Raw genomic sequence first — 57,671 nt, forward strand, 5'->3', positions numbered from 1 at the left:
AAGGAGGAACACGCCCTTGTTGGCGCCGGCCGGGATGATCGGCTCCTTCAGCACGAACTTCAGCAGGTCGGCAAAGGACTGGAACAGGCCCCAGGGCCCGACCACGTTCGGACCACGGCGGATCTGCACCGCCGCCCAGATCTTGCGGTCGGCGAGCAGGATGTAGGCGATCGCGACCAAGAGGACGACGAGCACCAGCACGCTTTCCGCGATCATGATGATCAGCGGCCAGAGAAAGCCCGTCCAGAATGCGCTTGCGAAAAATTCCATCGGCTCACTCCGCTGCGGTCAGCATCTGCCCGGAGGCAAGCCGCGAGCATTCCGCCATCACGGCGGACGCACGCGCGATTGGGTTGGTCAAATAGAAGTCCTCGATCGCCGCCTTGAACGGCGCCTTCTCGGGCGAGCCGCCCTTCCCCGCCAGCTTCTTGATCTGGTCGGCAGCGCCCGCTTCGATCTGGTCGAGACGGATCAGATGCGGCACGGCCTTGAAGAGCGACTGGCGCAGCGCGGCAAGCGAGTCGTAGCCGAGCTTCTTGCCGAGCGCTTCCGAGAGCGCGCGGACGATCGCCCAGTCCTCGCGGGCTTCGCCCGGCGGGAACGCGGCGCGGCCGGTCATCTGCACGCGGCCTTCGGTGTTGACGTAGATCGCGGACTTCTCGGTGTAGGCCGCCGCCGGCAGGATCACGTCGGCGCGATGCGCGCCGCGGTCGCCATGGGTGCCGATGTAAACAACGAAGGTGCCGTCCGGCGCCTTGACCTCGTCGGCACCGAGCAGGAACAGCAGGTCGAGGGTGCCGAAGGTCGTCATCTGGGCGGCATTCAACCCGCCCTGACCGGCGACGAAACCGATGTCGAGCGCGCCGACGCGCGAAGCGCTTTCGTGCAGCACGCCGAAACCGTTCCAGCCGTCCTTCACCGCGCCGACGTCGAGCGCGAGCTTGGCAGCGCTTGCGAGAATGGCAGCTCCGTCATGACGCGAGGCTGCGCCCGCACCAACCAGGATGATCGGGTTCTTGGCGTTCTTCAGCACATCCATGAAGGAGTGCTTGCCGGCCGCAAGTTCACCGAGCGTCTCGGTGCCTGCGCCGAGGTGATCATAGTCGTAAGTGAGATCAGCCTTGGCGCCGATCACGCCGACCTTCAGGCCGCCGGCGCGCCAGCGCTTGCGGATGCGGGCGTTGAACACGGCCGCTTCCTTGCGCGGATTGGCGCCGACGATGAGCAGCGCATCGGCCTGCTCGACGCCTGCGAGCGTCGGGTTGAAAATGTAGGAGCCGCGACCGAGCGCGGGATCGAAGGCGTCGCCGCCCTGCACCGCCAGATTGGCCGAGCCGAATTTTGCCAGCAGATCCTTCACCGCGAACATCTCTTCGACGCCGGAGAGGTCGCCGGCGATGGCGCCGATGCGCTTGCCGTCGGTACGCGCCGCCTTGGAGGCGATCGCGGCGAAGGCTTCGGGCCAGCTCGCCGCGCGCAGCTTGCCGGCTTCGCGGATGTAGGGCCGGTCGAGGCGCTGGGTACGCAGGCCGTCGACAACGTGGCGGGTCTTGTCCGAGATCCACTCCTCGTTCACGGCCTCGTTGATGCGCGGCAGCACGCGCATCACCTCACGGCCGCGGGTGTCGACGCGGATCGCAGATCCCACGCCGTCCATCACGTCGATCGACTGGGTCTTGCCGAGCTCCCACGGACGCGCCGCGAAGGCATAAGGCTTCGAGGTCAGCGCGCCGACCGGGCAGATGTCGACGAGATTGCCCTGCAGCTCCGAGGTCAGCGCGTGCTGGAGATAGGTCGTGATCTCCATGTCCTCGCCGCGGCCGGTTGCACCCATCTCGGGGGCGCCGGCGACTTCCGCCGAGAAGCGGACGCAGCGCGTGCACTGGATGCAGCGGTTCATCGAGGTCTTGACCAGCGCGCCGAGATATTTGTCCTCGACCGCGCGCTTGTTCTCCGCGAAGCGGCTGGTGTCGACACCATAGCCCATCGCCTGGTCCTGCAGGTCGCACTCGCCGCCCTGATCGCAGATCGGGCAGTCCAGCGGATGGTTGATCAGAAGGAATTCCATCACGCCTTCGCGTGCCTTCTTCACCATCGGCGAACGGGTGGAGATTTCCGGCGGCTCACCCTTCGGGCCCGGACGGCAGTCGCGCACGCCCCAGGCGCAGCTCGCGACCGGCTTCGGGCCGCCCTTCACCTCGACGAGACACATCCGGCAATTGCCGGCGATCGACAACCGCTCGTGATAGCAGAAGCGCGGAATCTCGGCGCCGGCCGCCTCGCACGCCTGAAGCAGCGTGTACTCGGCCGGGACATCGATCTCTTTGCCGTCGATGATGAGCTTGGTCATGTCTCTTACTCCGCCGCGACCATGTTCACGGGATCGCGGACACCGGCATCGTCGATGTCGGCCTTGTGCGAATACTGATCGATGCGCGCTTCGATCTCGTGACGGAAATGCGCGATCAGGCCCTGGATCGGCCATGCGGCTGCGTCGCCCAGCGCGCAGATGGTGTGGCCTTCGACCTGCTTTGTCACTTCCAGCAGCATGTCGATCTCGCGCTTGTGGGCGCGGCCGTCGGCCATGCGGGTGAGCACGCGCCACATCCAGCCGGTGCCCTCGCGGCACGGCGTGCACTGGCCGCAGCTCTCATGCTTGTAGAAATAGGAGATGCGGGCGATCGAACGGATCAGATCGGTCGACTTGTCCATCACGATCACGGCCGCGGTGCCGAGACCCGAGCGCAGCTTGCTCAAGGAATCGAAATCCATCGGCGTGTCGATGATCTGCTCCGCCGGCACCATGCGCACCGAGGAGCCGCCGGGGATCACGGCCTTGAGGTTGTCCCAGCCGCCGCGGATGCCGCCGCAATGCTTCTCGATCAGCTCACGGAACGGAATGCCCATGGCTTCTTCGACGTTGCAGGGCCGCTCGACATGACCGGAGATGCAGAAGAGCTTGGTGCCGACATTGTTCGGGCGGCCGATGCCGGCGAACCAGGCGGCGCCGCGGCGCAGGATGTCCGGTGCAACCGCGATGGACTCGACGTTGTTGACGGTGGTCGGGCAACCGAACAGGCCGACATTGGCCGGGAACGGCGGCTTCAGGCGCGGCTGGCCCTTCTTGCCCTCGAGGCTTTCGAGCAGCGCGGTCTCCTCGCCGCAGATGTAAGCGCCGGCGCCGTGCGCGACGTAGATGTCGAACGGCCAGCCGTTGACGTTGTCCTTGCCGACCAGCTTGGCCTCATAGGCCTGGTCGATCGCGGCCTGGAGATGCTCGCGCTCGCGGATGAACTCGCCGCGGACATAGATGTAGCAGGCATGCGCGTTCATCGCGCAGCTCGCGATCAGGCAGCCCTCGATCAGGAGATGCGGGTCGTGCCGCATGATCTCGCGATCCTTGCAGGTGCCGGGCTCGGATTCGTCGGCGTTGACGACGAGATAGCTCGGACGACCGTCGGTGGACTCCTTCGGCATGAAGGACCACTTCAGACCGGTCGGGAAGCCGGCGCCGCCGCGGCCGCGCAGGCCCGAGGCCTTCATCTCGTTGATGATCCAGTCGCGGCCCTTGTCGATGATAGTCTTCGTACCATCCCAGGCGCCGCGGCGCCGCGCGCCCTCGAGCCCCCAATCGTGGAGGCCGTAGAGGTTCTTGAAGATGCGGTCCTTGTCCTCGAGCATGTCAGTGCTTTCCGATCAACGATTGGCTTGCTTGTAGGCAAGCCCGGCGGCGCAGACGGCGAAGGCCAGCGCCCAGAGCAGACTGGTTTCCTGCGTCGCGTTCATCACGAAGCGCTGCAGCAGGAACATGAAGGCGGCCGCGAGCGCGGCATGCATGGCGACGAAGCCCCATTTATTCACGGCTTCGCTCCCCCGGTTCGCCTGAGACGGAAGACCCATCAGGAGGTCTCCTTCAGCGTGGTCGGCCCGCCCGCCGGCGCGGAGAACTGGCGGCCGTTCTGCGGACCGGGCTTCGGCGGATTGCCCGAGGCAAAACCGTCGAGCACCTTGCCGAAGGTCTCCTTGGTCAGGTCCTCATAAGTGTCCTTACCGATCAGCACCATCGGCGCGTTCACGCAGGCACCAAGGCACTCGACCTCTTCCCAGCTGAAATTGCCGTCCTTGGAGAGATGGAAGGGATCGTGATGGATGCGGCTCTCGCAGACATGGATCAAATCTTCGGCGCCACGCAGGCGGCACGGCGTGGTGCCGCAGACCTGGACGTGGGCCTTCTTGCCGACGGGAGCGAGCTGGAACATCGTGTAGAAGGTCGCGACTTCGAGCACGCGGATATAGGGCATGTCGAGCAGGTCGGCGACGGCGCGGATCGCGGCTTCCGAGACCCAGCCCTCGTGCTGTTCCTGGACGCGCCAGAGGATGGCGATCACGGCGGAAGCTTGCCGGCCGGCCGGATATTTCGCGATCTGCTGCTTGGCGAAGGCAAGGTTCTCGTCCGTGAACGCAAAGCTCGCGGGCTGGACTTCCTTCGGTGCTAATCGGCGAACGGACATGTCTTATCTCTCACTGCATGCGGCGCGCGGATTTCGCATTCAGGGCATTGATCCTGTCCTGCCAGAATGCGCTTGCGGTGCCGAAAACGTTGTAGCCGACGTGGGTCGAGACCTTGATGCGATCCAGGATCGACAGCTCCGTCACGGTCTCCAGCCGGTTGGTGCGCGGATCGAGCACGATCAGCTTCATCGGGGTCTGTTCGAGGATGTAGCGCGACACCGCGTGGGTGCGATCGCTGCCGTGCTCCTCGCACATGATGACGCTGTCGGTCTGGAGCAGCCGGGCGCCGCCCTTGATCGCCTCGATCTCGACGCCTTCGACGTCGAGCTTGATCAGATATTTGCCAGTGCCTGCGACCTTGCCATCGTCGATGAGGTTATCCAGCGCCAGAACGGGCACGTCCTCACCGCCATCAGACGGAGCGCCGGCGATGCTGAAGGCCTCGTGCTTGGTGCCTGACAGCCGCGCGGTGCCGCGCGCCGCGCCGATCGCGCATTTCAAGGTCTCGAAGCGGTTGCCGTTGATGCGGGCGTTATTCGAGAGTTTTGGATAGTTCTGACCCGACGGCTCGATCGCGATCGACTTGTGCGAGCCGAACGGCTTGCTCGACACCAGCACCGACCAGTAGCCGTAATTGGCGCCGCAATCGAGCAGCGTGTAGTCCACGTCGATGGAGTCGGCGAACAGCAGCTCCAGCTCGTCCTCGTAGCAATAGGAGCGATTGAGCAGCTTGCTCCAGTAGCCGTCGCCATAAGGGAATTCGAACACGGCGTCCGGGTTGAGCTTGATCGCGATGTTGCGCTCGGGCAGCGTTTTCCGCAGCAAGTTCGCGCAGGCAATGTAGCCCATATGCGAGAAATGCGACGAGATCTTCGATCCCGTCACCAGCGCCAAGGCAGCCGTCCGCTCCCACAGGTTGGCCCCTTCAAGGGCCCCCGAGGCACGGTCAAACTGGATTGGCGCCTGCGCCATCACCGATCGACCTCTCCGAACACGATGTCGAGCGAGCCGAGAATGGCCGAGACGTCGGCGAGCAGATGGCCGCGGCAGATGTGGTCCATCGCCTGCAGATGCGCAAAGCCCGGCGCGCGGATCTTGCACTTGTAGGGCTTGTTGGTGCCGTCGGAGATCAGATAGACGCCGAACTCGCCCTTGGGCGCCTCGACCGCGGTGTAGACTTCGCCGGCCGGCACATGAACGCCTTCGGTGTAGAGCTTGAAGTGGTGGATGAGAGCTTCCATCGAGCGCTTCATCTCGCCACGGCGCGGCGGCGCGACCTTGTTGTCTTCGACGACGACGGGGCCCTTCCCGTCCGGAGCATTCAGCTTCTGGATGCACTGCCTCATGATGCGCACGGACTGGCGCATCTCTTCCATGCGGATCAGGTAGCGGTCGTAGCAGTCGCCGTTCTTGCCGATCGGGATGTCGAAATCCATCTCGGCGTAGCACTCATAGGGCTGCGACTTGCGCAGATCCCAGGCAGCGCCCGAGCCGCGCACCATCACGCCCGAAAAGCCCCACTCCCAGGCTTCTTTCAGCGGCACCACGCCGATGTCGACGTTGCGCTGCTTGAAGATGCGGTTGGCGGTGAGCAGGCGATCAAGGTCTTCCACGACCTTGAGGAACGGATCGCACCAGGCCTCGATGTCGTCGACCAGCTTCTGCGGCAGGTCCTGATGCACGCCGCCGACGCGGAAGAAGGCCGCATGCATACGGCTGCCCGAGGCGCGCTCGTAGAACACCATCAGCTTCTCGCGCTCTTCAAAGCCCCACAGCGGCGGGGTCAGCGCGCCGACGTCCATCGCCTGCGTGGTGACATTGAGAAGGTGAGAGAGGATCCGGCCGATCTCGCAATAGAGCACGCGGATCAACTGGCCGCGGCGCGGCACCTCGATGCCGAGCAGCTTTTCAGCGGCGAGGCAGAAGGCGTGCTCCTGGTTCATCGGCGCGACGTAGTCGAGCCGGTCGAAATACGGGATCGCCTGGAGATAGGTCTTCTGCTCGATCAGCTTTTCGGTGCCGCGGTGAAGCAGGCCGATATGCGGATCGACGCGGGCGACGACTTCGCCGTCAAGCTCCAGCACCAGACGCAGCACGCCGTGCGCGGCCGGATGCTGCGGGCCAAAGTTGATGGTGAAATTGCGAAGCTGTTCGGGTTGCTCGTTCATGATCAGGCCTTCGGTCCTGCCTTCTCGTCACCGGGAAGCGGATAGTCCGCCCCTTCCCACGGCGAGAGGAAATCGAACTTGCGGAATTCCTGGTTGAGCCGGACCGGCTCGTACACCACGCGCTTCTCCTGGTCGTCGTAGCGGACTTCGAGGAAACCGGTGGTCGGAAAGTCCTTGCGCAGCGGATGGCCCTCGAAACCGTAGTCGGTGAGGAGCCGGCGCATGTCGGGATGGCCGACGAAGAACACGCCGTAGAGGTCGTAGGCCTCGCGCTCGAACCAGTCGGCGCCGGGGAACACCTCGATCAGCGACGGCACTTGCGTTGTCTCGTCGGCCTGGGCCTTGAGCCGGATCCGGGCGTTCAGGGTCGGAGACAGGAAGTGATAGATCACGTCGAAGCGCTTCTCGCGCGCCGGATAGTCCGCAGCCGTAATGTCGGTGAAGTTGATGAAGCGGCAGTTCGGATCGTCGCGGAGGTACTTGACCACCTCGACGATCTTGCTGGCCTCGACATCAACCGTGAGCTGGTTGAAGGCCACCGAATGACCGATGGCGGCGCCCGGAAGCGCGCTCACGATCGTCTGCCCCAGGGCGTCGAGCTTGGCGTCGTCCATGACGTAAAACCTTAGCGTTCGATGGTGCCGGTGCGGCGGATCTTCTTCTGCAGCAGCAGCACGCCGTAGAGCAGCGCTTCCGCCGTGGGCGGGCAGCCCGGCACGTAGATGTCGATCGGCACGATGCGGTCGCAGCCGCGTACGACCGAGTAGGAATAGTGATAATAGCCACCACCATTGGCGCAGGAGCCCATCGAGATGACGTAGCGCGGCTCGGGCATCTGGTCGTAGACCTTGCGCAAAGCCGGCGCCATCTTGTTGGTCAGCGTGCCCGCGACGATCATCACGTCGGACTGGCGCGGCGAGGCACGCGGCGCGAAGCCGAAACGCTCGACGTCGTAGCGCGGCATCGACACCTGCATCATCTCGACCGCGCAGCAGGCGAGACCGAAGGTCATCCACATCAGCGAGCCGGTACGGGCCCAGGTGATGAGGTCGTCGGTCGCGGCCACGAAGAAGCCCTTGTCGGACAGCTCGTGGTTGACCTCGAGGAAGAACTGATCATTGGCCCCGACCGGCTTGCCGGTCGACGGATCCAAAATGCCCTTGGGGGCCGGCGCGATCGCCGGGCCAGCGGACGGCACAGGGTTCAATCCCATTCGAGTGCGCCTTTCTTCCATTCGTAGGCGAAGCCCACCGTCAGCACGGCCAGGAACACCATCATGGACCAGAAGCCGGTCGCGCCAAGCTTGCCGAACGCAACCGCCCAGGGAAACAGGAACGCTACTTCGAGGTCGAAGATGATGAAGAGGATGGCGACCAGATAGAAGCGGACGTCGAACTTCATGCGGGCGTCGTCGAAGGCGTTGAAGCCGCACTCATACGCCGACAGCTTTTCCGGGTCAGGCTGCTGGAACGCCACGATGAAGGGCGCGATCAGCAGCACCAGGCCGATGAGGGCTGCCACCCCTATGAAGACGACGAGTGGAAGATAGTTCTGTAGAATGCCGCTCATTGACGAGCCTCTTTTCCCGCAGCCTCGGGACAGCCACGGATTCGTCCGATTTGGAATTATTCTGAGCCTTAGCGCAGTGCACCAATGGGCGCAAGACACGCTCTTTTCAGGCCCTTTGCTGCTCCCAGACCGGTGGAAATCCCGGAATCACCCCGCGGCTGGTATGGAGCAGATCGCCGAACCCGACAAGGGCGGCCATAGTTTTGCATGGTAGCAGGTCTGAGATTGCGGCGCACGGGCCGAGACGGCTAGTTGCCGCGCGTCGCCCGCGAAAATCGCACGTTTTTCTTGGTGCGGCGGCGCACCCAAACCCAGCTGACGACCGGCACGGGGGCTCCGACTGTCACCCAGGCGACATACTGGCCCACCGTTCCCCACAGCAACGCAGCCAGCAGGCCAATGATTGTCGCCGCGGCGAGTAGCATAGGTGCAGCAAAGACACGTATCCACAGGTGCGCGCGGTCAGAGGAGCCATGCATCACGACGGGACCGGGGCTCGTCTGGCGAATGCGTCGGCTTTGGCAGGCGCGCGCTTGCCCCGCCGCGCCACCCAGAGATAGAGGCCGCTGCCGATCACAACGATGGTGAGCCCGTCGAGCGCGGCCCAGATCACCTTCAGCGGCATCCCACCATAATCGCCGAAATGCAGCGGCTGCGAGATCAGCAGCGCCTGGAGATAGAGCGGCAGCGCGCGGGCATCGGCCACCTCCCCGGTTTCACCGTCGAGCAGCACAGGCTTCAGCAGCCGCGATGTCAGGACCGTGTCGCCGCGCATAAAAGCGGCGAAATGGTGCGAGGACGTGAACGGCGTGCCCGGGAACGCAATAAAGGCGACCTCCATGCCGGGAGCCGCCTGCATGGCGCGCACGACGACGTTGTCGAGCGAGGCGAGATGCACGGGCGGCGGCTTGCCGGCATAGGGCGCGACCATGCTGGCGAGCTCGGTCGCCTTCCACTGGTTGAGCATCAGCTCGGCCCAGGTGTTGACGACGCCGGTCAGGCCCACAACCAGCGCCCAGGCCACCGTCACCACGCCGATCAGATTGTGCCAGTCGAGCCAGCGGACGCGGCGCGCGGCACTGTCACGGATGGTGGCAAAGCGCAGGCGGCGGGTGAACGGCCAGTACAGCACCACGCCGGAGACGATGGCGACCACAAACAGCAGCCCCATCGCGCCGAGGAACAGCTTTCCGGCTTGGCCAGCGAACATGTCGGTGTGCAGCTTGAGCACGATCAGCATCGGCCCGACGCCGACCGGCCCGAGCAGCTTGGCCGAAACGGCGTCGAAGGCACGCACGGTCGCGTTGTCGGGCGCACCGTCAGGGGCGCCGTTGGTGAAGGCCATCACCAGCCCTGGCTCGTCCTTGTCCCAGGACACATATTGCAGGACGCGGCCGGGATCGGCGGCGAGCGCGGCGTCGGCGACGACTTGGGGCGTCGCGCGCGCCGCGCTCGCATGAGCTTCGGGCTGGGGGGCGTAGCCCAGGAGCTCATCGATCTCGTGATGGAAGATCAGCGGCAGGCCGGTCAGACAGAGCAACAACAGGAACAAGGTCGAGATCAGGCTGGTCCAGGTGTGGACCACGGACCAGATCCTGACCGTGCGCGCCTTCACGAAACCCTCCCCTCGCCGAGCCTTACCATTTGCCTCACCATTTGTAGGAGACGCTGGCGGTGACGCGGCGACGGTCGCCGTAGAAGCAGGACGAGGCCGAGGCGCAGCTTGCGACGTAGATCTTGTCGGTCAAATTGATCACGTTGATGGCCGTGCGCCAGTTCTGCCATTCGTAGTGGACCGCGAGATCGCCGAGCACGACCGCGGGAACCTCCAGCGTGTTGGCGGTGTCGGCCCAGGACGAGCCGACATAACGCACGCCGCCACCGAAACCAAATCCCTCCAGCGGTCCGTCCTTGAAGGTGTAGTCCGCCCAGCCCGAGATCAGCATCTCCGGCGTGTTGGTCGGGGTCTTGCCGACGAGGGACTGATCGAGATCCTTGCTGGTGAACAGATGATAGGCGGTGAAGGCGCCGATCAGCTTCAGCTCCTTGGTGGCGTTGGCGACCGCCTCGAGCTCGATGCCGCGCGAGGTCACCTCGCCGGTCTGGTTCTGCAACAGCACATTCGACGGATCGGTGGTCGCTACGTTCTGGCGCTTCAGGTCGAACACCGAAGCGGTGAAATAGCCGTCAAATCCCTTGGGCGCGACCTTGACGCCGATCTCGGCCTGCTTGCCGGTCTCCGGCAGGAACAGCTGGTTCTGCGCGTTGAGGCCGATGATCGGATTGTAGCTCGTTGCATAGGAAATATAGGGCGCAATGCCATTGTCGAAATTGTAGATCAGCCCGGCGCGCCCGCTGAACCTGCTGTCGTCGCGCTGGCCGACAGTGGCACCGGTGTCACGGGCGACCTGTGACGTCTCGACCCAGTCATTGCGGCCGCTCAAGACCAGCGTGAAGTTGCCGAGCTTCATCTGGTCCTGGACGTAGGTGCCGGCCTGTTTCTGCGTGATCTGGAAGTTGCGGAACGGCGCGCCCGTGAGCGGAATGTCGAGACCATAGGCGGGATTGAAGACGTTGATGGACGGCACGGTGCCGAAGTTGAACGCCTGGTAATCGTCGATCTGATAGCCCTTCAGATCGACCCCGAACAGCATCGTGTGCTTCACCGGACCGGTGTTGAAGCGGTATTCAAGCTGGTTGTCGAGATTGGCCTGGTTGGCGGTGTTCTTCGCATACCAATTGTAACGGCCCATCGTGGCCATGTTGATATTGTCCCAGCCATTGCCGATGAAGCCGCGATAGGTCAGGTCGATATGCGCGAACCGCGCGTTCTGCCGGAACGTGAGGTCGTCGGTGAGATTGCGTTCGAATTGATAGCCGAGCATCTCCTGCTCGCGCGTGAACTTGTCGACGTTGGGATCGCCGGCGAAGAAGCTGGTCGGGATCTTGCCGAACGGCGCGCTGGTCACCGTGCCCTGATAGGGCAGGAAGTTGATGCCGCGGGTGTCCTGCTTCGAGGCCGAGGCCAGCACCGTGAACGTTGTGTCGGCGTCCGGCTTCCAGGTGAAGGACGGCGCGATGAAATAATTGTTGTCGGGCGTGAAGTTGACCTGCGTGCCGCCGTTCTGGACCTGGCCGACGACGCGGTAGAACAGCTTGCCGTCCTGCTTGCCATCCTGGGGCTGCGTCGCGACGGGACCGCCGACATCGAACCCGACATATGCATTGCCGAAATTGTTGACGCCGGTCTCGATGTAGCGGACCGGCTCGGTCGGCGGCATCTTGCTGATGACGTTGACGATGCCGCTCGGGCTCGATCCGCCATAGAGCACGGCCGACGGACCGCGCAGCACCTCGACGCGCTCCATGTTGGAGGGCTGCAGCTTCCAGCTCGCATAGGACGTGTAGAACAGCTGCATGCCGTCGAGGAACAGCCCGACGTCGTCGGACTTGAAGCCGCGGATCAGCCACCAGTCGTTGCGGGTGTCGGCGCCAAAGGTGCCGGCGCGCACGCCAGCAGTGTAGCGCAGGACTTCGTCGAGCTTGTTCGGCTTCTGGTCGCGGATCTGGTCGGCACCGATCACCGACACCGCCTGCGGCGTCTCCATGATCGGCGTGTTGGTCTTGGTGCCGGACGAGCTGCGCCTGGCGACGTAGCCCTGCACCGGGCCGCGCGGCGTCTCGACAATTCCGACGTTACGCTGCGGCTGAGGTTTCCGGCTGTCGGCCGTTTGCACCGGGCCGTGCGTCCGGCGTGGTGCGCGGACGGCGGCGCGGCGGCGCTGCTCCGGTGCAGCCACATTCACCGGCGGCAAGCTCTGCGCGCCGCCCTGCGGCGAAGATTGTGCAAACGATGTTTGCGGTAACAAAACGCAAGCCGACGCAGTCGCCAACACGGCCGACCGCAGCATTCCAAGACTGTTCAACGCGCCACCCCAATGTGCATCTGATGCGTCACGCCGTTGTTTCCCCAACGGCATGCATTTCAGGCGACGCTTATGTGAGAGAGCGCGGTTCCCCTAATTGAAAGGCTCTTAGAACACCTCTTAGAGAAGCTCTTAGAAGCACTCGAATATTTCCGGAGATTGCTGCGCGATCAGCGCGAAACCTTCTCGGCTTCGAGCATCGCTTCCGCGGTTGCGGTGAGACGATCGATCTGCGCGAGCAACGTCTCCAACTCGTCGTTGCTCAATTGCTCGAGCAGCATCCGGTTGCGTTCCTGCGCGCCTTCGACGATCGCATCATGTGCGGTGAGACCCGCAGGCGTCAGCGACACCAGCACCTCGCGGCTGTCTTTCGGATTCGCCGACTTCGCGATCAGCTTGCGCGAGACCAGCTCGGCCAGCGCTCGACTGATCTGGCCCTTGTCCTGACCAACGGCTTCGGCGAGCCGCGCCACGCTCATCGGCGGCCGCCGGCCGAGCGAGGCGACCAGACCGAACTCGACCGAGGATAGTCCTGCGAGGCGCTTGTAGCGCAGGATGGCACCGCGCTTGAGCAGGTTGGCCAGCACCATCAGCCGTGATGACAGCATCACGGTGATCGGCGCCGGCGAGTGATTGTCGTCCGTCTCGGACGATTGGCGCCCGTCCGTGCTCGATGTCTGGCTCATGGTCCACATCTGCCAAGAAAGCCAAGACGTGCCAAGCCTTGGTAGCGCAACCTCCCCAGCCGTATCCAAATGCAATTAAGGGGCATTCAGGAGGATCGTTGACATTGTCATCGAATTATCTTTCACTGAGTCAACACAAGGCGACCCGGCCATCAAGGCCAGCGGCGGGAGGAACAGGCATGACGATCACCCGGCGGGATCGCGATCTCGGCACGGCTTATGCCATGAAGCCGGCGCATACGCGCACCGAGCTCACCTCGGTCGTGCGCGGCACGCCGATGGGCGAATTGCTCCGCCGCTACTGGCACCCGGTCGGGCTGATCAGCGACGCCACCGACACGCCGAAGAAGGTGCGCGCGCTCGGCGAGGACCTCATCCTGTTTCGCGACAAGCACGGTCGCGTCGGCCTCCTCCACGCCCGCTGCTGCCACCGCGGCACCACGCTCTATTATGGCAAGGTCGAAGAGGACGGCATCCGCTGCTGCTATCACGGCTGGAAATTCGACACCGAGGGCCATTGCCTGGAGCAGCCCTGCGAGCCCGACGGCGGCCAGTTCAAGGACAAGGTGCGCCAGCCCTGGTATCCGGTCGAGGAGCGCTACGGGCTGGTCTTTGCCTATATGGGCCCGGCCGAGAAACGTCCGGTGCTGCCGGGCTACGAGTGCCTCGAAAACATGGACGACGGTGAGTTCGTCGAGGCCGACGATTCCTCGATCGGCGGTGGCGGGCCTGCGGTCATCCCCTGCAACTGGCTGCAGCATTTCGAGAACGTGGTCGATCCCTACCACGTGCCGGTGCTGCACGGCTCGTTCTCAGGGCCGCAATTCACCAACATGATGGCTTCGATGCCGGAGGTGAATTTCGACAAGACACCGCGCGGCATCGCCGTGCGCTCGATCCGCAAGCAGGACGACGGCAAGGTATTTTACCGCGTCACCGAAGCCGCCCTCCCCACCTTGCGCGTCGTTCCGAACCCGCGCGTGGCGCAATTTGCCCGGGTGGAGTCGATCGGCTGGACGCTGCCGATCGATGACACCTCGTTCCGCATCTACGTCGCCGGCCGCGTCAAGAATTCCGGCGACATCGGCCGCATGCGCTCGAAGTTCAACGGAAAATTCTGGTGGGACATGACGGAGCAAGAGCACCAGCAATTCCCCGGCGATTACGAGGCCCAGGTCGGCCAGGGCCCGGTGACGGTGCATTCCGAGGAGCATTTCGGCCAGAGCGATCGCGGCATCCTGATGATCCGGCGCATGCTGGGCGACCAGCTCGAAGCGATGGAAGCGGGCCGCGACCCCGTCGGTGTCTCATTCGACGCAAGCGCGCCGCTGGTCGAGTTCGAAGCGGGGAACTACATTCGCGAAGGGTAGAGCCCGTCCGATACGATCGGACGAGGCTCTGTTTTTTGTTTGACGCGTTTCCTTCACGCGAACCGGTAGCCACTTCGCTCGAAAACGCTCTCACGCAACCAGCTCCAATAAGGGCTGGACCCATAAAGACAACAAAGACAAATTGGGGGAAGCGATGGTCGATGTGACATCACAGGTGCCGGTGCAAACGGCCGCCGCGGCAACACCGTCGCCGCGGCGCTATTACGTGCTGGGCCTGCTCACCATCATCTACGCGCTGAACTTCCTCGACCGCACGATCTTCAACGTCCTGATCGAGCCGATCAAGAAGGAGTTTTCGCTAAGCGACACCATGATGGGCCTGCTCGCGGGCTTCGGCTTCGCGCTGTTCTATTCCCTGCTCGGCATTCCCATCGCGCGCGTCGCCGACCGGCTCAACCGCCGCAACATCGTGGCGCTGGCGTTTGCGTTCTGGAGCGCGATGACGGCGCTGTGCGGCATGGCCTCGAGCGTCACCGCGCTGGCCTTCGCCAGGATCGGCGTCGGCATCGGCGAATCCGCCGGCTCACCCGCCTCGCAGTCGATCGTCGCCGATCTCTTCGCCAAGAACGAGCGCCCGCGCGCGCTCGGCATCTACGCCATCGGCACCTATCTCGGCGTCTTCCTCGGCTATTTCGTCGGCGGCTACGTCAATCAGCACTATGGCTGGCGGATGGCCTTCTATGTCGCGGGCGTGCCGGGCATCCTGCTGGCGCTAATCCTGTGGCTGACGATCTCGGAGCCGAAGCGCGGCGCGATGCAGGAAAGCTTCGTGCCCGAGCCGCTCGGGCCGACGCTGCGCTTCCTGGCGTCGCAGCAGAGCTTCATCATCGTGCTGATCGGCTTCTGCCTCACCACCTACACGAACTACGCGACGGCGGCCTGGATCCCGCCGTTCCTGGCGCGCGTGCACCACCTGTCGAGCGCCGAGATCGGAACCTATGCCGGCACCTTCAAGGGGCTCGCCGGCATGGCCGGCACCCTGCTCGGCGGCTTTGTCGTGGCGCAAGTGAGCCGCCGCGACGACCGCTGGAAGCTATGGGCGCCGGCGATCACCTCAGGCCTCGCCGGCCCCGTCTTTGCGCTGTGCATGCTGACACAGGATTTTTCGATGATGGTCGCGATGCTGGCGCTGACCTCGTTCCTGGTCGGCTTCCATCTCGGACCGATCTTTGCGATCGCGCAGACGGTGGCGAAGCCCAGCATGCGTGCGCTCGCCTCCGCGCTGATCGCGCTCACCGCAACCTGCTTCGGCCAGGGCGTCGGCCCGCTCGCGGTCGGCGTGGTCAACGACGCGTTGAAGGGCAGCTACGGGGCCGACGCCGTGCGCTATTCGCTGCTCTCGGCAGCGGTCACGACCACGCTCGGCGCCCTGCTGTTCGTCTGGGCGGCGCGGACCATCCGCGCCGACATCAAGCGGGCGAGCTGAGCCCTCTCAAGCGCTCATGAAGGCGAGCATGTCTGCCATCAGGCGCTCGCTGTGCGTCAGCGGCAGCGGATGCGGCGCGCCCTCGTAGACGATCAGCTTGCTGCCCTTGATCAGCTTTGCGGTCTTGGCACCCGTCAATGGCAGTGGCGCGCTGGCGTCCTTGTCGCCATGGAGGATCAGCGTCGGCCGATCGATCCTGGCGGCAGCCGCGCGCAGATCGGAGAACGCGGTGGTCTTGCGGCACGCGAGCGCCACCGGCAGCGGCACGCTCAGCATCATCTCGCGGATCCAGGTTCGCGTGATCTCGGGCGTGTCAGGCGTGAAGAACGGCGCTTCGTTCGCCGCGATCCACTTTGCGAAGTCGCGTGCGACGGCCGCATTGTCAGCCTCGATCATCGCCTTCGGAACCGCATCAGGATTGTCCTCGGTCTTGACCAGGAAGGGCGTCGTCGGCGCGACCAGCACCAGCCGCGCGATCCGGTCCGATCCGTATCGGCCGAGATAGTTCACCGCCTCAGCCGTTCCCATCGAGAAGCCAACCAGCGTGACGTCGCGCAGGTCGCGCGCCTCGATCACGGCGGCGACGTCGTCGGTCAGCGTGTCCAAATCGTAGCCCGAAGACGGCATCTCGGACCGGCCATGCCCGCGCCTGTCGGGCGCGACACAGCGGAAGCCTTTTGCGTCGAGGGCTGCAATCTGGCTGCCCCAGCTGCTGGCGTCGAAGGTCCAGGCCGACAGCAGCACCACCGGCTGCCCGCTGCCCCAGTCCTGCACGAACAGCTTTGTGCCGTCCTTCGCGGTCACATAGGGGGATCGCGCAGTCTGCTGGGCTGCGGTCACTGGCGCGCTCCCACCCGATGCCGCAGCAAGGGCGGTTCCAAGCAACGTGGCTTCGAGGATTGTTCGACGGTTCATGGTGCTTCTCCCTTGCCGGATCGCTCGGCCCATCGGTCGCGGCCGGTGGAAACGATCATGGCGAAGGGAATTCGCCCCCGCGATTACGCGGCAGGTAAAACCACGCGAGCCCCCCTGAAATGGCCGGATGAAACCATTTTGCGGAACCCGCGAAACGATCCGGAAACAGATGCTCCTTAAGACATCAGCCTACAGACGGCGCCAAAGCCCGTCGGGAGGCTTCGATGAACCACTCAATTCACTCTGCAGATCGGGGTACCCACCTGAAGATCGTGGTGGTGGCGCTGGTGGCCGGCATCGCAGTGGCCGCCTTCGGGATCGCAGCCCGCACCAACGCCGATTACAGCCAGACCGCCCAGTCCACTCACGTGATCAAGGCCGGCAAGCCGGTGGCGATCACGAGCTCGGGCACCTCGACGGTCCGCTAATTGCGGGAAAAAGGTCCGGTTTGACATGCAATGGCCGCCCTGGGGCGGCCTTTTGCTTTTGGCCAATCTCTGAAGGGTTCAGGCCAAGCTGTTGAATCACCGAGCCTGTGCCGCGCAATACTCCCGCCAGCTCCCTCCGGAATCGTGACCGGGTCCGCAAAGATATAATCTATGGTCTTCAGACCCGTGCCGGTCGGCGCGCCCCAGGCCGACACCTGGATCGGCGCGGGCTTGCGCGAGAACATCCCGAGGCGCGTGCCGCCGGAGTGACCGGAGAGATCGACCAGGATGTCGATCCCGTCTTCCTCGATGCGGTCCGTCAATTGTTCGTCGGACAGCGATTCCGCATCGACCCAGTGATCCGCGAACGAGCGGAACTCGTCGGTCATCTCGTCCTGAAGCGGCGATGACGAATAGCAGACGATCTCGAAATTGGCGTGATCGCTATGGCGCAGCACCGGCATGAAGATGTAGCCGGCCGAGTGCCGCCTGAAATCGGCCGACACGTAACCCACCACCAGGCGCCTGTCGGGATCGAGCTCCCGCGGCCGAAGCGGTCGTTGCGGAATCCTGGCGCCGATATTGTCCCACCAATATTTGCGCGCGGCCTGCAACATCGCGAAATCTGCGCCGGGCAGGAAGTCGAGCGCGAAGATCCTCCTTTCGATCGCATCCTCGAAGTCGGGTTTGAGCGCCAGCGCCCGATCGAAATGTTCGAGCGCGGCCGCGATCTCGCCTTGGCTGACAAAGCACGATCCCATCAGGCTGAGCGCGTTTTCCGACTTGGAATTCTGCTCAAGCAGCGTCTTGCAGGCCGCCATCGCCTGAGTCGGCTTGTTCAGCAGAAGGCTGACGCGCGCCTTTTCGCGCAGCGCCAGTTCGAGCGTCGGATCGAGCGCGAGCGCCGCCTCGACGTCGCGCTCGGCCTGTTCGAGCCGCAGCAGCCGGAGATGGAGTCGCCCGCGATGGGCCAGGACCTTGGCGTTGCCCGGCTTCATCGCCAAGGCCGTGTTCAGGGCGGTCTCCGTAGCGGCGTAGTTGCGCAGCTCCAGCAGGGCCATGCCGCGGCCGGCCAGCGCCTCCTGATGCTTCGGCTGAAATGCCAGCGCGCGCTCGAAGCTTTGCAAGGCTTGCTCGGAGTGCCAGATCCGCAGCTCGACCTTGCCGCGATTGCAATAGGCGTCGGCATAGTCGGGCTTCAACCGGATGGCGCGCTCGTGCAGTTCGAGCGCCTCCAGCGGCCGCCCCAGATGCATCAGCGTATTGCCGAGATTGGTCAGGGCCATCGGGAAGTTCGGATTGAGGGCGATCCCCTTCTCCTGACAGGCCCGCGCGTCCTCAAACCGCTTGAGGTCGAACAGCACCGTGCCGAGGTCGCAATAGACATTGGCCGCGCGCGGGCTGACGGCGATCGCGGCACGCAGGACCTGCTCAGCCTCCTCGAGCCGCTTCGGGTCGCTGCTGAGACTGACCCCGAGCAGATGCAGCGTGTCGAAATGATCGGGCAGCACCTCCAGGATCCGCCGGCACAGCGTCTCGACGTCGGCGAGCCGCCCGTTGGCGTAGGCCTAGTGGGCTGCCGCCAGCACGGCTTCCGCATCTTTCTTGAATTTCTTCTGGAGCCTTGCGTTCTGGAAGGCGCGCGAGCCGACGGTCAAGCCAATTGTCCCCGGAAATTGCCTGTGGAGCTTGTAACACCATTGATTGATTCGGCGCCCGGAGGCAGCCGTCCGGGCCGTAGCGATACGGTCCCGCCCCGCGCCAACAGACGTTTGCTCCCCGTGAGCGCAACGTCCTTGACTTCACCATGTCCCCCCTTTAAGTCCCCCCTCGTTCCGCGCGGACACATACGCGTCACGCGGGAGTAGCTCAGTTGGTTAGAGCGCCGGCCTGTCACGCCGGAGGTCGCGGGTTCGAGCCCCGTCTCTCGCGCCATTTTTGGCAATATCTTCAAAAACTTAGTAGAACATCCTCAGCCTGCTTGACGACGACTGTGTCGAATCTCGCGCCTTGCGCTCGTCCGGGGCCGGCAGGAACGCGCGGATTGGCTTGAGAAATCATCCGAAAATGCCTCCCCCGTTGGCTGGCATAGTCAGTCCCATCCCGAATCGTCTAGGCCTTCGGAACTTGGCATTTTGGGAGCCCCGGCAAGCTTCCGCGCGACACCCGAGGAGGCCAGACATGGCGAAGAAGGCAGCTGCTCCAGCCACGATCACGCTCAAGCACCTCGCGGCCGACATCGCGGACAGCCAGGACCTGTCGAAGAAGCACGCCGAGGCCGTCCTGACCGACATGGTCGAGCTGATCACCAGGCACCTGAAGAAGGGCGACCGCGTCCGCATCGTCGGGCTCGGCATCCTCCAGGTCCGCAAGCGCGCGGCCCGCACCGGCCGCAATCCCGCTACCGGCGAGGCGATCCACATCAAGGCCAGCAAGAAGGTCGCGTTCCGCCCGGTCAAGGAACTGAAAGAGGCAATTTAGCCGGTCACGTTTCGTTAAGCCTGATCCGCGCTCGTTCCGGCCGCAACCTGGCCCGGTTTTCTGATATACTGGCTGCTTCCCCAAAGACCCGGCGGTTTGACCAGACATGTCCCTGACCTTCGCGCATACCGTGACCGAGCGCTTCCTGCGCTACGTCACCATCGACACCCAGTCCGATCCGAATTCCCCGGCTTCGCCATCGACCGAGAAGCAGAAGGATCTCGGCCGCGTCCTCGTCACCGAGCTGAAGGCCATTGGTATCACCGATGCCCATCTCGACGATTACGGCTACGTCTACGGCACGATCCCGGCCAACACCGACAAGAAGGTGCCGGTGATCTGTTTCTGCTCGCACATGGACACCTCGCCCGACGTCACCGGCAAGGACGTCAAGCCGCAGATGGTGAAGAACTATCGCGGCGGCGACATCACTTTGCCAGGCGATACGACCCAGGTGATCCGCTTCGCCGAGCATCCCGCGCTGAAGAACCAGATCGGCAACGACATCATCACCACCGACGGCACCACGCTGCTCGGGGCCGACAACAAGGCCGGCGTCGCCGAGATCATGGATGCCGCGTATTTCTTCATCAACAATCCGGATGTGAAGCACGGCACCATCAAGATCCTGTTCACGCCGGACGAAGAGATCGGCCGCGGCGTCGACAATGTCGACATCAAGAAATTGGGTGCCGAGTTCGGCTACACCATGGACGGCGAAAGCGCGGGCTCTGTCGAGGACGAGACGTTCTCGGCCGACGGCGCCACCATCACCATCACCGGCGTCAGCGCCCATCCGGGCTACGCCAAGGGCAAGATGGAGCACGCGATCAAGATCGCAGCCGCCATCGTCGAGCGGCTGCCCAAGGAAGGCTGCTCACCTGAAACCACGTCCGGCAAGCAGGGTTTCCTGCATCCGGTTGGCATCGAAGGCGCGCTGGAACAGGCAACCCTCGCCTTCATCGTGCGCGACTTCACCGAGGAAGGATTGAAGGAGAAGGAGGTCCTGCTCGAGGAGATCGTCAGGGACGTGATGAAGGATTATCCGCGCTCGACCTACAAGTTCGAGGTGCGGGAGCAGTACCGCAACATGAAGCAGGTGATCGACCGTCACCCGCACATCCTCGAATACGCCATCGAGGCGATCCGCCGCGCCGGCTTGCGCCCGATGCGCACCGCGATCCGCGGCGGCACCGACGGCTCGCGTCTCTCCTTCATGGGCCTGCCCTGCCCCAACATTTTTGCGGGCGAACATGCGTTCCACTCGCGGCTGGAATGGGTGAGCCGGCAGGACATGGAGAAGGCGGTGCAGACCATCGTCCACCTCGCCATGATCTGGGAGGAGAGGGCGTAGGGGCAGATCCGAGACGCTTAGCGCGTTCCGCCGCGCCCGGCGCTTGCCGTACGTCGGCCGCTGGATTGCCTTGGTGATCCTCCATGGGCGGCGCGAAACCGCCGGGGCGTTGAACCGGTCCAACGACCGAATGCGTGGGTAAAGGAACTGGTCTCGCGATAACCGAGCAACCAGGCGATCTGCGAGATCGGCAGCCCCTTCTCACTCAGATATCCTTTGGCCAAAGCGGCCCGCAACTCGTCGAGAAGCGCCGAAAAGGTCACACCCTCTGCCGCCAACGCACGTGCGAGCGTACGGCGGCTCATGCCGAGACGGCCGGAGATCTCGTCCACGTTTGCCCGGCCGTGAGGCAACACCTGGACGATCGCATCTTCCACGCGCCCGCGAAGGTTTGAGCTCGGAGAGATGCGTTTCCCCAACGCCTCATTGGCATAGGTCAGCAGCAGCCTGTTGAGGTATGCATCGGCATCGATCGACGGAATGGACGCCGCGGAAGCAGCGAATATGATCTCGTCGGCATTCGACCCAAACTCAACAGCGCAGCCCAGAAAAGCCAGAACGTCCGCAGGCACGTCGGAGCGGTGATGCCTCACCCTGATCCGGTCCGGCTTCAACCGATGACTGGTCAACCGCCGGCAGACGCGGATCAAGGCACCCAGCAAGAATTCAATCTGATGACGATCGGAGTGACGCTCGACGTCCACATAGTTGAGCACGATCGCAGTCGTGCGATTGAGATCAATGGCGATTTGAACTCCCTCATTGTTCAGCCGGCTGTAGCGGGCAACATTCCGAAGCGCGTCTACCAGGGACTCCGATGATGCCATGACGTAATACAGCAGCCCGATCTCGCGGAGATCGAAATCCTGCGCCAGATGGAAACCGAGAAAGTCGTCGTGCAACATCTCGGCGGCCAGATCCAACAGCTTGATCTGCGCATTCACGTCGAGACGGCAGCCGGGCTGATCGATGAGATCGAGAGTAAGCTCCGCCCTCGACACAAGTTCCGCGAGGTCTTTTCCCGCGCCGCGAACCCGATCGCACGCCAGTCGCGCGATCCCTCCGGTCGCACTGGGTATGGAGCTGATGCGGCTTGTGCGGTGCATGGCGGTGGCCGCGGCGTTCTGACCCAAAACAGCAAATAGTCGGCCCGCAATCGCAAGACGGGATTCCTACCCACTTCTACATCGCAACAGGGACGCTGGACCGATTCTGCGGGCGCAGATCGCCTTCGGCGTCATTTCACGCACGATCACCATTGCCAACCTTGATTTGGGTCAACGAAACTGGCCATGCCTCTCATACGCGAAACCGTGCAGCTGTTGGTTCAAGCGGCCGGTGCCTGCCATCTCCCCGACGATCGGCGCGGATTGCGGGATCGGGAATGGACGGCCCTGCGCTTTCTTGCACGCGCGAACAGATTTTCGAGAACGCCGACGGCGCTTGCCGATTATCTCGCCTCGACCCGGGCCACCGCAACACAGATCGTCAAGGCTCTCGTGGACAGGTCGCTCGTGGCCCGTAGACCTTCGCAACGTGACAAGCGATCGGTGGTGCTTTGCGTGACCCCGCAAGGCGAACGACTGCTTGCACAACACGATCCGACCAGCAGCATCGCGACCGCCGTCGCCGCGCTGGTCGCGGAGGACTGCCTGAAGCTGAGGAACTCGCTGGACACGATCGTGAAACGCATCGCTACGCTCCTCCCACGAGCCACCGCCGCCCCGTGCCGAGGCTGCGTCTTTCTCAGAGGGGACGCCACCGGCGCTCGCTCAGGAAGGGCACGCCCGACCGCCGAGTACCAGTGTCGACTTCATCGGGCTTCGATCACGGTTCAGGAAACTGCGCTTCTTTGCACGAGCTTCGAACCGTTGGACGACGACTGACACCAGTGGGCTTGGCCGAGCCTTAGTCCGGTCGCCACGGACAAAAGGAATCCGGAACTTTCCCAATCCGCGATTTCGGCGGGAAAGACCCTGCGAGGTGCGAATTCATCGCACAAGTCCCAAAAGACGAGATTGTGAGCGCAGAGGGCCTCAGCCGGTCAGCCCCGGACTGGGGCCTGTTCGCGTCTGGCCGAACCGCGACCCGCGCCTGGCGCCGCTTCCCGTCGCAAAGAAAGATGAAAATCTTTCGAACCGGGTGTAACCGGCGAGGCCGAACGGCCGAACTAAAGCCAAGTGGATATGAACTCACCGGAAACCGAGCTCAGGACGCTGATGCTCGCCAGCCAGGATGGCGACGCGGCGGCACACCGCGTGCTGCTTGAGCGACTGAGCCGGCATTTGCGCGCCTATTACAAGGGCAAGCTTGCGAGGATCGGCCGAGGTCCGACGGAAGCCGAAGATCTGGTTCAGGAGGCGGTGCTGGCGATCCACATCCAGCGCCACACCTACGACCCCAACGAGCCGTTCACCCCCTGGGTGCACGCGATCGCGCGCTACAAGCTGATCGATTTCCTGCGACGAAACCGGGCATCGGTTGCCGACGTGCCGATCGACGAAGCCAACGAAGTCACGGCGAATGACGATCACCTCAACGCCGAGAGCAGCTTTGATCTCAGGCGGTTGCTGAAGCTTCTTCCGAAGAAGATGCAATGCGCAATCGTGGCCGTGAAGCTCGATGGATTGAGCGTAGCTGAAGCGGCACGGCGATGCCGGACTTCGGAATCCGGCGTGAAGGTCAATATTCATCGGGGATTGAAGGCCTTGGCGGCTTTGATCGCACAGAGGGCGCAAACATGAAGACGGACGAGCTGATTACTGCACTCAGTGTGAACGTCGAGCCGGTCAATCGGCGGCTGGTCAACCGCAGCTTAGGCATTGCGCTCGCGACGGGAATAGCTGTCGCGATCGGCATGACGCTTGTTGCACTTGGCCTCCGAGTGGACCTGGCCACGCCGCGCGCCGTCATTTTTCTCTTCCTGAAGCTCGTGTTCGCGATCGGCACGGTAGGTGCGGCAGCGGTCTATTTGGCGCGGCTTGCGCGTCCTGGAGGGGAGCAGCGCATATCCCCAGGTCTCGCCGCGCTGCCATTTGTGGCGATCCTGCTGCTTGCTGCCGTCAGCCTGGGGCAGGCGCCGAGCTCACACTGGGACATGATGGTGATGGGCGACCAATGGCTCGAATGCCTCATCTCGATTCCGATCATCGCGATCGTCCCGTTTGCCGTCGTTATCTGGGCCGTGCGGCAGGCGGCCCCGACCAATCTGGTCCGTGCTGGCGCCTTTAGCGGACTCGTTGCCGGTGGGATGAGCGCGATGGGCTATGCGCTTCACTGCACCGACGACTCGCTGCCCTTTGTCGCGCTCTGGTATGGCGGCACGATCGTGCTCTGCACCCTCGCAGGCGCGATGTTGGGACCGCGGCTGTTGCGATGGTGAACACCCGGCTCACGTCAGCGTGAACCTGTAACCGCCGAGAGGCCGGCTCCGAACTCCTCATTAGAAGCGCAATGGATGCGTTTCGGAAAAATGATGGAGCCGGGACTATGTTGACGAAGAGCCTTCTCACAATCGCCGTTCTTGCCGCACTGTCCGCCAGCGCCCAGGCGGGATCGACCATTTCCGATCGGAGCTACTGGCCGAATGAGGCCAGGCAGGGCACACAATCCAATGCGTCGCAGCAGGGGCCGGTCTCAGCCTTCGCCTACGACCGCGCCCCCTCTGCACAGCCCGCGACATCGCCAACCGTCGGCGCGTCCGGATGGCGTTATCAGGGTGGCCCCAAGTCCCACTAAGAGGGTTAACCACCGGAAAGCCTTGCTCGCATAGTTGTGAACCAGGGGACTTTCCAGCATTGCCACCGTGTGAGAATGTCTCGCCATGATTGCTCGTCGCATCCTCAACCTCCTGCTCGCGGTCTTCGTGACCGCGGGGCTGATGGTTGCGCCGCTGGTGATACCGGCGGCAGCGGGATATCCGATGGCGGGCGACATGCAGATGTCGGATACGCAGGACATGTCAGCCGACATGCCGTGCTGCCCCGATCAGCAGAAAAGCAAGCAATGCCAGGACTGCCCTCTCATCGCGATCTGCATGTTGAAGGTCTTGCAGACTGGACCCGCGATTGCGATGGCAACGCGCAGTCCGCTTGCACTTGAGCTGTTCCGGCCGCTCGATGATATCATTGCTGACGGGCTCACCCGCCCTCCTCCCGACTATCCCCCTCGAACCCTGGTCTGACCGGCGCTCACGCGCCTGACGAAGGTGCGCGTCGGAACGGGCGTGCATCGCTGCCTGCCGTCTTGCTGCGCGTCCCATGTTGCGCGCGGTCCTGACGGCATCATCGGACCCATCGAGGAATTGAAATCATGAAGACGTCCAACCTCGCGCGCGCCGCCATGGCCGCGCTGATCGCCGCTGCTCTCACCGGCACAGCTCATGCCGAAATCAAGAACTACGAATTCCAGCTCGTTCAGCCGACCGTCAAGGCCGGCGCGGATCGCGTCGTGAAGGTGCGGTTGGTCGACAAGACCACCGGCAAGGCGGTGCCGGATGCGGTGATCTTTGCCAGCCGGCTCGACATGACGCCCGACGGCATGCAGGAGATGGCTACCAAGGTCACGCCGATGCCGGGCACCGAACCCGGCACCTACCGCTTCAAGGCCACATTCGGCATGGCCGGGCGCTGGCAGCTTTCGCTCGGCGCCAAGGTGCAGGGCGAAACCGGAACAGTCGAAAACAAGCTCGTCGTCACGGCCGAAAAATGACCCGCAACCGCCTTATCGGCGCTGCTGCTGCAATCCTCGCAGCGGCAGGCGCCGGGCTGTTCGCCAGGTATCCACATCTGACGGATCGCGCCATCATATCCGTGGCGAGGGCAGCGGATACGCCCGCCCCGCTCTATTATCAGGAGCCGGACGGCAAGCCATTCTATTCGCTAACCCCGAAGAAGACCGAGGACGGCCGCGACTATCGTGCCGTACCTGCGGGCGCGGACATAAGCTTCGACGGGTCCGACCAGCCCGCGGAGATGGCGGCGGTCGAGCACAAGGGTGATCGCAAGATCAAATATTATCGCAACCCGATGGGCCTGCCTGACATTTCGCCTGCGCCGAAGAAGGATTCGATGGGGATGGACTACATTCCCGTCTACGAGGGCGACGACAGTGACGACGGCTCGGTGAAACTGTCGCCTGGCAAGATCCAGCGCACCGGGGTCAAATCCGAGCCCGCCGAGCTGCGCCGCATCCACACACTGGTCCGCGCGCCCGGCACGATCCAGCTCGACGAGCGCCGCGTCTCGGTCGTCGCGATGCGAGCTGAAAGCTTTGTGCAGAAGGTCGCCGACGTCACCACCGGCAGCCGCGTGACCAAGGGCCAGCCGCTGATGGAGATCTACAGCTCCGCGGTAGCGTCTGCGGCAGCCGAATATCTCGCGACCATCACCTCGAAGACGACGGCCAGCATCGAACCCTATGGTCGCGGTTCGCGGCAGCGCCTGATCAATCTCGACGTTCCCGAGCCCGTCATTGCCGAGATGGAGAAAAGCCACACGGCGCCGGTCACCATCCAATGGTCGTCCCCGCGCGACGGCATCGTGCTCCAGCGCAATGCGATCGAGGGCATGCGCGCCCAGCCCGGCGACGTGCTGTTTCGGATCGCTGACATCGCGCTGGTGTGGGCCAATGTCGACGTGGCCGAGCGCGACCTCGGCAATGTCGCAGTCGGCCAACCTGTGAAAGTACAAGCACGCAGCTATCCTGGCCGGCAGTTCGAAGGCCGGATCAGTGTCATCTATCCGCAGCTGAACAGGGAGACGCGCACCGCTCGCGTGCGGATCGAGCTGGCCAACACCGACTCTGCGCTGCTTCCCGACATGTATGTCGATGCCGAGATCGATACCGGCAATCCGGCGTCAGTCGTCGCGGTGACCGAGAGCGCGGTGCTCGACACCGGCAGCAGGCAGGCCGTCCTCGTCGACAACGGCCAGGGCCGCTTCGAGCCGCGCGAGGTCAAGCTCGGCCGGCGCGGCGGCGGCTATGTCGAGATACGAGATGGTCTGGCCGAGGGCGAGGCGGTCGTCACCGCCGCCAATTTCCTAATCGACGCCGAAAGCAATCTGAAGGCCGCCCTGAAGGGCTTTGCCGAATCCGCCACCACGCAAGAGAGCGACAAGGCGATGGGAGCCAAGCCATGATCGCGCGCATCATCGCTTGGTCGGCGCGCAACCTGCTGCTGGTGCTGTTCGGCACCGGATTTGCCGCCGCAGCCGGGCTCTATGCACTGCTGCATTTGCCGCTGGACGCGATTCCGGATCTCTCCGACACGCAGGTCATCGTCTACACCGAATATCAGGGACAGGCGCCCCAGGTGATCGAAGACCAGGTCACCTATCCCCTCACCACCGCGATGCTGACGGTGCCGAAGTCGAAAGTCGTGCGCGGCTTCTCCTTCTTCGGCGTCTCCTTCGTCTACGTCATCTTCGAGGACGGCACCGACATCTACTGGGCCCGCTCGCGCGTGCTCGAATTCCTCAATGGCGCCGCCGCGCGACTGCCCGCCGGGGTCACGCCCACGATCGGCCCGGACGCCACCGGCGTCGGCTGGGTCTACCAATATGCGGTGATGTCCAGGGAGCTGAACCTCGCGGAGACGCGGACGATCCAGGACTGGAACCTGAAATTCGCACTCGCCAAGGCGGAAGGCGTGGCCGAGGTCGCAAGCGTCGGCGGCTTCGTCAGGCAGTACAACGTCATCCTGGATCCGCAGCGCATGCGCGATCTCGGCATCACCATGCAAAAGATGCGCGACGCCATCCGCGCCAGCAATGCCGATGTCGGCGGCCGCACCGTCGAGCTGTCCGAGTTCGAATATGTCATCCGCGGCAAGGGCTATCTCAGGAACATCGACGACCTCGGCAAAATCGTGCTGAAGGCCGACAACGGCACGCCGGTCAAGCTGCGCGACGTCGCCCGCGTCGAGCTCGGGCCGGACGAGCGACGCGGCATCACCGAACTCAATGGCGAAGGCGAAGTGGCAAGCGGAATCGTGCTCCAGCGCTTCGGCATGAACGCGCTCGACGTGATCGAGAACGTCAAGAAGCGGTTCAGGGAGATCGCGACCAGCCTGCCCAAATCGGTCGAGATCGTTCCGGTCTACGACCGCTCGAACCTGATCTACGCGGCGATCGACACGCTCCGGCACACGCTGTTCGAGGAGAGCATCGTGGTGGCACTGGTCTGCATCGTGTTCCTGCTGCATGTCCGCAGCGCACTCGTCGCCATCCTGATGCTTCCTGTCGGCGTGCTGATGGCTTTCGGGGCGATGAAGCTGCTCGGGATCGGCTCCAACATCATGAGCCTCGGCGGCATCGCGATCGCGATCGGCGCCATGATCGACGCTGCGATCGTCATGATCGAGAACGCGCACAAGCATCTCGAGCGCGCCGAGCCCGGCCGTTCGCGGGTGGCGATCCTGATCGAGGCCGCAGCCGAGGTCGGCCCGGCGTTGTTCTTCAGCCTGCTGATCATCACGGTGTCGTTCATGCCGATCTTCACGCTGGAATCGCAGGAGGGGCGGCTATTCAGCCCGCTCGCCTTCACCAAGACCTTTGCGATGGCGGCCGCGGCGCTGCTGTCGGTTACGCTGGTCCCAGCGCTGATGGTGATCTTCGTTCGCGGCAGGATCATCCCGGAGCACAAAAACCCGCTCAACCGCTTCCTGATCTGGATCTACCGGCCGGTTATCGCCGCGGTGCTGCGGGCCAGGATCGTCGTGATCCTGCTCGCGCTCGGCGTGCTCGCCGTCTCGATCTGGCCCGCACGTCAGCTCGGCTCCGAGTTCATGCCCAACCTCAACGAAGGCACCCTGCTCTACATGCCGACGACGCTGCCTGGCATTTCCGTGACCAAGGCTGCCGAGCTGATGCAGACCCAGGACCGCATCATCCGCTCGTTTCCCGAGGTCGCCTCGGTCTATGGCAAGGCCGGCCGCGCGGCGACCGCAACCGACCCGGCGCCGTCGGAGATGTTCGAGACCATCGTCAATCTCAAGCCGAAGGAAGAGTGGCGCGCGGGCGTGACGGTCGACAGCCTGATCGCCGAGATGGATAAGGCGCTCCAGTTTCCCGGTGTTTCCAATGCCTGGACCATGCCGATCAAGGCGCGCATCGACATGCTTTCGACCGGCATCCGCACGCCCGTTGGCGTCAAGGTCATGGGCACCGATCTCGCCGGGATCGACAAGCTTGCAAAACAGGTCGAGCAAGTGCTGAAGGCAGTGCCGGGCACTTCCTCGGCCTATGCCGAGCGAAGCCTCGGCGGCTACTACCTCGAGATCACGCCGGACCGCGAGGCGCTGTCACGCTACGGCATCATGATCCAGGACGTGCAGGACACGATCGCCACCGCGCTCGGCGGCCAGACCGTGACCACGACCGTGGAAGGCCGGCAGCGCTTCACCGTCAACATGCGTTATCCCCGCGACCTCCGCGACAATCCCAAGGCGATCACCAGCGACATCCTGGTGCCGATGCCGGGTGGTGGCGCCGTCCCCCTCGGCGAGGTCGCAAGCGTGACACCGGCGCGCGGGCCAACCTCGATCCGGACCGAGAACGGGCAGCTCGCCACCTACATCTATGTCGACATCCGCGACCGCGATCTCGGGGGCTACGTTGCGGACGCGCAACGCGCGGTGCAGGCAAGCATTCAGTTCCCACCGGGCTACTATGTGGTCTGGAGCGGACAGTACGAATATCTGGAGCGTGCGACCGCACGGCTGAAGATCGTGGTGCCGGTGACGCTGCTGATCATTTTCCTGCTGCTCTATCTCAACTTCCGCTCGATCACGGAGACCATGATCGTGATGTTGTCCCTGCCCTTCGCTCTCGTCGGCGGGCTGTGGCTGATGTGGTGGCTCGGCTTCAACCTGTCGGTCGCGGTCGCCGTCGGCTTCATCGCGCTCGCTGGTGTCGCGGCAGAGACCGGCGTGGTGATGCTGATCTATCTCAACCAGGCGCTCGCTGAAGCCAGGGCGAGCAGCGCACGCGCCGGTCGCGATCTCAGCCGCGACGACCTCAACGCCGCCATCATGGAAGGCGCCGTCGAACGCGTCCGTCCGAAGATGATGACGGTGGTTGCGATCATGGCCGGCCTGCTGCCGATCATGTGGAGCACGGGCACGGGGTCGGAGATCATGCAGCGTATCGCCGTCCCCATGATCGGCGGCATGATCTCCTCGACGCTGCTGACACTGATCGTGATCCCCGCGATCTTCGGGCTCGTGAAAGGCTTTGGGCTGCGTTCGGACACTGTTGCACCAGAGCAACTTCCGGAGGCTGCTGAATGAGGCTGCGGCGGCGCCGTGTTGCGAGCCGAGTGCAATAGCATCAACGCACGTGGCTGCGACGTTGAGTTCCCCACACGTAACATTATTGCGGGTCGACACCGTTCCGGTTGCCATGCTAGGGGCAGCTGACCTGACAGCAAGAGTGCATTCGTGGTCCTGAGCCGCCGCCCCCTGAGACGCAACCACCCGCGCAACTGGCGCGGGCTCTTGGCTGTGCTCGTTGCGGTGATGTACCTGCTGTCGGGCGCGCTGCATGGCGCGCACGACATCGATGTGACCAGCCCCACAGGTGGTTCAGAGATCGCCTCGATCCTCGATGACGGCGCGGCCGGCCACGGCGATCACAAGGCCATCGGTGGTCATCACTGCCACGGCTGCTTCTCCGTCGCCGTTGCACAGCCGCTGCAGTCCGAAACTGCGACCGACATCGTTGCCGCACCGGTCGTGCAGCGCGCACCTGCGCTGACCGGCATTGCGCCCGATACCGACTCCCGGCCCCCCAAACATCTGACCTGAACTGATCAGCCGGGCGCTGTGTGCGCCCACGATGCTTTTGTTCACAGGTCACTTTCATGTCTTGCAGACGGACTGCCGCGCGCCTGTCGTGCGCGATGGCGATTTTCGTCAGCCCCTGGCTGACGCAGCACGCTTACGCCCAGACCCTGACGATGCGCGCGGCACTCTCGCGCGCGCTGGCCGCGAGCCCGCGGCTGACGGCGGCGGAGCGCGATGTCGGCATCGCCACGGGCCAGCGTATCCAGGCCGGCGCGCTGCTCAATCCGGAGCTGTCCTATGAGCAGGACAATTCGCTGGGGTCCGGCATCTATCGCGGCACCAAATCGGCCGAGACCACGCTCCAGATCAGCCAGGCCTTCGAGCTGTTCGGCAAGCGCGAGGCGCGAATTGCCGCGGGCGCCGCCGGCATCGAGGTCGCCGCGATCCAGCGCAAGGCGATCAGGCTGGAGGTGCTGTCGGAGACGGCGATCGCCTTCCTCAGCGTGCTCGGCGCGCAGCGGCGCATCCAGATCATGGATGAGCAGATTGCAGCGATCGACAGACTGACGCCGCTGTTGCGCCGCCGCGTCGAGGCCGGCGCTTCCTCGCCGGCCGAGACCGGCCGCGCCGAAGTCGCCTCCGCCCTGGTGAAGGCCGACCGCGAGCGCTTCAAGGCAACGCTGGCAAGCGCCCGGCGCGAGCTTGCGGTGCTGATGGGCGATGGCGCCGCGAAATTCGGCGAGGTCTCAGGCCGGCTCGACACCATGGGCAAACCGCCGACCTTCCAGTCGGTCGTCGCCGCCATCGATGCTAATCCGCAGCTGGTGCGCTGGACCGCGGTGTATGCGCAGCGGAACGCCGAGTTGTTAATGGCGCGGCTCCGGCCTTATCCCGATGTGCGGATCGCTGCCGGCTGGCGCCATTTCAACGAGACCAATGACGACGCGGTCCGCCTCACCATCTCGGTGCCGATCCCCGTGCTCGACCAGAACCAGGGCAACATCCTTTCGGCGCAGGAAAGCCTCGCCAAGACCAAGGCCGAGCGCGAGGCCAACCGCAACACGTTGATCGTGGTCGCCGGCCGCGCTTACGACTCGCTGCAGTGTTCGCTGCGCGAACTTGCAGTGCTGCGCGAGACCGCGATCCCCAAGGCCACGGAAGCGGCGGACGCGATCTCGCAGGGCTACGGCCAGGGCCGCTTCACCCTGCTCGAAGTGCTCGATGCCCAGGCGAGCGTTGCGCAAGCGCGCCTGCGCGAGCAGGAGGCGCTGCAGAACTTCCACGCAGGCGTTGCGACCATCGAAGGCCTCGTCGGCAATCCGTTTGCGCTGGCCCGGGAGAGCGCGCGATGAAGACATCCTCCACCGTTCTGGTCGCCATCCTTGCCGCTGCGCTCGGCGCCTGGGGCTATTCCATCCTCACACCGGCCAAGGTCGCGCCGGTCGAACATGCCGCGGACAAGAAGCCGGAGAAGCCGAATGACCATGTCGAGCAGGACGAACACGGGGCAGACCGAATCCGGATCAGCGACGTCAAGCTCGCTGCCGCCGGCATCGCGTTGGCCGAGGCGGAGAGCGTCACGCTGAACGACACGCTCGCCTTCAACGGCGTTTTGCGCGCCAACCAGGAGGCCGTGGTGCAGGTGACGCCGCGCTTTCCCGGCGTTGCCAAGTCAATTCAAAAGCGTATTGGCGACAAGGTCGGCAAGGATGATTTGCTCGCCACGATCGAGAGCAACCAGAGCCTCACCGTTTACGAGCTCAAGGCGCCGATCGCCGGCACCATCATCGAGCGACAGATTTCGCTCGGCGAATACGTTTCCGAACAGAAGCCGGCCTTCGTCGTCGCCGACCTCTCGACCATCTGGGTCGATCTCTCGATCTACCGGCAGGACCTCCGGCGCGTCCGCCTCAATGACGAGGTGCTGATCGATCCCGACGACGGCCGCGGCGAGATCAAGGGCGCGATCTCCTATATCGCCCCCGTGGGTTCGAGCGAGACGCAGACCGCGCTCGCGCGCGTCGTGCTGCCCAACACGGACGGACGGCTCCGTCCGGGCCTGTTCGCGACCGCGCGACTTGTGCTCGGAAAGCGCAATGTTGCAGTGGCGGTACGCACAGGGGCGATCCAGATGCTCGAGAACAAGACCGTCGTGTTCGTCCGCGAAGACGACGACAAGATCGAGGCCCGCCCCGTCGAGCTCGGCGATTCCGATTCAAAGTTCGTGGAAAACCGCGCCGGGCTTGCCGCCGGAGAGCGCTACGTCGCCGAGAACAGTTTTGTCGTGAAGGCGGAGATGGGCAAAGGAGACGCCGACCATGATTGACGCCCTCCTCTCTTTCTCAATCCGCCAACGCTGGCTGGTGATCCTCATCGTGCTCGCGGTCGGCGCCTTCGGCGCCTGGAACTTCACCCGCCTGCCGATCGATGCCGTGCCCGACGTCACGAACGTCCAGGTCCAGATCAACACGCGTGCGCCCGGCCTGTCGCCGCTCGAATCCGAACAGCGCATCACCTTCCCGATCGAGACCGCGATGGGCGGCCTGCCCAAGCTCGACTACACGCGCTCGATCTCGCGCTACGGTCTCAGCCAGGTCACCGTCGTGTTCCAGGACGGCACCGATATCTATTTCGCGCGCCAGCTCGTCAACGAGCGCATCCAGCAGGTACGCGACCAGTTGCCGGCCGGCGTCGAAGTCGCGATGGGGCCGATCTCAACCGGTCTCGGCGAGATCTACGTCTACTCGGTGGAAGCCAAACCGGGCGCGAAGTCGCCGACCGGCCTTGAGTTCACGCCGACCGAATTGCGCACCATCCAGGACTGGATCATCAAGCCGCAACTGCGCACCATTCCCGGCGTGATCGAGGTCAATTCGATCGGCGGCTATGAGCGGCAATTCCACGTGCTGCCGGTTCCCGGCCGGTTGATGGCCTACCGCCTCGGCTTCCGCGATATCATGACGGCGCTGGCCGCCAACAACGCCAATGTCGGCGCCGGCTACATCGAGCGCAACGGCGAACAATATCTCGTCCGCGCTCCCGGCCAGGTCGCCAATATCGAGGACATCCGCGACATCGTGATCGGCTCACGCGGCGGCGTGCCGGTGCGTATCCGTGACGTCGCTGACGTGCAGGAGGGGCATGAGCTTCGCACGGGCGCGGCGTCGGCCAACGGCAAAGAGACCGTGCTTGGCACCACCATGCTGCTGATCGGCGAGAACAGCCGCACCGTGGCCCAGCGCGTGGCGGCGCGGCTCAACGAGATCGCGAAATCGTTGCCCGAAGGCGTGATCGCGCGCGCGGTCTATGATCGCACGCACCTGGTGGAAGCGACCATCCAGACCGTCGAGAAGAACCTCGTCGAGGGAGCGGCACTGGTGATCGCGGTCCTGTTCCTGATCCTCGGCAACATCCGTGCCGCCCTGATCACCACCTGCGTCATTCCTCTCTCGATGCTGTTTACGATCACGGGAATGGTCGAAAGCAAGGTCAGCGCCAATTTGATGAGTCTCGGCGCGATCGATTTCGGCATTATCGTCGACGGCGCGGTCATCATCGTCGAAAACTGCCTGCGGCTGCTCGCCGCCGAGCAGAACCGGCGCGGGCGACTGCTGTCACTGGAGGAGCGGATCCAGACCATCCGCGCGGGCGCCAGCGAGGTCATCCAGCCAAGCCTGTTCGGCACGCTCATCATCGCCGTGGTCTATCTGCCGATCCTGACCCTGACCGGCACCGAGGGCAAGATGTTCACGCCGATGGCGCTCACCGTGTTGATGGCGCTCGCCGGCGCGGCGTTGTTGTCGATCACCTTCGTTCCAGCCGCAATCGCGATCTACGTCACGGGCAAGGTATCGGAGAAAGAGAACATCTTCATGCGCGGGGCGAAGAAAATCTATCTCCCCCTGCTCGACCGCGCCATCCGCTACCGCGGCAGCGTCGCGTTCGGAGCCGCGCTAATCGTCGCCGGCAGCCTTTTTGCGGCAAGCCGCATGGGCGGTGAATTCATCCCGAGCCTCGACGAAGGCGACATCACCATCGAGACGATCCGGATTCCCGGCACCAGCCTGACCCAGAGCGCCGACATGCAGATCCGGCTGGAGAAAGCGGTCAAGCAGGTTCCGGAAGTAGCGACGATCTTCTCCAAGATGGGCACCGCCGAGATCGCCAACGATCCGATGCCGCCGAATGTGGCCGACACCTATGTCACGCTCAAACCGCGCGAGGAATGGCCTGATCCTGCCAAGCCGAAGGAGGAGGTTGTCACCGAGCTGGAGCGCGCCGCCAACACCCTGCCCGGCACGGCCTACGGCATGACCCAGCCGATCCAGATGCGCTTCAACGAGCTCATCGCCGGCATTCGCAGCGACGTCGGTGTCAAGATCTTCGGCGACGATCTCGATGTGCTCGCCGGCATCGCCCAGCAGGTCAACGGCGTGGTTCGCGGCATCGAGGGCGCTGCCGACGTCAAGACCGAGCAGATCGCGGGCCTGCCGATCCTCACCGTCAAGCTCGACCGCCAGGCACTGTCGCGTTATGGCCTCAGCCTCAGCGAGGTGCAGAACCTGGTCGAGATCGCGATCGGCGGCAAGCCGGTCGGCAAGCTGTTTGAGGGCGATCGCCGCTTCGACATCGTGGTGCGGCTGCCGGAAAGCCTGCGTGCCAATCCCGACGCGCTCAAGTCGCTGCCGATCCCGCTGCCGCCGGCCGAGGATACGGCGACCGTCACGAAAACCGCCTGGCCGGGGACAGCAGGCACGGCGTTGCGCTACGTGCCCCTGTCCTCCGTTGCGGCGATCGAGATCGCGCCCGGGCCCAACCAGATCAGCCGCGAGAACGGCAAGCGGCGCGTGGTGGTGATGGCGAACGTCCGTGGGCGCGACCTGCGCTCCTTCGTCGCCGAGACGCAGGCCGCCGTCGCGGAGAAGGTCAAACTGCCGCCGGGTTACTGGATCGGCTGGGGCGGCCAGTTCGAGCAGCTGGTCTCCGCCAGCAAGCGGCTGACGATCGTCGTGCCGGTGGCGCTCGCGCTGGTGTTCCTGCTGCTGTTCATGGGCATGGGATCGGCGGCGGATGCGGCGCTGGTGTTCTCCGGCGTGCCGCTAGCGCTGACCGGCGGTGTCGCGGCGCTCTTGTTGCGCGGCATTCCGCTGTCGATCAGCGCTGGCGTCGGCTTCATCGCACTATCGGGCGTGGCCGTGCTGAACGGGCTCGTCATCATCGCCTTCATCGAGCGTCTGCGCAGCGAGGGGCGCCCCATCGCGGAGGCCGTGCGCGAGGGTGCGCTGACGCGGCTCCGCCCGGTGCTGATGACGGCGCTGGTCGCCTCCCTCGGTTTTGTGCCGATGGCGCTCGCCACCGGCGCCGGCGCCGAGGTGCAGCGGCCGCTGGCCACCGTCGTGATCGGCGGTATCATCTCCTCAACGGTCCTGACATTGCTGGTGCTGCCGGCACTCTATTTGCTGTTCCGGCGTGACGGCGCGGGCGAAACGCCTACAATGACGCCTGATTTGGCGATTTCCGGGGAGCGCTAGGTTTGGGCAGTCACGACCATCACGGTCATCACCACGATGATCACGGCCACGCGCATGATCATGGTCATGACCACAGCCACGGCCATTCGCACGGTCACGCGCATGTCCATGCGCCCGCCAATTTCGGCAAGGCGTTCGCGATCGGCATTGCGCTCAACACCGCGCTGGTCGTGGCCGAGGCGGTTTACGGCTATATCGGCAACTCCACTGCGCTGCTCGCCGATGCCGGCCATAATCTTTCCGACGTGCTCGGCCTGGTCGTGGCCTGGGGCGCCTCGATCGCGGCGCGGCGCGCGCCGAGCGGCCGCTTCACCTATGGCTTTCGCGCCTCTACGATTCTGGCAGCGCTGGCCAATGCGGTGTTCCTGCTGGTCGCAACCGGCGCGATCGGCTGGGAAGCGATTTTGCGCCTGCGCGAACCGGAGCCGGTCGCGGGCGTGACCGTGATGGTGGTCGCCGGCATCGGCATCCTCATCAACGGCTTTACCGCCATGCTGTTCGCGAGCGGCCGCAAGGACGACATCAACATCGAAGGCGCGTATCTGCACATGGCGGCCGACGCCGCGGTCTCGCTCGGCGTCGTGGTCTCGGCGGCGCTGATCATCTGGACCGGCTGGCTCTGGCTCGATCCCCTCACCAGCCTCGTCATCTGCGCAAGCATCCTCTGGGGCACGACCAGCCTGCTGCGCGGCTCCATCGACATGTCGATGGCGGCAGCGCCCAAGGGCACCGACCTCGTCGCGATCAAGGCCTTCCTGCTCGCGCGGCCGGGCGTGTCAGCGATCCACGACCTCCACGTCTGGCCGATCTCCACCACCGAGACGGCGTTGACCTGCCACCTCGTGATGCCCGCAGGCACCGCCGACGCGTTCCTGATGGAAACCGCGCAGTTGCTGAGGACGACCTATCGCATCGGCCACACCACGCTTCAGGTCGAGACGCATCCGGACAATGGCTGCGCGCTGGCGCCGGATGATGTGGTGTGAAGGGCTGCGCCTACGACGCCTTTGCCGTCACGATCCAGATCGCGCCCGGCAGCGCCACTGACTGCCCCTTGAGGAACGGCGCAAGCGTCTCGCGGATCGAAGCCTTGGCCGCAGTGTACGTCTCCGGCGGATGGCCCTGGAGCGCGCGGCTGGCGGGGCCGATCTGAAGCGAGCCGTCGACGGCGGCATCGAGCCCGCCGCCGATGGCGATGTCCATCGGCAGATTATGCGGCTCCATCGCCACGTCGACGAAGCCGGCACCTTTCAGGATGCGCGTCACGCGCTCCTCCGAGGCGAAGGCGAACGGCCCCGGCTCCTCCGGCCCGACCGGCGGCATTTTTGGAACGTGTTTGTAGACCGCCATCAACGGCGCCATCATCCACGGATTTTCCTTCGGCTCGCGCCAGCAGGCAAACGCCAGCCGCCCGGACGGCTTCAGCGCGCGGCGGAGGTTGGTGAAGGACGCAACGGGATCGGCAAAGAACATCACGCCGAAGCGCGAGGCGAGCAGATCGAAGCTCGCCGGCTCGAACGGATGCACCGTCGCATCCGCCAGCACGAAATCCAGCGGCAGTCCCTTTGGTGCAAACGCGCGTGCCTGCGACAGCATCGGGTCGGACACATCGAGGCCGAGAGCCAAGCCATCAGGCGCGACAGCTTTCGCGAAGGCAAAGGTCGTCGCCCCCGAGCCGCAGCCGACATCGAGAACGCGCTCGCCCGGCCCGGGCTTGGCGCGGTCGATCAGCACGTCGGCAATGGGCCCGAGCAGGCTCTCCTGCGCCGCATGGCGGTCGGCCCAGCGCTGCCCGCTGGGACCGTTCCAATAGGCAATCTGGTCGGCGTTTTGCTCGTGTCCGCTTGGCTGTTGCATGGGGGCCTCTGTCATTTTGGGCGGGGTGATACCACGCCGGAGGCCGATCAAGAGGTCAAATGAACGCGGTTTGCCATGCTGCGGCCTCTTGCTCCAACACCCGCCGGAGCGCTAAAGAGGCGCCGTGGGGCGGTTAGCTCAGCTGGTTAGAGCATCTCGTTTACACCGGGACGCTTCCGACGCAAAAAGCTCAAGAGAACAAGGAGCTTCTGGGTCGGGCCTGCCGGGCGTACCAGAAACGGCGGCGGGGCGGTTAGCTCAGTTGGTAGAGCGCCTGCTTTACACGCAGGATGTCGGCGGTTCGAGCCCGTCACTGCCCACCACCGCCGTCCAAATCTTGACGGGTGAGCAAAACGATACAGCCGCGCAAGTCCGGATTGTTCCATCCTGATGAGATCGCCGCTCGGCCTTTGGCATCCATCGGCGACTGAGAGCACTACGCTCCCGCCCAACCCACTGGAGGGCGACATGTCGTCACTTCAACAACTTCAGCTCAGGCCGATAAATGACAATACCCGCTACGCCCAGGGTCAGCTCGTCCAATTACGCCGCCAGATGCTGCGGTTCGCCAGATCGACGTCCCCCGGGGCTCTGCGGAATGAGCGTCGGCAGATCGCGCGGTCCCTGCGCAGCCTTTTCAGGAACAAGGAATGGCTGAACACTCACACTATTGGCGGTTCGGAGTAAGGCCGCCTCAGCGAGCGCCCTAATCTCCGCTTTATTAACTTTTGCGGGGTGAGCAGAATTGACCATGTGTCCGGTGCCGCGCATGGCAGACGGGAACTATCACCGCGCGGCCCTTGGCTTTCATCGGTGATGAGAACGCGACTAGCGCTCCCGCCTCCTCAGGAATGGAGCAGCGCCATGCGGCGACACCGCTTCAAGCAAACCGTATCCCTCGAAGAGCGCCTTGCCGAACAGGCCCAGCGCCTACGTCAGGAAGCCAAATCGTTTCCACCAGGTATCGAGCGCGAGCGCACGATCCGCAAAGCCCGGCAAGCCGAGACCGGCGCGCACATCAGCGAATGGCTAAACTCGCCCGGTCTACAGCCCCCAAGGTGAACATTGAAGCGGCCAGCGCTCTGTACTATCCGGATAGGATGTCAGAGCAGGATGTTGCTCGGTTCCGCGCTCAAGCCGATGAGTGCCGACGACAGGTGGAGCGGGCGATCAACCCCCTCGACAAAGAGGCATGGCTGCGGCTAGCCAGCGAGTGGATCAAGCTCGCGCAGAAAGCCGCAGGTGATCGCGGCAGCGATTAAGGCCGCCTCAGTTGGCGGCCTTGTCCACACCCACGACCGGCAGTAAGCTCTGCGTCGTTCCGGTTCGAGCCCGTCTCTGCCCCACCACCGCCAAGGTTGTCCACACCGTAATCGTCCCGTCACGGGAGATGTGCGAATCGTGACATCATGTGCGCCCGATCCCAGAGGACAGGACCATGAGCCCGACCTATTTCGCAGTCCGCCGTGCTGCGATCGATGTATGGCTGTCTTGCAGATGCATGATCGCGAGGCGGAGGCCCGCGAGAGCTGGGCCCGAATGACAGCCCATCATCTTGTTGATGGGGCGCTTGCCGCCAGCGAACGCGCGCCCGGACCTCATCCCACCCCCAACCAAGCCGCGCTGCTACGCGAGATTGCTAGGCGAGCATCGTGGCACATGCCCAACTCGGGCGACGAGGCGCGAGGTTTGGTCCGCTACGTCGACATTGAAAATCTGCGACAGCCCAACGCGCGCGACGATGCGGCACCCGAGCGTTAAAGGCAGGGGATCACCTCAATGCAGACAGGTGAGCCAATTCCAGGCATGAGTATTGCCAACAAGCTCACCAAATAACCCCAAGCAAATACAAGTTGGTCTGAGGGAGCGCCTCTTCTAGAGCCGCCGCATGCTTCAAGAGCTTGCTAGCTGGTGGGCGGGCTTCATACCAACGATGTCACCATCATCGACGTGGTCGTAGATCACATCGAATTCCTCCGAGCCGATCTCAAGACGCCAGCGGCTCTACTCTCTTGGACGTCCGTCAGGGGCAACGGGCTCACCAACTGCGGTGTATCTATACTTCGCACCCAGCCGCAGCGGAAACAAACCCGCCGTCGTGTTGGCGGTCCTGCGACAATTTAGTAGCACGGTCGATAGGGATCGTATCCGCAGCGATAAGCTCCGTAAGCTCCAGCAGCACCGACCGCAGCAGCTCCGACACCCACGGCCACTCCACGGCGTACCGCTGCACCACGGTAGACGCCACCGCGATAGACGCCACCGTGGTAAACGCCAGCGCGACCAACGCCAACGCCTCTTCGGTATGCGAAGGCGTCAGTTGAAATAGTCGCAATACACACGGTGCCAACGATAGCGGATGCAGCAAGCGAAATGAGGGTTCGACGCGACATGATTGATCCTTTCTCGAGCTGACAGTTTGTACTCCGAACTAAAGTTCTCCCTCCCTTCTGATCGTGGTCCCCAAGATGGTAACCCGTTTTTCTCAGCCTGATCTGAGCAAAATTGACCAGCGCGTCGAAACCGGGTGTTCTTATCCTCGGCTTGAGTGTAGTCTCATCGATTAGAATGAGGCGTACGTGAATTGAGCAGCTAGAACTGCGTCATTCGCTAATTCCCGCGCAGGATCAGTTGCGCCGGTTTCGCATATGGAACAGCTGCGTATGCGGCACCTTATCCCTACGCCCGTCCGTCCGGCGCTATTATCTCGATCCGCCCTGTTACTGAGACAGGAAGACACTGGGAGGCGCACGCGACGCCGGTCGGCCAAGTCCCCGGCGATATGATGCCGATCAGCTAACCGACAGAAACGTCGCTCCGGCCATCAGGAGACGGCGGGAAGATTCCGACATGGACAAGGAGAACTGAACGAAAGGCACAAATTCAAAATCAACAATTCAGAAGAGGAGGTTCGACATGTTTCAAGGAATCCTGCCACTGACATTGTCTCTTTGCCTTGGTGCCGCAACGGCACCCGCCGCGCTGGCCCAATCGGCGGCGTCGCCGATCTCCGAACAGGAGGCACACGCCATCGCGGTCGACGCCTATGTTTACTTCTACTCCATCATGTCGATGGACGTGTCTCGAAAGCAATTCATCAACGGGACAAGTGATTTCAAGGGCCCGATGAACACCTTTGTCAACGTGCCCGAATACCCGCCCGCGGATTTCAAGGGCGTCGTTCGCTCCAACTTTGATACGCTCTATTCCGCCTCATGGCTGGACATGACCAAGGAGCCCGTCGTCATCACGGCTCCCGATACCAATGGACGCTACTATCTGCTGCCGATGCTGGACATGTGGACCGATGTCTTCGCATCGCCGGGCTGGCGGACGACAGGCACCAAGGCCGGGACATTCCTGGTGGCGCCGGCGAATTGGAGGCCGGATCTGCGCGAAACATTCGCCGAGGAGTTCAAGCTGCCGAAGGACACCCAGCGCATCGACGCGCCAACGCCCTACGTCTGGCTGATCGGCCGGACCAAGACCGACGGCCCGCCGGATTATAATGCGGTCCGCAAGATCCAGGCCGGCTACAGGGTCACGCTGCTTTCCGAGTATGGCAAAACGCCCAGGCCGGTCGAATTCAAGCCCGACCCAAGCGTCGATATGAAGACGCCACCAAAAACCCAGGTCGATACCATGACGGCGGGCGTGTATTTCGCCAACGCCGCCGAGTTGCTCAAGCTGCATCCGCCTCATGTCACCGACGAGCCGATCATCGCGCAGATGAAGAAAATCGGCATCGAGCCCGGCAAGAGCTTTGACATCGGCAAGCTCGATCCAGTCTTGCAAAGGGCGCTGGAAACGGCTCCGCAGGACGGGCAGAAGCTGATGGCCTGGAAGCTGCCGACGCTGGCGCGGGTTGCCAACGGCTGGGCGATGAACACCGACACGGTGGGCGTCTATGGCAACTATTACCTGAAGCGGGCCATTCTCGCGCAGCAGGGACTCGGCGCGAATGTGGTCGAGGACGCCATCTATCCGCTCAATCTCGCCGACGAATCCGGCAAGCCGCTCGATGGCGCCAACAAATACACCATCACCTTCGAGAAGGGCGCCATGCCGCCGGTCAATGCGTTCTGGTCGATCACGCTCTACGATCAGGACGGATTCCAGGTCGGCAACACGCTGAACCGTTTTGCGGTGAGCAGCTGGATGCCGTTCAAGTACAATGCGGATGGTTCGCTCGATCTCTATTTTCAGAACGCGAGCCCTGGCAATGAGCTCGAGGCCAACTGGCTTCCTGCGCCGAAGGCACCCTTCAATCTGACGATGCGCCTCTACGCGCCGAAGTCGGAGGCGCTGACCGGCAAATGGAATCCGCCGCCGGTTGTGAAGTCGCAAACAACGGTGGGCTTGTCGGCTCAATGAAGGTTGAAAACCGCCGGTGCTGCGGCGCCGGCGTTTCTCGCTGCCGCTGCAGCGGCAGGCGCAGGTCTCAAGCGGGTAACTCCGGAAGTGGCGTTCACTCTGTCCCTGCTGACAAGACGATACAGCAAGGCCGCCTCGCACCGGAGCCGAATCCTATCGAAGCACCAAAGCGATAGCTTCCAGCATCGACAGGCCGAGGACGATGAAGAATGTGCTCACTTTCGCTACCATCGGATGCGAGAAGGATTACAGTCATGCACAAACCGCCTGGGTTAGTATTCCTGGTTGCCGCAACTTGTTCTTTTCAGCCCGTTGGTGCGGGCGCAACAGGCGACAGCAACGCTTTTGCAAGCGAAACTCCGCGATCGATGCTGGCGGCGCAGATTCGCATGCAAGGTTTCACCTGTGACAAACCGCTTGGTGCCTTGAGAGATACTAAGCGCTCCCGCCCGGATCGCGCCGTTTGGGTCCTTAAGTGCAGCAACGCAACGTATCGGATCACGCGCGCTCCTGATATGGCAGCGAAGGTCGAACCGCTGCCATGAGCGGTCACGACTTTACCGAATTTGTTCGCAGTTCGGTCGAGGTTCGACGCTAAGGGCCAACAACGGACATCCCGACGGGTTGTCTGACTCTGCACAGTCAGCCACGCGGGCGGGAGTAACTTCTCGAAGCCAGATCGAACTGGAGGCAGCACACGCGCCTCCAAGCACAAGCTGCAAAGAAGAAGGAATGTGCAAATGCTGACGAAACGCGATCTTCTTCGTTCCGCCGCCTTGGCTGCAATGACAGCGACGACAGCAAAGCCCATTCCGGCGCTGGCGCAGACAAGTGCCGGCCGGCCGGGGTTTTTCAAAGCAAAAGACATTGCCGAGGCAGGTTTCATCTACGGCCTGCCCATCGTGATGAACTTCGCCGTCATGTATGAGTACGCCGTCGATCGTAACTCAGGGCAGTTCAAGGCACCGTTCAATCAGATCAAGAACGAACCCAACGTCTTCACCTACAAAGACACAGCCATTGTTACGCCGAACAGCGACACGCCCTATTCATTCGTATGGATGGACTTGCGAGCGGAGCCGATCGTCTTGTCGGTCCCGGCCGTGGACCCGAAGCGCTACTACGCGGTGCAGCTCTGCGATGGCAATACTTACAACTACGGTTATGTTGGTACCCGTACCACGGGAAGCGAGGCCGGCGATTACATGGTTGTCGGGCCGGACTGGAAAGGTGCGACGCCGCCCGGTATCAAGAAGGTGTTCCGATCGAGCACACAGTTGTCGCTGGCGGGTTATCGCACCCAGCTTTTCAGCCCCGACGACCTCGACAATATCAAGAAGGTCCAGGCCGGCTACAAGGTGCAGACGCTCTCCGCCTATCTGAGACAGCCGGCTACGGTGGCTGCCGCGACGGTTATCGACTTTCCCAAGATCGACAAGGAGCTTGTGAAGACGAACTTCTTCGAATTTCTCGATTTCGCGCTGCAGTTCGCACCCGCCCAGGAGAACGAGAAAGAAATACGCGCGCAGCTTGCAACGATCGGCATTGGCCCCGGCAAAACCTTCAACTTCAAGGACCTGCCGCTCGAGCAAAAGCTCGAAGTGGGGTTGGGAATGAAGGAAGGTGAGCGAAAGGTCGACGAGGGCGTCGCCAATGCCGGCAAGGCGATCAACGGCTGGCGAGTGAGCGGCTTGCCAGGCGATAGCGCTCACTACAATGGCGACTGGCTGAAGCGCGCTGTCGCTGCCAAGGCGGGCATTTATGGCAACAGTCCAGAGGAGGCGACGTACCCACTCACGCGCATCGACAGCGATGGTCAGACGCTCGACGGCAGCAAAAATAATTACACGCTGACATTCCCGCCCGGCCAGCTACCGCCGGTGAATGCCTTCTGGTCGCTGACCATGTATGATGGAAAGACGCAGCTTCTGATCGAGAATCCCATCAACCGGTATCTAATCAACTCACCGATGCTGCCCGCTATGAAGACGAGCTCGGACGGGTCGCTGACACTCTACATCCAGAACAAATCTCCGGGTGCCGACAAGGAATCGAACTGGCTGCCGGCTCCTGATGGTCCGATCTATCTGGTGATGCGCCTCTATTCGCCCAAAACGACGTCACCTTCAATCTTGCCTCCGGGCGAAGGGACTTGGCAGCCTCCCGGTGTTAAGCGGGTCTCATAGAACCAGTCGGTAAAGCGGCCTCATCCCCGCCACGCGGACTTTCGTTCGGAGTGCGATCGGCCCCCGTTCGCGCGGCAACGCCATTGAGCAGACCGCCGCCGCGCCAGGTGAACGCCTTGCGGACGCAGGTGCCGACCAGGTTAAGCCCGTGCGCGCACTCTACAGAATAAGAGACCGTGCCGCGCGCCCGCCGATTTCCCGCAATGATTGGTCCGCGGAAACAAGCTCAGGAAACGAACCCTATTTCGTGATCATGCGGTGTGCGGCGGGCGGAGGCGCCGCTGCGGGAGAGATGACAAACGTCAACCAGGTATTCCACCCGGTCGGGCGAGCCGCCCCCCCGAATTCCGCGTATCCCTTGAGATTGATGTACCCTTGGAGGCCTTCGTTGAGCGGAAAGACGTAACCGAACTGCGGCCCGACGCCGAATACCTGCGACCGGAAGCACCCGACGCGGTCGCCAGAGCCGCTGTCGCACCCAAGTTCCTTATAGGCGTACCCTACCAGACCCACCTGCACCTGCTTGGTCAGGAATTGCGACGCGCCCCAGTCGAGATGCATGTCCACGCCGCTCTGGTACTGCGTCGACTGGTTGAGAAAGTTGTACGTGAATCCGAGCACCGCGGATAATTCGTGGCCCGTCGCCGGATTGAAGTAGGTGTACCCGCCGCCGGCGTCGATGGCGCCATGTCCGAGACCCAGATTAGCCAGTCGCGTGGATTGGTAGGCTCCGACAGGTATGTCGCCAGTGATGTAGGTCATGAAGTTGTTGACGCCTGCGTTCCAACGCAGGGAGAATTGAGGAACAAGATCGGCGAAGCCCCAAGTGGTATCGCTGAAGCTGTCGGACCGCATGAAGGGGATGCTTCCGACAGGCGTCGAGAGGTTTCCCGACAACGTGCCCGCCAACGAAGCGCTGGTGACGCCATAAGCGCCCACAAGGGCAAACGCTGCCTGGCCGCCGAGCACCGGAGTGGCGAACACGTAGCTCGGGATGACAAAGCCGAGATCGCCGGTACCGGTCAGGCTCGCGTCCAGACGCGCCGACAAGTTCGCAGGGATCCTGCCCGTCTGGAATTCACGCGCCAAGGCTACATCTGCGCCCGCCGATACCGAGGTGTGGTAGTAGCTAGTGGCCAGCGACCAACCAGGTTGCTGCGGTGCCGCCGCCAGGCTTCCAAAAAAGCCCGGGACCCAGAAACTCACGCCGCCCTCGTCGGCCAACGCACAGTGAGGAAAAATCGTCATCGCCAAGATGACTGCTGCAATGCCATGCCCGCGGACTGCGATCGTCCGCCCGCTCTTCGCGGCCTTGCCATCCGAAGGAATGCTTCCCGTCATGTGGGACTCCCCCTGAGTTCGTCGCTTCCCGACAACTCTTCGGCGTGCTCAGACATCCTATGCCTGCACCAGACGGCTTCCCATGCAATTCTGGCAGGGATCAACCTGCCGAAGAGAAAGTTCGTCACTGCGACCGAAAAGTCACAAGATGTTATCGTTGGAAGCGCGGAGCTCCTTTGATCAATATCGAACGAGCGGTATCGAAGGCTTCGCTTGCCAACGAGCGCCGTGGCGAGGTGCCACCGAGGATCCCGCCGCGGCGCAGCACCATGACGCCGCTATCCCCGCCGTCCAGCGCTTTCGACCCGTACGAATAAAATCCGTTCTTGGTCATTGCTACTGTCTCTTCGAGCGTGCCCCTCTCCCTGCGAGCTGGAGATCGATCAGGCAGGACTTAATGGCAGAAGCGCGCCCCGCAGCGTCGCGCTTGAAATCCCCATCAGCCCCGTGAAGGGATCGTCCAGTTCCAGAACCAGGAAAATCGCACCGGCGAACGACAGTGCACATACGAACAGGGAGACCATGACGATCAGATTGGTTTTGGAAAACAGGGTGAAGCTGACGAAGATCGCGCTGAGCCAAAAGATCAGGATGACCAGAAACGGCGTCGGGATCGAGCCGCCGGTCTGCGCGAACAGTTGCAGCCGGATCTGCGCGCCGTCCGTGAAGGCCTGAATGGCGCGGGACTGCAGGGAACGTTGCGCATCATCCTTGGGCGCCAGGCGCTCCAGTTGGTTTTCGAAAGAGGATGCTTGAGCCGTCGATTGGAAAACGACGGGCTTGCCGGTCGGAGCCTCTCCTTCGTGCCAGATACGGTTGGCCAACGGCTGGACGCTCTGCCGGAGCAGAATTCGGGTCGGAGCCGCCTCCGGACCATATTGCGAAAGCAGATCGTCGAGCAGGATGATCGTCGCCGTCATTTGCCTGACCTGGCTGTTTTTCTGATCGAACGAGCTTTTGGCGGACGAGATCAACAGCCCCAGCACCAGTGCGGCCAACGTTCCGACCAGACCCGTCGCCATCTTCACGACTTCCCTGGAATCCGGGTGGACATGCTTTTCCAGTAGCAAAGGTCGGACTGTCACCCCGACGAAGGTGCCAGCGCACATCAACACGAACGCAAGGAACGAGATCGACAAAGCATACATGAGATATCTCCGCAGGCGTCGCGGGCGCAGGCGATTGCGCTCGATTCCACCGAGCTCAACGCCACGAAGCCCTGTCGCCCAGGCCGCTGGCACTCGCATCGGGCTCTTCCGAGCGCTTTTTCGTCGATCGTGCGTCAGGCTCTCCAGCCGGTGAGCTCCCACCTTCAAGGTCTTCTGCGACTCGACCGCACACGTGCGTTCGCGCCCTCCTGCTGGCAACTTCCGCAGGCCAGCGCGCGCGATTGATGCTCCCGACCGGCTTGCTGTCAGGCGTCGCGTTTCCCGTGACATCGAAATACGTAGCGGCACTCTCCTCCGGAGCAAGCTGCGAACACGGCAGTAGGGTAAGCCTCGCGACCGTATGAAAGGGCGCCTCCGCCTCATTCCACTCCACGCTGGCGTTTTCGATCCAGAAGTCGGCATCCCGGCGCTTGCGCCAATACGTCATCCTGTCGACGTCGAGAAACTGGATCCCGAAGTCGAACGCACTCATCCTGGTGTCCTCCAGCAGGTGGCGGATCAGTTCGTCCTGCAGACCGCTCGGGTTATTCCTCCTCAGAGGATGCGCCGGATTGTCGGGATATGGCGTGGCGGAAAACTTGACGACATCGCTCGGTCCGTGGAGAAAAGGCACCGTACTCCAATAGCGCAATTGCTGGTAAGGCTTGATTTTCTGACGCGCCTGCAGTCCCGCCAATGTGAGGGTCCTCAGCACCCTCAACTTGTCCCTGAACGGCAGTGTCCATAGGCCCGCGACCTGGTTCGAGGCCGTCAAGAGATTCATGGCCGCCAGAAAAGCTGGGGAGTCGTTGATGGGCAGGGTCGTGGCATTTTGCATCGAGAAATCCTGTCGGCCACCGTTTGTCCCATTCCCGACGACGTCAACCGAGAAGGACAACGATCGGACGTCGGGCTTGAAATCAGACTTGACGGTCGGATCTGCGTTCGCAAATCGCAGCACCGCGGAATAAACGCCGGGCTTCGAGAAGATCCCCTTTGCGAGCCGCGTCGCCAGCGCACGCTCGCTGCCAGCAGTCAGGTCGAATATTTCGAACTGGGCCCGGGCGCAGACCCCCTTCGCATGGGTTCCGCGACAGAGCGGCCGATGTTGCTGCGCGGCTGCATTGGCCTGCATCAGGAGGGATTTTTCGACGATCATGTCGATGTCGGCCGTTTCGCGGACGCGGTCGCGGTCGGCGTCGCTCTCGGTCACTCCAAACCACCTGGTCACGAACACGATGGAAAGCCTCCTAGGAACAGTCGGCCACAAATCTCAACTCAGATTGGCGATGAACTTGATTGCGGTGACGCTTGGCAGAAAGCAGTAGGCAGCGGCCTTCGTCGCAACGAAGCTCGAGAATCCCGTGATCTTGATCGAGGGCGCACCGTTTGCTTGCGGAATTGCAAAAATGCTTTCCGCCGGGTTCTGCGCGCCGATCATTGGATCCTTCGACGTGGGAGGCAGCCTGACCCGTCCCGCGAACTCGCTCTCATTGACCCAATGCCCCAAGACGAATTCATATTGGTTCTCGATACTCGAGTTGATGAAATAGCCGAGGAGCCCGCGCGCGATGCCGTCGTAGGGTTGGTGCGGGTCATAAGCCGGCCCGTAGGGCATGCCCCGACGGATCAACCGATGAGTATTGTTGCTGCCGCCGGGTTGCCCTTGGCCGGCGACCGGCTGCCCTCGCGGATTGATGCGGCGCATGTGCGCACCGACGGGACAGCGGAGTCCCTTCGGGTCGCCTGAGCCATCGGCGTTCACGTACTCGAAATCATTCAACTGCTCGGGTGAAATCCCGCCCGGCGGGCTGTCGGTTTCCGGAGATAGCGCAAGGGGTACGCCGTTGCGCCACCGGCCGCAGATCTTGGCGGCAAGCAACTCTGGATCTATCGTGTCCTTGTGCGATTGCAGGAAATCCTCGAAGCCGACCACATCCGTCTCCATCATCTTGAAGACGGCGAAACTTCCGTTCAGACCGAATTCCCGAGGTTCCGGCACGGAGTAGTTCTCGGCGTCGTCCCGCAACACGAATAGCCAGGACTCGCACGGTTGCTGATGATCGGGCGGATATCGCTCCGGGCCGCCACGAATGGCCGTCATACTGATGCCATCGGTGTAACCGAAATGAACTTTGGTGGTGGGAACGGACTCGCCGTCCTTCGTATCCATCAGCGCATGGCCGTCGGCGCGCCAGATCTCCCGAAACGCGCCACGCTCCGAAAACAGAGTGCCTAGCCGGTCGCTATAGGATGTCATCGCCTCCGCACTGAGAGCATGCAGTGTCACCAGGACATGATCGCGTCCGCCCCCAAATCCGCCGATCCAGTGCTGCGGGGCACTCTCGCCGGTATCGCCCACCAGGTTCGCGCGCTCGGCGGCGCCGGCTACGAACGCGCCGAACTGGTCGAACGAGAACGTCGGGACGCGATCCTTGATCTCCAACGCGATCAACCCGGACCAGGTAATGCCAATGTTGAGGCAATAGTCGGGTTTGTGCTTTGGGACCTCGGCGAGGTTGTCACCTGGCCCAGGTGCGAATCCTACGTGCCAATCCTCGGCGGTCGTGATCTGTGGCGCATCCAACTCGTTGCCACTCACGAGCCGTCCCAGCAGCCTGCGGGCCTCGGTGGGAACGTCCACCGTCAGCAAGAAATGCCGTACCATCGGCATCCTGTACCCCCGAAGGATGAATCCCCGAATGTCGCCAAGGTCGAGCGCACTCCCCGAGGCAGAGCGGGACCGGGAACCACGTGCAGGCTCTTCGTTCTCCAAACGCCCGAACAGGCGCCGAAGAAATCCCTTGCTTCCCTTCGCCTCGGGCGTCTGCATTTCCCTGGCTTGGCTCATCTCGCGCCTCTTTCGGTCAACCCGAGACGGATTGCGGCTTGCTATCGGCGATCAGCGCGTGGATGTCCTGGACCGAAAGTCCCGGGTACGCCTGATAGAACCCGATCGGAGCGCGGCTTGCTCCCGCCGCGAAGTCAATGAACTCCTGCAGGTGCTTTCGGCACGGCGACGGCGGCGGGCTCTTGGTGAACCTGAAGATGAGATCGAAGACCTGTCCGATGTTCTTGGTGAAGTCGGCGATGTATTTGTCAAACGAGCCGTCATAAACCGTGAAGAAGCCGATCTGATTGTCCTCGAGCGGCACGAACTGCGCGAAATGAGGCGTGCCGACGGAGTCCAGGTCCTTCGTTGTCCCCTTCCCGCGCGCGCGCAGGATCAGTTGCACGGTGACGAAATGAAGGTACGACTTGATCGGCAGGATCACCAGAAACGGATGCAGTTCGCCGCCTCCGTCGACCTCCGCGGCGCGCGCAAGGGCCTTGATCTCCTTGGCGCTTACCTCGGGATAAGCCGTGTAAATATTCACCGCTTCGAGAAGATGCGCCTTCGTCCAATTGGCAAAGGCGTTTGCGTTGATGGCGACCGGCATGGGCGGCGGATCGACAACGTGCCGGAGGATCGCATCGAACACCGGTCCCGAGAGTTTCGCGAGATCGGTCACGAGGTGATCGAATTCGCCGTCGAAATCGCCAAGAAACAGCAGACTTCTCGCGCTCAGAAACGTGAAGCGTGAGTAGTGGACCCGCCCGATCTTGTCGTTCGCTTCGAACAGGTCCGGCATCATCGCCGGAAGCTGCTCCGCCAGCACGTTTGCATCGACGGGCGACCTCAATGGAAAGCTGAGGGTAAAGTGGCTCTGACCCATCTGACCGGTCCTTTCGTCGCTACTGGAGGATGCCGCAATCAAACATCTTGTTCAGAACGGGGGCGGCGATCTTGTCGATGAAGGATGTTCGCGCCTGCGCATCGTTGCGGAGAAATTCTACAGCTTCCTTCTCCTTGTCCGTTTCCGGCTGCTTCTTTTGCGCCTTCAATTCATCGCAGGTTGCGGTCTGATACTTCGCGATCACCTTGTCGGCGGCGGCGTCCAGGAGCATGCCCTGAGCGGATGCCGCGCCGGCGACGATCAGCGCTGAAATTCCCACCACGATGCCGATGGATTTGTTCACGGTAAGCCTCCTTCATGTGTCCCGAACGATACGGCTGGCCTCACGGAATCATGCCGCATTCGAACATCTTGTTCAGCACGGGAGCGGCGACCTGGTTGACGAAGGCAATCCGCGCCTTTGGGTCGTCGCGCAGTAAATCCAGAGCGATCTTCTCTTTCGCCGATGGCGGCTCGCTCTTTTGAGCCCTCAACTCGTCGCAACTGGCAGTCTGATATTTCCGGATGACCTTGTTGGCCGCAGCCTCCACCAGCATGCCCTCGGCGGCCACTGCGCCTGCAACGACCATGGCTGAAACGAACACTACGACACCGGTTGGTTTGCTCATGTTGCACTCCTCGTCCTTTTGAATGTGTCAGGCGCCGGAGAGTCGGTGGTCTTTGGTGGCGCCGCGGGGTCGGCGCCACCATTGCAGCTTGGTTTGGCAGTCCGTCCTAGTCGTGCGCTCGGGCACTCGCTTCCCGCACCTTCATCTCTTCCGTAGCCGTCAGACGCGTTGGTCCGAGATTGAACGTCACGTTATCGATCTTGCCGTTGAACCGAAATGGCACCTGGTAGTCCTGATCGTTGACCCCGGTGCGGGTATCAATCCCGAGGTCGAAGGTCTCGTCCGCCGGTAGCAGGAACGGGACCGTCTTTGGGACTTGCAGAGTCCGAACCTCGCTGCCGTCGACCTTCAGCACGCCGGTGCCGCCCTTTGCGACGCCGGGGCCGTCATAAGTAAAGTCAAACACGATCGTATGCTTGCCGGCCGGGATAGGCTGATCGCCTGCCCATCGCGCCTGAAACAGCGCGAGCATATTGTAGTCGAACACCGGAACTCCCTTGAGCATATACAGCCCGTACCCGCCCCAGCGTCCGCCTTCGGTGACGATCATGCCATCGCCGTTCTCCGGGACATCGACATTAGCGGTGATCTTGAATGACCTGTTCAGGATGTTCGGTGTATTTCCAGTTGGAATGCCGGCCATCTCGCCCGAATAGGTAAAGACGGTTTGTCCTGCTGTAGCGCTCGGTCGGGGAGCGATCGCCCGCGCGAACGATGAGTTATCCAACGGCAGCACGTTGTACTTGGTCGCCTCTTGGACGAACAGCGCCTGCATCTGCTTGAGCTTGTCGGGCATTTTCGCGGCGAGATCATTGGCCTGGGAGTAATCCGCGTTCAGGTTATATAACTCCCAATTGTAGGCATTGATGTCCGGCATCGCCGAGTTCAGCACCCACGGAGCAACGGGCGGGGTCGTGTTGGCGTACCAGCCCTCGTTATAGATTCCGCGGTTGCTCATCATCTCGAAGTATTGGGTCGTTCGAGCCGACACAGCGTCGGTGTTCGTTTTGTCGAAGGTGTAAGCCATGCTCACGCCCTCGATCGGGCTTTGCTCGATACCGTTGACCGTCCGAGGCGCGTTGATACCGGTGGCTTCGAGGATCGTCGGCACGATGTCGATGATGTGGTGGAATTGGGTGCGGATGCCCCCGACGTCCTTAATACGACTGGGCCATGAGATCGCCAGGCCCTGCCGGGTACCGCCAAAGTGCGACGCCACCTGCTTCGTGTACTTGAACGGCGTGTCGAACGCCCACGACCACGCGACGGCCATATGCGGGTATGTCGCCGCCGAGCCCCAGCTGTCGTAAAACTTCAGTTGCTCTTCCACCGGGATCTTCAGAATGCCGTTATAGGCTGTGTACTGGTTGGGCGTTCCGAGCAGCGTTCCTTCGGGACTGGTGCCGTTGTCGCCGTCGATGTAGATGATCAGCGTGCTGTCGAGCTTGCCCATGTCTTCCACCGCCTGGATCACGCGGCCGATCTCGTAGTCGGTATAGGCGGTGTAGCCCGCGTAGACCTCGGCCTGCCGCGCGAACAGCTTCTTTTCCTCAGCCGATAGCGTTTCCCATTTCGGCAGGTCGGCCGGCCACTCGGTGAGCTGCGCGTTGGCCGGAATCACGCCCAACCGCTTCTGGTTGGCGAAGATCTGTTCGCGCATGGCATTCCAGCCCATGTCGAACTTGCCTTTGAACTTGTCGATCCATTCCTTCTTGGGCTGATGCGGCGAATGGCTTCCACCCGGAACGTAGTAAAGGAAGAACGGCTGATCGGGCGCAGCCGCGTCGAGCTGCTTCATGCGCGAGATCGCTTCATCCGCCATATCCGTGGTAAGGTTGTAGTCGGGCTTTCCGATCCAAGGAAAAATCTGGGTGTGATCGCGGAACAGATACGGCGTCCACTGGTCGGTCTCGCCGCCCATGAAGCCGTAGAAGTAATCAAAGCCCATCCCCGACGGCCACTGGTCGAACGGGCCCGCCACGCTGTACTGGAAGCCCGGCGTATTATGGTTCTTGCCAAACCACGATGTGGCGTAACCGTTGCCTTTGAGAATCGTGCCGATCGTTGCCTTGTCGGGTGTGATAATGGAGTCGTAGCCTGGGAAGCCCGTCGATAGCTCGGAGATGACGCCGAAGCCCGCCGAGTGATGGTTGCGGCCGGTGATCAGCGCCGCCCGGGTCGGCGAGCAAAGCGCGGTGGAGCAGAACTGCGTGTAACGCAACCCCGCATTGGCGACACGATCCAGCGCCGGTGTCGGAATGACCCCGCCGAAGGTGCCGCTCACGCCATAGCCTTGGTCGTCTGTCATGATCAGCAGGACATTGGGTGCGCCCTTGGGCGGCACTAGGCGCGGCGGCCACCACGGTTTGGAATCCTTCGCGCTTTCCTTGATTGCTCCGCCGAATTCCGGAGGCGGCGGCGGAAGTTGTTTGCCGTCGATCGTGACCGTGGCACTGGGCGACCCTGGGGTACCAGTGGTTTGCTGCGCAATGGCCCCGGGCAGATAGCTTGTTCCGAGAAGAAAGCCCACCGAAAGTGCTGTCGTGATCTTCATGGCAGTATCTCCCTACGGGAATATGGTTTTCCAGTCGTTCTTCATATCGACGACGGTCCAGCCCTCCGCCTCGGCGGCATCAAGCGCATGGTCGAGCCTGCCGATGGAGGAGTTCCGGTCGTAGGCCCATTCCCGGGCGGCGTCGGTATGGTGCACGATGAGAGCAAAGCGAACGCCCGCCCCCTGTCTCGCCCATTCGAGCATCTGCAGGTCGCCGTCGGAGTTGCCGAATGCCGCAATCGGATGACGGCCGATGTGCATCTGAATGGCGACGGGCTTGCCAACCTTGTCGCCGTTGAAATCGAGTTCGGGCAGCTTCATGAGCCGAGGCTTGCCGTCCCGCAACTCGAAGCTCAGCTTGCCGCTGCTGCCGATGACCTGCTCGGGCGGAACGCCGTAGACCCGTTCGGCGAAGACGCGCATGAAATCGATGCCGCCGCCGGAGACGATGAAGGTCTTGAAGCCGTTGGCGCGCAAATAGGCCAGCAATTCGAGCATCGGCTGATACACCATCTCGGTGTAGAGCTTGCCGGTCTTCGGGTGCCTGGCGGTGGCGATCCAGTCGCCGACGATCGTCTCGAATTCGCCCGTCGTCATGCCGGAATGCGTGACCGTGACGATCTGGAAAATGGCGGATTCGCCGCCGGCAAGCGCGCCCTTGAGGTCACCTTTGAGCAGTGAGGCAAAGGGCTCTTTGTCCTTCCACTCCGGGTGCAGTGGCGCGAGCGCCTTCACCCGGTCGAGGGCAAAGACGAGTTGGACATAGAGCGGTTGCTCCGCCCACAGCGTGCCGTCGTTGTCGAAGGTCGCAATGCGCTCGGCCAGCGGCACGAAGTCCGCCGAGCCCTGTCTGGTGACACGTTCGACAAAAGCCACGATGGCTTTCTTCGGGCCCGTGTCGTTCCACGACGGCAGCGGCTCCTGGGCAAGGCCAGGAGCCGTCGACGATACCGCGATCGCTGCCACCGCAGCGATGCGGACCCAATTGAACCAGAGCGCTTTCATGGGCGGGACCTCGATGGGCCAGTCAGCGGACGTTCAGTTGCGCCTTTACCTGGCCTACTTGGCGATTGCATTCCTCGCCGCCGCAATCTTCTCTTTGACGGCATCCAGATTGAAACTCGCGCCTTTTTGCATCGGCGGAAATTCGATCGCCGTCATCGCCAGCTTCTCGACGACATCCTGGACCAGCACGAAGCGCCAGAACTCGTACTTGTACCATTCCCAATATTGCAGCGACCCGTTCTTGGTGAGATTCTCGGGAAAGCCGGTCCGCTCGAACGGGTCGAGGCGAAGATTGATGATCGTCGGGACCTCAGGTTTGATCTTGTCGCCGAGCCAGCCGCCGGGCTGGTCGATGAAGCGGTACTTGTAGTCGCCGACGCGAACGGCGCCGAGGTCGCTTTCGCCGAAATACCAGATTTCGTTGCGTTTGGATGGCCCCTTACCGGTGATCATGTCCAGCTGGTTATAGCCGTCCAGATGACACTTGAAGGTGGTGTCACCGATCTGCTTGCCCTTCTTCAGCTCTTCGGCAATGTTCGGGTTACCGGCCGCCGCAAGGAAGGTCGGAAACCAGTCCAGCCCGGAGATGATGCCGTTCTCGACCTTCCCGGCCGGCACCTTGCCCGGCCAGCGGATCATCGCCGGCGCGCGGAAGCCGCCTTCGAAAACAGTGCCTTTGCTTTGCGCGAACGGCGTCTGTCCGCCATCGGGCCAGGTGAAGACCTCCGTGCCGTTGTCGGTGGTGAAGACGACGATGGTGTTGTCGTCGACGCCCATGTCCTTGAGCTTCTGCATGACGATGCCGACGTCGTCGTCGAGCTGCGCCATGCCGGCCTCATGGATCGACCAGCCGTTCTTGGAGTTGCGCAGCGCCTCGTATTTGGGCGAGAGGTGGGTGACGATGTGCATACGCGTCGGATTGAGCCACAGGAAGAACGGCTTGTTGTCGGCCTTGGCCTTGTCGATGAACTTCAGGGCGAGGTCACGGATTTCGTCATCCACGGTTTCCATCCGCTTCGGATAGAGCGTGCCCGCGTCCTCGATCTTCTGCTTTCCGACGTTGCCCCAGCGCGGATCCACAGTCGTGTCGTCCACATTCGTGGCATACGAATGGACCATATTGCGCGGGCCGACCGTATTCAGCAGGTCCTGCGGATAGCCGGGGTGCGCCGGGTCTTCCATTGCATCGAGGTGATACAGGTAACCGAAGAACTCGTCGAAACCGTGCACTGTCGGCAGGAACTCGTTCTTGTCGCCAAGATGATTCTTGCCGAACTGGCCGGTGGCATAGCCCATTCCCTTTAGCGCAGCGGCGATGGTTACGGCCTGCGCGGGTATGCCGATGGCTGCACCGGCCTGGCCGACCGTGGTCATGCCGGTGCGGATCGGAAGCTCACCGGTGATGAAGTTGGCGCGGCCCGCCGTGCAGCTCGCTTCCGCGTAATAATCGGTGAACAGCATGCCTTCGGCGGCGATCTTATCGAGGTTCGGCGTCCGGCCGGCCATCATGCCACGGTGGTAGGCGCCGATATTCCAGATACCGATGTCGTCACCCATGATGACGACGATGTTGGGCCGCTGTCCGGCTGCCACCGGCGCCGCTGGTTGTTGCTGCGCTTGCGCGACGCTTGTCAGTCCGACGGCCGAGAGCGCCGACGCCGCGACGAGAGAACTGCCACTCAACAAGAGATCGCGGCGCTTCAATCCTGCGCCGGTTGGTCCCGTGCTCATCTCAGGCTTTTCCGGCATCTTGTCGTTACTCATGACGCGATCCTCTTCCTGGTGATGCACCTGAAGCCGACATGGCTTGCCGAGGTGTCGATCGGCTCGGCATGACGCGCGGCCGGACGATAGCGGCGGCAGTAATTGGGAGCGCAAAGATGCGAGCCGCCTTTAAGCACCTTGCGTGGAATCCTGATGTTCGGATGGCAAGAGTCGTAGCTTGCGGCCTCGGGCCCGCCGCGCGGATTTTCCGGAATGCAGCACGCGTTTGGTGCATCGGCTTCATGCTTCGGCGAATACCAATCGGCCGTCCATTCCCAGACATTGCCGATCATGTCGTGCAGCCCGTAGCCGTTGGCCGGGAATGCAGTGACAGGCGAGGTACGTTCGAAGCCGTCGGTGCAGAGGTTTTGGTTCGGGAATTCGCCCTGCCAAGTGTTGGCCATGTGCCGGCCGCCTGGCGCGAACTCCGCGCCCCAGGCGTATTCGGCGTCGGCCAATCCGCCGCGTGCCGCAAACTCCCATTCCGCTTCGGTCGGAAGATCGTTGCCTGCCCAATGCGTATAGGCGAGCGCGTCGGAATAGGCGACGTGTACGACCGGATGACTGTCTAGCACGTTGATGTTGCTTTTCGGCCCGTACGGATGGCGCCAGTCGGCGCCCTTCATGAATTGCCACCATCGGCTCCAATCGCGGAGATCGACGGCCTGCACCGGCGGCGAGAACACCAGCGAACCGGCATAGAGCATGTGCGGCAGCGCGCCGGGATAGAATTTCGGGTCGGGCGGGATTTCGGCGAACGTGACGTGGCCAGTCGCCTTCACGAACTCCTTGAACTGCCGGTTCGTCACCGGCGTGCGATCGATCAAGAATCCTTCCACCGCGACGCGATGTGCCGGCGCTTCCTCCGGATAGTGCCTGTCCGATCCCATGCGGAACGTGCCGCCGGGAACGAGGAGCATGTCGGC

General features: G+C 62.9%; 50 protein-coding genes and 2 tRNA genes (2 of these 52 cut by a window edge). 23 read left to right on the plus strand and 29 right to left on the minus strand.

What is annotated here, in order from left to right; all coding sequences use genetic code 11:
• The 13 genes from nuoH to FXB40_RS18980 all read right to left on the minus strand — a co-directional run.
• Positions 1 to 270, minus strand: partial view of an NADH-quinone oxidoreductase subunit NuoH gene (gene nuoH / locus FXB40_RS18920; RefSeq protein WP_148773700.1) — the 5' portion only. It extends 798 nt beyond the left edge of the window; only the first 270 of its 1,068 coding nucleotides appear in the window; the start codon lies at positions 268 to 270; the stop codon falls past the left edge of the window.
• A 4-nt stretch (positions 271 to 274) separates the two neighbouring features.
• Entirely contained in the window at positions 275 to 2,350 is a 2,076-nt protein-coding gene (gene nuoG, locus FXB40_RS18925) for an NADH-quinone oxidoreductase subunit NuoG (RefSeq protein WP_148773701.1), read from the minus strand.
• 5 nt (positions 2,351 to 2,355) lie between these two features.
• Positions 2,356 to 3,681 carry an NADH-quinone oxidoreductase subunit NuoF gene (gene nuoF, locus FXB40_RS18930; RefSeq protein WP_148773702.1) on the minus strand — a complete coding sequence of 442 codons (1,326 nt, stop codon included), beginning with the start codon at positions 3,679 to 3,681 and terminating at the stop codon, positions 2,356 to 2,358.
• 15 nt (positions 3,682 to 3,696) lie between these two features.
• Positions 3,697 to 3,900: a hypothetical protein gene (locus FXB40_RS18935; RefSeq protein ID WP_148773703.1), complete on the minus strand. Its 204-nt coding sequence runs from the start codon at positions 3,898 to 3,900 to the stop codon at positions 3,697 to 3,699.
• Positions 3,900 to 4,511, minus strand: a complete 612-nt coding sequence (gene nuoE, locus FXB40_RS18940; RefSeq protein ID WP_027529885.1) for an NADH-quinone oxidoreductase subunit NuoE — start codon at positions 4,509 to 4,511, stop codon at positions 3,900 to 3,902. The genes FXB40_RS18935 and nuoE overlap by 1 nt, the downstream gene beginning before the upstream one ends.
• Before the next feature lie 10 nt (positions 4,512 to 4,521).
• Positions 4,522 to 5,484, minus strand: coding sequence for an FkbM family methyltransferase (locus FXB40_RS18945; protein ID WP_187436976.1), 963 nt, complete (start codon positions 5,482 to 5,484; stop codon positions 4,522 to 4,524).
• Complete coding sequence (locus FXB40_RS18950) at positions 5,484 to 6,680, minus strand: NADH-quinone oxidoreductase subunit D (protein ID WP_148773705.1); 1,197 nt, start codon at positions 6,678 to 6,680, stop codon at positions 5,484 to 5,486. The genes FXB40_RS18945 and FXB40_RS18950 overlap by 1 nt, the downstream gene beginning before the upstream one ends.
• A gap of 2 nt (positions 6,681 to 6,682) precedes the next feature.
• Positions 6,683 to 7,294 (minus strand): NADH-quinone oxidoreductase subunit C, encoded by a 612-nt coding sequence (locus FXB40_RS18955; protein ID WP_148773706.1) that lies wholly within the window; start codon positions 7,292 to 7,294, stop codon positions 6,683 to 6,685.
• Positions 7,295 to 7,305: 11 nt separating this feature from the next.
• Positions 7,306 to 7,887, minus strand: a complete 582-nt coding sequence (locus tag FXB40_RS18960; RefSeq protein WP_187437003.1) for a NuoB/complex I 20 kDa subunit family protein — start codon at positions 7,885 to 7,887, stop codon at positions 7,306 to 7,308.
• Positions 7,884 to 8,249 (minus strand): NADH-quinone oxidoreductase subunit A, encoded by a 366-nt coding sequence (locus FXB40_RS18965; RefSeq protein ID WP_148773708.1) that lies wholly within the window; start codon positions 8,247 to 8,249, stop codon positions 7,884 to 7,886. Before FXB40_RS18965 ends, FXB40_RS18960 begins: the two co-directional genes overlap by 4 nt.
• A 478-nt stretch (positions 8,250 to 8,727) precedes the next feature.
• Entirely contained in the window at positions 8,728 to 9,864 is a 1,137-nt protein-coding gene (locus tag FXB40_RS18970; protein ID WP_148773709.1) for a PepSY-associated TM helix domain-containing protein, read from the minus strand.
• A gap of 34 nt (positions 9,865 to 9,898) precedes the next feature.
• Complete coding sequence (locus tag FXB40_RS18975) at positions 9,899 to 12,160, minus strand: TonB-dependent siderophore receptor (protein ID WP_187437004.1); 2,262 nt, start codon at positions 12,158 to 12,160, stop codon at positions 9,899 to 9,901.
• Positions 12,161 to 12,345: 185 nt separating this feature from the next.
• Entirely contained in the window at positions 12,346 to 12,861 is a 516-nt protein-coding gene (locus FXB40_RS18980; RefSeq protein WP_148773711.1) for a MarR family winged helix-turn-helix transcriptional regulator, read from the minus strand.
• Positions 12,862 to 13,040: 179 nt separating this feature from the next.
• Here FXB40_RS18980 and FXB40_RS18985 point away from each other — a divergent pair, with 179 nt between their 5' ends.
• Positions 13,041 to 14,231 carry an aromatic ring-hydroxylating dioxygenase subunit alpha gene (locus FXB40_RS18985; RefSeq protein ID WP_148773712.1) on the plus strand — a complete coding sequence of 397 codons (1,191 nt, stop codon included), beginning with the start codon at positions 13,041 to 13,043 and terminating at the stop codon, positions 14,229 to 14,231.
• A 154-nt stretch (positions 14,232 to 14,385) separates the two neighbouring features.
• Positions 14,386 to 15,678, plus strand: coding sequence for a spinster family MFS transporter (locus tag FXB40_RS18990; RefSeq protein WP_148773713.1), 1,293 nt, complete (start codon positions 14,386 to 14,388; stop codon positions 15,676 to 15,678).
• 6 nt (positions 15,679 to 15,684) lie between these two features.
• Here the strand turns inward: FXB40_RS18990 and FXB40_RS18995 are convergent, their stop codons facing one another.
• Positions 15,685 to 16,593: an alpha/beta fold hydrolase gene (locus FXB40_RS18995; protein WP_246207713.1), complete on the minus strand. Its 909-nt coding sequence runs from the start codon at positions 16,591 to 16,593 to the stop codon at positions 15,685 to 15,687.
• Between the two features lie 224 nt (positions 16,594 to 16,817).
• Between FXB40_RS18995 and FXB40_RS19000 the strand changes: the two genes are divergently transcribed.
• On the plus strand, positions 16,818 to 17,021 hold the full coding sequence (locus tag FXB40_RS19000; RefSeq protein ID WP_148773714.1) for a hypothetical protein: 204 nt from the start codon (positions 16,818 to 16,820) through the stop codon (positions 17,019 to 17,021).
• On the opposite strand, the gene FXB40_RS19005 is transcribed toward FXB40_RS19000, so the two are convergent.
• Complete coding sequence (locus FXB40_RS19005; RefSeq protein ID WP_148773715.1) at positions 17,018 to 18,532, minus strand: O-linked N-acetylglucosamine transferase, SPINDLY family protein; 1,515 nt, start codon at positions 18,530 to 18,532, stop codon at positions 17,018 to 17,020. The genes FXB40_RS19000 and FXB40_RS19005 overlap by 4 nt on opposite strands.
• A gap of 347 nt (positions 18,533 to 18,879) precedes the next feature.
• On the opposite strand from FXB40_RS19005, the gene FXB40_RS19010 reads away from it, so the two are divergent.
• The 3 genes from FXB40_RS19010 to pepT all read left to right on the plus strand — a co-directional run bounded on the left by FXB40_RS19010 (position 18,880) and on the right by pepT (position 20,856).
• Positions 18,880 to 18,956 (plus strand) — tRNA-Asp (locus FXB40_RS19010).
• A 246-nt stretch (positions 18,957 to 19,202) separates the two neighbouring features.
• Entirely contained in the window at positions 19,203 to 19,502 is a 300-nt protein-coding gene (locus tag FXB40_RS19015; RefSeq protein WP_148773716.1) for an HU family DNA-binding protein, read from the plus strand.
• Positions 19,503 to 19,608: 106 nt separating this feature from the next.
• Positions 19,609 to 20,856 (plus strand): peptidase T, encoded by a 1,248-nt coding sequence (pepT, locus tag FXB40_RS19020; protein ID WP_148773717.1) that lies wholly within the window; start codon positions 19,609 to 19,611, stop codon positions 20,854 to 20,856.
• A 17-nt stretch (positions 20,857 to 20,873) separates the two neighbouring features.
• On the opposite strand, the gene FXB40_RS19025 is transcribed toward pepT, so the two are convergent.
• Positions 20,874 to 21,962: an AraC family transcriptional regulator gene (locus FXB40_RS19025; protein ID WP_148773718.1), complete on the minus strand. Its 1,089-nt coding sequence runs from the start codon at positions 21,960 to 21,962 to the stop codon at positions 20,874 to 20,876.
• Positions 21,963 to 22,148: 186 nt separating this feature from the next.
• Between FXB40_RS19025 and FXB40_RS19030 the strand changes: the two genes are divergently transcribed.
• The 12 genes from FXB40_RS19030 (at position 22,149) to FXB40_RS19090 (ending at position 37,157) form a co-directional block, all read left to right on the plus strand.
• On the plus strand, positions 22,149 to 22,742 hold the full coding sequence (locus tag FXB40_RS19030; protein WP_148773719.1) for a MarR family winged helix-turn-helix transcriptional regulator: 594 nt from the start codon (positions 22,149 to 22,151) through the stop codon (positions 22,740 to 22,742).
• Positions 22,743 to 23,042: 300 nt separating this feature from the next.
• Positions 23,043 to 23,600 (plus strand): sigma-70 family RNA polymerase sigma factor, encoded by a 558-nt coding sequence (locus FXB40_RS19035; protein WP_187436977.1) that lies wholly within the window; start codon positions 23,043 to 23,045, stop codon positions 23,598 to 23,600.
• Positions 23,597 to 24,238: an NrsF family protein gene (locus FXB40_RS19040; RefSeq protein ID WP_148773721.1), complete on the plus strand. Its 642-nt coding sequence runs from the start codon at positions 23,597 to 23,599 to the stop codon at positions 24,236 to 24,238. The genes FXB40_RS19035 and FXB40_RS19040 overlap by 4 nt, the downstream gene beginning before the upstream one ends.
• 441 nt (positions 24,239 to 24,679) lie before the next feature.
• Entirely contained in the window at positions 24,680 to 25,039 is a 360-nt protein-coding gene (locus tag FXB40_RS19050; RefSeq protein ID WP_148773723.1) for a hypothetical protein, read from the plus strand.
• 128 nt (positions 25,040 to 25,167) lie between these two features.
• Positions 25,168 to 25,566 (plus strand): FixH family protein, encoded by a 399-nt coding sequence (locus FXB40_RS19055; RefSeq protein ID WP_148773724.1) that lies wholly within the window; start codon positions 25,168 to 25,170, stop codon positions 25,564 to 25,566.
• Entirely contained in the window at positions 25,563 to 26,996 is a 1,434-nt protein-coding gene (locus FXB40_RS19060) for an efflux RND transporter periplasmic adaptor subunit (protein WP_148773725.1), read from the plus strand. The genes FXB40_RS19055 and FXB40_RS19060 overlap by 4 nt, the downstream gene beginning before the upstream one ends.
• Complete coding sequence (locus FXB40_RS19065) at positions 26,993 to 30,145, plus strand: efflux RND transporter permease subunit (RefSeq protein ID WP_148773726.1); 3,153 nt, start codon at positions 26,993 to 26,995, stop codon at positions 30,143 to 30,145. The genes FXB40_RS19060 and FXB40_RS19065 overlap by 4 nt, the downstream gene beginning before the upstream one ends.
• 150 nt (positions 30,146 to 30,295) lie before the next feature.
• Entirely contained in the window at positions 30,296 to 30,661 is a 366-nt protein-coding gene (locus tag FXB40_RS19070) for a hypothetical protein (protein ID WP_148773727.1), read from the plus strand.
• Between the two features lie 56 nt (positions 30,662 to 30,717).
• Complete coding sequence (gene ihpA / locus FXB40_RS19075; protein ID WP_148773728.1) at positions 30,718 to 31,992, plus strand: divalent metal ion exporter subunit IhpA; 1,275 nt, start codon at positions 30,718 to 30,720, stop codon at positions 31,990 to 31,992.
• The gene (gene ihpB, locus FXB40_RS19080; RefSeq protein ID WP_148773729.1) at positions 31,989 to 32,966 is read left to right on the plus strand and encodes a divalent metal ion exporter adaptor subunit IhpB; all 978 of its coding nucleotides are present in this window, start codon (positions 31,989 to 31,991) and stop codon (positions 32,964 to 32,966) included. The genes ihpA and ihpB overlap by 4 nt, the downstream gene beginning before the upstream one ends.
• Positions 32,959 to 36,171 carry an efflux RND transporter permease subunit gene (locus tag FXB40_RS19085; protein WP_148773730.1) on the plus strand — a complete coding sequence of 1,071 codons (3,213 nt, stop codon included), beginning with the start codon at positions 32,959 to 32,961 and terminating at the stop codon, positions 36,169 to 36,171. Before ihpB ends, FXB40_RS19085 begins: the two co-directional genes overlap by 8 nt.
• A gap of 2 nt (positions 36,172 to 36,173) precedes the next feature.
• Complete coding sequence (locus FXB40_RS19090; RefSeq protein WP_187436978.1) at positions 36,174 to 37,157, plus strand: cation diffusion facilitator family transporter; 984 nt, start codon at positions 36,174 to 36,176, stop codon at positions 37,155 to 37,157.
• Positions 37,158 to 37,167: 10 nt separating this feature from the next.
• Here the strand turns inward: FXB40_RS19090 and FXB40_RS19095 are convergent, their stop codons facing one another.
• Positions 37,168 to 38,028, minus strand: coding sequence for a class I SAM-dependent methyltransferase (locus tag FXB40_RS19095; protein WP_187436979.1), 861 nt, complete (start codon positions 38,026 to 38,028; stop codon positions 37,168 to 37,170).
• 247 nt (positions 38,029 to 38,275) lie between these two features.
• Between FXB40_RS19095 and FXB40_RS19100 the strand changes: the two genes are divergently transcribed.
• The 5 genes from FXB40_RS19100 to FXB40_RS19130 all read left to right on the plus strand — a co-directional run bounded on the left by FXB40_RS19100 (position 38,276) and on the right by FXB40_RS19130 (position 44,588).
• Positions 38,276 to 38,351: transfer RNA gene (locus FXB40_RS19100), tRNA-Val, on the plus strand.
• Positions 38,352 to 38,892: 541 nt separating this feature from the next.
• Complete coding sequence (locus FXB40_RS19105; RefSeq protein WP_148773732.1) at positions 38,893 to 39,090, plus strand: hypothetical protein; 198 nt, start codon at positions 38,893 to 38,895, stop codon at positions 39,088 to 39,090.
• 38 nt (positions 39,091 to 39,128) lie between these two features.
• Positions 39,129 to 39,290 (plus strand): hypothetical protein, encoded by a 162-nt coding sequence (locus FXB40_RS47955; RefSeq protein ID WP_187436980.1) that lies wholly within the window; start codon positions 39,129 to 39,131, stop codon positions 39,288 to 39,290.
• Positions 39,291 to 40,944: 1,654 nt separating this feature from the next.
• Positions 40,945 to 42,402: a DUF1254 domain-containing protein gene (locus FXB40_RS19120; protein ID WP_148773734.1), complete on the plus strand. Its 1,458-nt coding sequence runs from the start codon at positions 40,945 to 40,947 to the stop codon at positions 42,400 to 42,402.
• Positions 42,403 to 43,142: 740 nt separating this feature from the next.
• The gene (locus FXB40_RS19130; protein WP_148773736.1) at positions 43,143 to 44,588 is read left to right on the plus strand and encodes a DUF1254 domain-containing protein; all 1,446 of its coding nucleotides are present in this window, start codon (positions 43,143 to 43,145) and stop codon (positions 44,586 to 44,588) included.
• 240 nt (positions 44,589 to 44,828) lie between these two features.
• Here the strand turns inward: FXB40_RS19130 and FXB40_RS19135 are convergent, their stop codons facing one another.
• The 12 genes from FXB40_RS19135 to FXB40_RS19185 all read right to left on the minus strand — a co-directional run.
• Positions 44,829 to 45,836 carry a SphA family protein gene (locus FXB40_RS19135; protein ID WP_148773949.1) on the minus strand — a complete coding sequence of 336 codons (1,008 nt, stop codon included), beginning with the start codon at positions 45,834 to 45,836 and terminating at the stop codon, positions 44,829 to 44,831.
• Positions 45,837 to 46,080: 244 nt separating this feature from the next.
• Entirely contained in the window at positions 46,081 to 46,263 is a 183-nt protein-coding gene (locus tag FXB40_RS19140) for a hypothetical protein (protein ID WP_148773737.1), read from the minus strand.
• A gap of 49 nt (positions 46,264 to 46,312) precedes the next feature.
• Entirely contained in the window at positions 46,313 to 47,077 is a 765-nt protein-coding gene (locus FXB40_RS47960) for a bestrophin-like domain (RefSeq protein WP_187436981.1), read from the minus strand.
• 55 nt (positions 47,078 to 47,132) lie between these two features.
• Positions 47,133 to 48,290: a catalase family protein gene (locus FXB40_RS47965; protein ID WP_187436982.1), complete on the minus strand. Its 1,158-nt coding sequence runs from the start codon at positions 48,288 to 48,290 to the stop codon at positions 47,133 to 47,135.
• Between the two features lie 60 nt (positions 48,291 to 48,350).
• A complete protein-coding gene (locus FXB40_RS19150) occupies positions 48,351 to 49,928 on the minus strand; it encodes a peroxidase (RefSeq protein ID WP_148773739.1) in 1,578 nt (525 codons plus the stop codon).
• Between the two features lie 16 nt (positions 49,929 to 49,944).
• On the minus strand, positions 49,945 to 50,793 hold the full coding sequence (locus tag FXB40_RS19155) for a hypothetical protein (RefSeq protein WP_148773740.1): 849 nt from the start codon (positions 50,791 to 50,793) through the stop codon (positions 49,945 to 49,947).
• A 19-nt stretch (positions 50,794 to 50,812) separates the two neighbouring features.
• A complete protein-coding gene (locus tag FXB40_RS19160) occupies positions 50,813 to 51,097 on the minus strand; it encodes a hypothetical protein (RefSeq protein WP_148773741.1) in 285 nt (94 codons plus the stop codon).
• A gap of 40 nt (positions 51,098 to 51,137) precedes the next feature.
• A complete protein-coding gene (locus FXB40_RS19165) occupies positions 51,138 to 51,422 on the minus strand; it encodes a hypothetical protein (RefSeq protein WP_148773742.1) in 285 nt (94 codons plus the stop codon).
• Positions 51,423 to 51,528: 106 nt separating this feature from the next.
• Positions 51,529 to 53,976, minus strand: a complete 2,448-nt coding sequence (locus FXB40_RS19170) for an arylsulfatase (RefSeq protein WP_148773743.1) — start codon at positions 53,974 to 53,976, stop codon at positions 51,529 to 51,531.
• A 12-nt stretch (positions 53,977 to 53,988) separates the two neighbouring features.
• Positions 53,989 to 54,981, minus strand: coding sequence for an HAD family hydrolase (locus FXB40_RS19175; protein ID WP_148773744.1), 993 nt, complete (start codon positions 54,979 to 54,981; stop codon positions 53,989 to 53,991).
• A gap of 54 nt (positions 54,982 to 55,035) precedes the next feature.
• Positions 55,036 to 56,712: an arylsulfatase gene (locus tag FXB40_RS19180; RefSeq protein WP_187437005.1), complete on the minus strand. Its 1,677-nt coding sequence runs from the start codon at positions 56,710 to 56,712 to the stop codon at positions 55,036 to 55,038.
• A 29-nt stretch (positions 56,713 to 56,741) separates the two neighbouring features.
• Positions 56,742 to 57,671, minus strand: partial view of a formylglycine-generating enzyme family protein gene (locus tag FXB40_RS19185; protein ID WP_148773746.1) — the 3' portion only. 51 nt of this gene lie beyond the right edge of the window; the window shows 930 of its 981 coding nt (coding positions 52–981); its start codon lies beyond the right edge, outside the window; its stop codon occupies positions 56,742 to 56,744.

Source organism: Bradyrhizobium rifense (assembly GCF_008123425.1).
GTDB lineage: Bacteria > Pseudomonadota > Alphaproteobacteria > Rhizobiales > Xanthobacteraceae > Bradyrhizobium > Bradyrhizobium rifense.

Excerpts from the sequence above, each read along its gene's own strand:
- FXB40_RS47955 (WP_187436980.1), top strand. The coding sequence starts at position 39,129 with ATGTCAGAGCAGGATGTTGCTCGGTTCCGCGCTCAAGCCGATGAGTGC.
- FXB40_RS19015 (WP_148773716.1), top strand. The coding sequence starts at position 19,203 with ATGGCGAAGAAGGCAGCTGCTCCAGCCACGATCACGCTCAAGCACCTC.
- FXB40_RS19120 (WP_148773734.1), top strand. The coding sequence starts at position 40,945 with ATGTTTCAAGGAATCCTGCCACTGACATTGTCTCTTTGCCTTGGTGCC.
- FXB40_RS18955 (WP_148773706.1), bottom strand. The coding sequence starts at position 7,294 with ATGGACGACGCCAAGCTCGACGCCCTGGGGCAGACGATCGTGAGCGCG.
- FXB40_RS19040 (WP_148773721.1), top strand. The coding sequence starts at position 23,597 with ATGAAGACGGACGAGCTGATTACTGCACTCAGTGTGAACGTCGAGCCG.
- FXB40_RS19060 (WP_148773725.1), top strand. The coding sequence starts at position 25,563 with ATGACCCGCAACCGCCTTATCGGCGCTGCTGCTGCAATCCTCGCAGCG.
- FXB40_RS19175 (WP_148773744.1), bottom strand. The coding sequence starts at position 54,981 with ATGAAAGCGCTCTGGTTCAATTGGGTCCGCATCGCTGCGGTGGCAGCG.
- FXB40_RS18980 (WP_148773711.1), bottom strand. The coding sequence starts at position 12,861 with ATGAGCCAGACATCGAGCACGGACGGGCGCCAATCGTCCGAGACGGAC.
- FXB40_RS18965 (WP_148773708.1), bottom strand. The coding sequence starts at position 8,249 with ATGAGCGGCATTCTACAGAACTATCTTCCACTCGTCGTCTTCATAGGG.
- pepT (WP_148773717.1), top strand. The coding sequence starts at position 19,609 with ATGTCCCTGACCTTCGCGCATACCGTGACCGAGCGCTTCCTGCGCTAC.
- FXB40_RS19170 (WP_148773743.1), bottom strand. The coding sequence starts at position 53,976 with ATGAAGATCACGACAGCACTTTCGGTGGGCTTTCTTCTCGGAACAAGC.
- FXB40_RS18990 (WP_148773713.1), top strand. The coding sequence starts at position 14,386 with ATGGTCGATGTGACATCACAGGTGCCGGTGCAAACGGCCGCCGCGGCA.
- FXB40_RS19065 (WP_148773726.1), top strand. The coding sequence starts at position 26,993 with ATGATCGCGCGCATCATCGCTTGGTCGGCGCGCAACCTGCTGCTGGTG.
- FXB40_RS19155 (WP_148773740.1), bottom strand. The coding sequence starts at position 50,793 with ATGGGTCAGAGCCACTTTACCCTCAGCTTTCCATTGAGGTCGCCCGTC.
- FXB40_RS19030 (WP_148773719.1), top strand. The coding sequence starts at position 22,149 with ATGCCTCTCATACGCGAAACCGTGCAGCTGTTGGTTCAAGCGGCCGGT.
- FXB40_RS19135 (WP_148773949.1), bottom strand. The coding sequence starts at position 45,836 with ATGACGATTTTTCCTCACTGTGCGTTGGCCGACGAGGGCGGCGTGAGT.
- FXB40_RS19130 (WP_148773736.1), top strand. The coding sequence starts at position 43,143 with ATGCTGACGAAACGCGATCTTCTTCGTTCCGCCGCCTTGGCTGCAATG.
- FXB40_RS19085 (WP_148773730.1), top strand. The coding sequence starts at position 32,959 with ATGATTGACGCCCTCCTCTCTTTCTCAATCCGCCAACGCTGGCTGGTG.
- FXB40_RS18975 (WP_187437004.1), bottom strand. The coding sequence starts at position 12,160 with ATGCTGCGGTCGGCCGTGTTGGCGACTGCGTCGGCTTGCGTTTTGTTA.
- FXB40_RS19000 (WP_148773714.1), top strand. The coding sequence starts at position 16,818 with ATGAACCACTCAATTCACTCTGCAGATCGGGGTACCCACCTGAAGATC.
- nuoG (WP_148773701.1), bottom strand. The coding sequence starts at position 2,350 with ATGACCAAGCTCATCATCGACGGCAAAGAGATCGATGTCCCGGCCGAG.
- nuoE (WP_027529885.1), bottom strand. The coding sequence starts at position 4,511 with ATGTCCGTTCGCCGATTAGCACCGAAGGAAGTCCAGCCCGCGAGCTTT.
- FXB40_RS18935 (WP_148773703.1), bottom strand. The coding sequence starts at position 3,900 with ATGGGTCTTCCGTCTCAGGCGAACCGGGGGAGCGAAGCCGTGAATAAA.
- FXB40_RS19050 (WP_148773723.1), top strand. The coding sequence starts at position 24,680 with ATGATTGCTCGTCGCATCCTCAACCTCCTGCTCGCGGTCTTCGTGACC.
- FXB40_RS18950 (WP_148773705.1), bottom strand. The coding sequence starts at position 6,680 with ATGAACGAGCAACCCGAACAGCTTCGCAATTTCACCATCAACTTTGGC.
- FXB40_RS19095 (WP_187436979.1), bottom strand. The coding sequence starts at position 38,028 with ATGCAACAGCCAAGCGGACACGAGCAAAACGCCGACCAGATTGCCTAT.
- ihpB (WP_148773729.1), top strand. The coding sequence starts at position 31,989 with ATGAAGACATCCTCCACCGTTCTGGTCGCCATCCTTGCCGCTGCGCTC.
- FXB40_RS19140 (WP_148773737.1), bottom strand. The coding sequence starts at position 46,263 with ATGACCAAGAACGGATTTTATTCGTACGGGTCGAAAGCGCTGGACGGC.
- FXB40_RS19165 (WP_148773742.1), bottom strand. The coding sequence starts at position 51,422 with ATGAGCAAACCAACCGGTGTCGTAGTGTTCGTTTCAGCCATGGTCGTT.
- nuoF (WP_148773702.1), bottom strand. The coding sequence starts at position 3,681 with ATGCTCGAGGACAAGGACCGCATCTTCAAGAACCTCTACGGCCTCCAC.
- FXB40_RS19105 (WP_148773732.1), top strand. The coding sequence starts at position 38,893 with ATGCGGCGACACCGCTTCAAGCAAACCGTATCCCTCGAAGAGCGCCTT.
- ihpA (WP_148773728.1), top strand. The coding sequence starts at position 30,718 with ATGTCTTGCAGACGGACTGCCGCGCGCCTGTCGTGCGCGATGGCGATT.
- FXB40_RS47960 (WP_187436981.1), bottom strand. The coding sequence starts at position 47,077 with ATGTATGCTTTGTCGATCTCGTTCCTTGCGTTCGTGTTGATGTGCGCT.
- FXB40_RS19055 (WP_148773724.1), top strand. The coding sequence starts at position 25,168 with ATGAAGACGTCCAACCTCGCGCGCGCCGCCATGGCCGCGCTGATCGCC.
- FXB40_RS19180 (WP_187437005.1), bottom strand. The coding sequence starts at position 56,712 with ATGAGCACGGGACCAACCGGCGCAGGATTGAAGCGCCGCGATCTCTTG.
- FXB40_RS19025 (WP_148773718.1), bottom strand. The coding sequence starts at position 21,962 with ATGCACCGCACAAGCCGCATCAGCTCCATACCCAGTGCGACCGGAGGG.
- FXB40_RS18985 (WP_148773712.1), top strand. The coding sequence starts at position 13,041 with ATGACGATCACCCGGCGGGATCGCGATCTCGGCACGGCTTATGCCATG.
- FXB40_RS18995 (WP_246207713.1), bottom strand. The coding sequence starts at position 16,593 with ATGAACCGTCGAACAATCCTCGAAGCCACGTTGCTTGGAACCGCCCTT.
- FXB40_RS19035 (WP_187436977.1), top strand. The coding sequence starts at position 23,043 with ATGAACTCACCGGAAACCGAGCTCAGGACGCTGATGCTCGCCAGCCAG.
- FXB40_RS19150 (WP_148773739.1), bottom strand. The coding sequence starts at position 49,928 with ATGAGCCAAGCCAGGGAAATGCAGACGCCCGAGGCGAAGGGAAGCAAG.
- FXB40_RS18945 (WP_187436976.1), bottom strand. The coding sequence starts at position 5,484 with ATGGCGCAGGCGCCAATCCAGTTTGACCGTGCCTCGGGGGCCCTTGAA.